51 protein-coding genes and 1 pseudogene (2 of these 52 only partly in view) are annotated in these 55,331 nt (G+C 74.5%); 28 read left to right on the forward strand and 24 right to left on the reverse strand.

Annotation, left to right across the window (positions count from 1 at the left end; translation table 11 throughout):
- The 4 genes from JYK04_RS39305 to JYK04_RS39325 all read left to right on the forward strand — a co-directional run.
- Positions 1-4,583, forward strand: the 3' portion of a protein-coding gene (locus tag JYK04_RS39305) for a DNA-binding protein (protein ID WP_189745035.1). 319 nt of this gene lie to the left of the window's left edge; the window shows 4,583 of its 4,902 coding nt (coding positions 320-4,902); its start codon lies beyond the left edge, outside the window; it ends in the stop codon at positions 4,581-4,583.
- 151 nt (positions 4,584-4,734) lie between these two features.
- Complete coding sequence (locus JYK04_RS39310; RefSeq protein WP_189744759.1) at positions 4,735-5,895, forward strand: ATP-binding protein; 1,161 nt, start codon at positions 4,735-4,737, stop codon at positions 5,893-5,895.
- Positions 5,892-10,211 carry a DUF5682 family protein gene (locus JYK04_RS41715; RefSeq protein ID WP_229876678.1) on the forward strand — a complete coding sequence of 1,440 codons (4,320 nt, stop codon included), beginning with the start codon at positions 5,892-5,894 and terminating at the stop codon, positions 10,209-10,211. Before JYK04_RS39310 ends, JYK04_RS41715 begins: the two co-directional genes overlap by 4 nt.
- On the forward strand, positions 10,208-12,115 hold the full coding sequence (locus JYK04_RS39325) for an SWIM zinc finger family protein (RefSeq protein WP_189744761.1): 1,908 nt from the start codon (positions 10,208-10,210) through the stop codon (positions 12,113-12,115). Before JYK04_RS41715 ends, JYK04_RS39325 begins: the two co-directional genes overlap by 4 nt.
- Here JYK04_RS39325 and JYK04_RS39330 read toward each other — a convergent pair.
- Entirely contained in the window at positions 12,102-12,557 is a 456-nt protein-coding gene (locus tag JYK04_RS39330) for a MarR family transcriptional regulator (RefSeq protein WP_189744763.1), read from the reverse strand. The genes JYK04_RS39325 and JYK04_RS39330 overlap by 14 nt on opposite strands.
- A gap of 114 nt (positions 12,558-12,671) precedes the next feature.
- On the opposite strand from JYK04_RS39330, the gene JYK04_RS39335 reads away from it, so the two are divergent.
- A complete protein-coding gene (locus tag JYK04_RS39335; RefSeq protein WP_189744765.1) occupies positions 12,672-13,535 on the forward strand; it encodes an alpha/beta fold hydrolase in 864 nt (287 codons plus the stop codon).
- A gap of 26 nt (positions 13,536-13,561) precedes the next feature.
- Here JYK04_RS39335 and JYK04_RS39340 read toward each other — a convergent pair whose 3' ends face one another.
- On the reverse strand, positions 13,562-14,050 hold the full coding sequence (locus tag JYK04_RS39340; RefSeq protein ID WP_189744767.1) for an HAD domain-containing protein: 489 nt from the start codon (positions 14,048-14,050) through the stop codon (positions 13,562-13,564).
- Positions 14,051-14,313: 263 nt separating this feature from the next.
- Between JYK04_RS39340 and JYK04_RS39345 the strand changes: the two genes are divergently transcribed.
- The gene (locus JYK04_RS39345) at positions 14,314-14,949 is read left to right on the forward strand and encodes a hypothetical protein (RefSeq protein ID WP_189744768.1); all 636 of its coding nucleotides are present in this window, start codon (positions 14,314-14,316) and stop codon (positions 14,947-14,949) included.
- On the opposite strand, the gene JYK04_RS39350 is transcribed toward JYK04_RS39345, so the two are convergent.
- Positions 14,933-16,561, reverse strand: coding sequence for a carboxylesterase/lipase family protein (locus JYK04_RS39350; RefSeq protein WP_229876681.1), 1,629 nt, complete (start codon positions 16,559-16,561; stop codon positions 14,933-14,935). The genes JYK04_RS39345 and JYK04_RS39350 overlap by 17 nt on opposite strands.
- Before the next feature lie 168 nt (positions 16,562-16,729).
- Between JYK04_RS39350 and JYK04_RS39355 the strand changes: the two genes are divergently transcribed.
- The gene (locus JYK04_RS39355) at positions 16,730-17,623 is read left to right on the forward strand and encodes a hypothetical protein (RefSeq protein WP_189744770.1); all 894 of its coding nucleotides are present in this window, start codon (positions 16,730-16,732) and stop codon (positions 17,621-17,623) included.
- A 56-nt stretch (positions 17,624-17,679) separates the two neighbouring features.
- Here JYK04_RS39355 and JYK04_RS39360 read toward each other — a convergent pair whose 3' ends face one another.
- The 3 genes from JYK04_RS39360 to JYK04_RS39370 are packed head-to-tail and all read right to left on the reverse strand — an operon-like array spanning position 17,680 to position 20,359.
- A complete protein-coding gene (locus tag JYK04_RS39360) occupies positions 17,680-18,705 on the reverse strand; it encodes an NAD(P)/FAD-dependent oxidoreductase (RefSeq protein ID WP_189744772.1) in 1,026 nt (341 codons plus the stop codon).
- Positions 18,702-19,256: an isoprenylcysteine carboxyl methyltransferase family protein gene (locus JYK04_RS39365; protein ID WP_189745039.1), complete on the reverse strand. Its 555-nt coding sequence runs from the start codon at positions 19,254-19,256 to the stop codon at positions 18,702-18,704. Before JYK04_RS39365 ends, JYK04_RS39360 begins: the two co-directional genes overlap by 4 nt.
- A 41-nt stretch (positions 19,257-19,297) precedes the next feature.
- Entirely contained in the window at positions 19,298-20,359 is a 1,062-nt protein-coding gene (locus JYK04_RS39370) for a type III polyketide synthase (protein ID WP_189744774.1), read from the reverse strand.
- A gap of 76 nt (positions 20,360-20,435) precedes the next feature.
- Here JYK04_RS39370 and JYK04_RS39375 point away from each other — a divergent pair, with 76 nt between their 5' ends.
- Positions 20,436-21,353: a UbiA family prenyltransferase gene (locus JYK04_RS39375; RefSeq protein ID WP_229876683.1), complete on the forward strand. Its 918-nt coding sequence runs from the start codon at positions 20,436-20,438 to the stop codon at positions 21,351-21,353.
- A gap of 24 nt (positions 21,354-21,377) precedes the next feature.
- On the opposite strand, the gene JYK04_RS39380 is transcribed toward JYK04_RS39375, so the two are convergent.
- Positions 21,378-22,412, reverse strand: a complete 1,035-nt coding sequence (locus JYK04_RS39380) for a PHP domain-containing protein (protein ID WP_189744776.1) — start codon at positions 22,410-22,412, stop codon at positions 21,378-21,380.
- Positions 22,413-22,486: 74 nt separating this feature from the next.
- Positions 22,487-22,972 (reverse strand): MarR family winged helix-turn-helix transcriptional regulator, encoded by a 486-nt coding sequence (locus JYK04_RS39385; protein ID WP_189744778.1) that lies wholly within the window; start codon positions 22,970-22,972, stop codon positions 22,487-22,489.
- 128 nt (positions 22,973-23,100) lie between these two features.
- Between JYK04_RS39385 and JYK04_RS39390 the strand changes: the two genes are divergently transcribed.
- Positions 23,101-23,511, forward strand: coding sequence for an organic hydroperoxide resistance protein (locus JYK04_RS39390; protein ID WP_109779506.1), 411 nt, complete (start codon positions 23,101-23,103; stop codon positions 23,509-23,511).
- A 76-nt stretch (positions 23,512-23,587) separates the two neighbouring features.
- The gene (locus JYK04_RS39395; RefSeq protein ID WP_189744779.1) at positions 23,588-25,282 is read left to right on the forward strand and encodes an FAD-dependent monooxygenase; all 1,695 of its coding nucleotides are present in this window, start codon (positions 23,588-23,590) and stop codon (positions 25,280-25,282) included.
- Between the two features lie 4 nt (positions 25,283-25,286).
- On the opposite strand, the gene JYK04_RS39400 is transcribed toward JYK04_RS39395, so the two are convergent.
- Positions 25,287-25,643, reverse strand: a complete 357-nt coding sequence (locus JYK04_RS39400; protein ID WP_189744782.1) for a DUF6204 family protein — start codon at positions 25,641-25,643, stop codon at positions 25,287-25,289.
- A 183-nt stretch (positions 25,644-25,826) separates the two neighbouring features.
- Between JYK04_RS39400 and JYK04_RS39405 the strand changes: the two genes are divergently transcribed.
- Positions 25,827-27,104, forward strand: a complete 1,278-nt coding sequence (locus JYK04_RS39405) for a VWA domain-containing protein (protein ID WP_189744784.1) — start codon at positions 25,827-25,829, stop codon at positions 27,102-27,104.
- On the forward strand, positions 27,104-27,922 hold the full coding sequence (locus JYK04_RS39410) for a hypothetical protein (RefSeq protein ID WP_189744786.1): 819 nt from the start codon (positions 27,104-27,106) through the stop codon (positions 27,920-27,922). The genes JYK04_RS39405 and JYK04_RS39410 overlap by 1 nt, the downstream gene beginning before the upstream one ends.
- A gap of 54 nt (positions 27,923-27,976) precedes the next feature.
- Here the strand turns inward: JYK04_RS39410 and JYK04_RS41720 are convergent, their stop codons facing one another.
- Entirely contained in the window at positions 27,977-30,565 is a 2,589-nt protein-coding gene (locus JYK04_RS41720; protein ID WP_229876685.1) for a serine hydrolase, read from the reverse strand.
- A 234-nt stretch (positions 30,566-30,799) separates the two neighbouring features.
- Between JYK04_RS41720 and JYK04_RS39420 the strand changes: the two genes are divergently transcribed.
- Both JYK04_RS39420 and JYK04_RS39425 read left to right on the forward strand, forming a co-directional pair.
- Positions 30,800-31,462, forward strand: a complete 663-nt coding sequence (locus JYK04_RS39420; protein ID WP_189744788.1) for a lysophospholipid acyltransferase family protein — start codon at positions 30,800-30,802, stop codon at positions 31,460-31,462.
- Between the two features lie 115 nt (positions 31,463-31,577).
- Positions 31,578-31,817, forward strand: a complete 240-nt coding sequence (locus tag JYK04_RS39425) for a hypothetical protein (RefSeq protein ID WP_189744790.1) — start codon at positions 31,578-31,580, stop codon at positions 31,815-31,817.
- Between the two features lie 9 nt (positions 31,818-31,826).
- Here the strand turns inward: JYK04_RS39425 and JYK04_RS39430 are convergent, their stop codons facing one another.
- The 4 genes from JYK04_RS39430 to JYK04_RS39445 all read right to left on the reverse strand — a co-directional run bounded on the left by JYK04_RS39430 (position 31,827) and on the right by JYK04_RS39445 (position 34,508).
- Entirely contained in the window at positions 31,827-32,561 is a 735-nt protein-coding gene (locus tag JYK04_RS39430) for a hypothetical protein (RefSeq protein ID WP_189744792.1), read from the reverse strand.
- Between the two features lie 121 nt (positions 32,562-32,682).
- Positions 32,683-33,531: a PhzF family phenazine biosynthesis protein gene (locus JYK04_RS39435; RefSeq protein ID WP_189744794.1), complete on the reverse strand. Its 849-nt coding sequence runs from the start codon at positions 33,529-33,531 to the stop codon at positions 32,683-32,685.
- Positions 33,532-33,634: 103 nt separating this feature from the next.
- A complete protein-coding gene (locus JYK04_RS39440) occupies positions 33,635-33,988 on the reverse strand; it encodes a VOC family protein (RefSeq protein ID WP_189744796.1) in 354 nt (117 codons plus the stop codon).
- Positions 33,989-34,076: 88 nt separating this feature from the next.
- Positions 34,077-34,508 (reverse strand): GNAT family N-acetyltransferase, encoded by a 432-nt coding sequence (locus JYK04_RS39445; RefSeq protein WP_189744798.1) that lies wholly within the window; start codon positions 34,506-34,508, stop codon positions 34,077-34,079.
- A 156-nt stretch (positions 34,509-34,664) separates the two neighbouring features.
- Between JYK04_RS39445 and JYK04_RS39450 the strand changes: the two genes are divergently transcribed.
- From JYK04_RS39450 to JYK04_RS39465, 4 genes and pseudogenes are all read left to right on the forward strand, one after another.
- Positions 34,665-35,084: a YciI family protein gene (locus JYK04_RS39450; RefSeq protein WP_189744800.1), complete on the forward strand. Its 420-nt coding sequence runs from the start codon at positions 34,665-34,667 to the stop codon at positions 35,082-35,084.
- Positions 35,081-36,410, forward strand: a pseudogene (locus JYK04_RS39455) (RNA polymerase sigma factor). Before JYK04_RS39450 ends, JYK04_RS39455 begins: the two are co-directional and overlap by 4 nt.
- 78 nt (positions 36,411-36,488) lie before the next feature.
- Positions 36,489-36,671 (forward strand): hypothetical protein, encoded by a 183-nt coding sequence (locus JYK04_RS39460; RefSeq protein WP_189744802.1) that lies wholly within the window; start codon positions 36,489-36,491, stop codon positions 36,669-36,671.
- Between the two features lie 137 nt (positions 36,672-36,808).
- Positions 36,809-37,966, forward strand: a complete 1,158-nt coding sequence (locus tag JYK04_RS39465) for a serine hydrolase domain-containing protein (RefSeq protein ID WP_189744804.1) — start codon at positions 36,809-36,811, stop codon at positions 37,964-37,966.
- 69 nt (positions 37,967-38,035) lie between these two features.
- Here the strand turns inward: JYK04_RS39465 and JYK04_RS39470 are convergent, their stop codons facing one another.
- Positions 38,036-39,589 carry an AMP-binding protein gene (locus tag JYK04_RS39470; protein ID WP_189744806.1) on the reverse strand — a complete coding sequence of 518 codons (1,554 nt, stop codon included), beginning with the start codon at positions 39,587-39,589 and terminating at the stop codon, positions 38,036-38,038.
- On the opposite strand from JYK04_RS39470, the gene JYK04_RS39475 reads away from it, so the two are divergent.
- The 3 genes from JYK04_RS39475 to JYK04_RS39485 all read left to right on the forward strand — a co-directional run bounded on the left by JYK04_RS39475 (position 39,588) and on the right by JYK04_RS39485 (position 41,618).
- A complete protein-coding gene (locus JYK04_RS39475) occupies positions 39,588-40,334 on the forward strand; it encodes a class I SAM-dependent methyltransferase (protein ID WP_189744808.1) in 747 nt (248 codons plus the stop codon). The two genes, JYK04_RS39470 and JYK04_RS39475, sit on opposite strands and share 2 nt — an antisense overlap.
- 93 nt (positions 40,335-40,427) lie before the next feature.
- Positions 40,428-40,841: a rodlin gene (locus JYK04_RS39480; protein WP_189744810.1), complete on the forward strand. Its 414-nt coding sequence runs from the start codon at positions 40,428-40,430 to the stop codon at positions 40,839-40,841.
- Positions 40,842-41,165: 324 nt separating this feature from the next.
- The gene (locus JYK04_RS39485; protein ID WP_189744812.1) at positions 41,166-41,618 is read left to right on the forward strand and encodes a hypothetical protein; all 453 of its coding nucleotides are present in this window, start codon (positions 41,166-41,168) and stop codon (positions 41,616-41,618) included.
- A gap of 35 nt (positions 41,619-41,653) precedes the next feature.
- Here JYK04_RS39485 and cynS read toward each other — a convergent pair whose 3' ends face one another.
- Positions 41,654-42,124: a cyanase gene (gene cynS, locus JYK04_RS39490; protein WP_189744814.1), complete on the reverse strand. Its 471-nt coding sequence runs from the start codon at positions 42,122-42,124 to the stop codon at positions 41,654-41,656.
- Between the two features lie 76 nt (positions 42,125-42,200).
- A complete protein-coding gene (locus tag JYK04_RS39495) occupies positions 42,201-42,824 on the reverse strand; it encodes a carbonic anhydrase (protein ID WP_229876686.1) in 624 nt (207 codons plus the stop codon).
- Positions 42,825-42,949: 125 nt separating this feature from the next.
- On the opposite strand from JYK04_RS39495, the gene cynR reads away from it, so the two are divergent.
- Positions 42,950-43,918 carry a transcriptional regulator CynR gene (gene cynR / locus JYK04_RS39500; RefSeq protein WP_189744817.1) on the forward strand — a complete coding sequence of 323 codons (969 nt, stop codon included), beginning with the start codon at positions 42,950-42,952 and terminating at the stop codon, positions 43,916-43,918.
- Here the strand turns inward: cynR and JYK04_RS39505 are convergent.
- Both JYK04_RS39505 and JYK04_RS39510 read right to left on the reverse strand, forming a co-directional pair.
- Complete coding sequence (locus tag JYK04_RS39505; protein ID WP_189744819.1) at positions 43,885-44,535, reverse strand: DUF4360 domain-containing protein; 651 nt, start codon at positions 44,533-44,535, stop codon at positions 43,885-43,887. The genes cynR and JYK04_RS39505 overlap by 34 nt on opposite strands.
- A 305-nt stretch (positions 44,536-44,840) precedes the next feature.
- Entirely contained in the window at positions 44,841-45,230 is a 390-nt protein-coding gene (locus tag JYK04_RS39510) for a response regulator (protein ID WP_189744821.1), read from the reverse strand.
- Between the two features lie 97 nt (positions 45,231-45,327).
- Here JYK04_RS39510 and JYK04_RS39515 point away from each other — a divergent pair, with 97 nt between their 5' ends.
- The 3 genes from JYK04_RS39515 (at position 45,328) to JYK04_RS39525 (ending at position 47,918) form a co-directional block, all read left to right on the forward strand.
- Positions 45,328-45,606 (forward strand): hypothetical protein, encoded by a 279-nt coding sequence (locus JYK04_RS39515; RefSeq protein WP_189744823.1) that lies wholly within the window; start codon positions 45,328-45,330, stop codon positions 45,604-45,606.
- A gap of 205 nt (positions 45,607-45,811) precedes the next feature.
- On the forward strand, positions 45,812-47,353 hold the full coding sequence (locus JYK04_RS39520; RefSeq protein WP_189744825.1) for an aldehyde dehydrogenase family protein: 1,542 nt from the start codon (positions 45,812-45,814) through the stop codon (positions 47,351-47,353).
- 82 nt (positions 47,354-47,435) lie between these two features.
- A complete protein-coding gene (locus JYK04_RS39525) occupies positions 47,436-47,918 on the forward strand; it encodes a hypothetical protein (protein WP_189744827.1) in 483 nt (160 codons plus the stop codon).
- Between the two features lie 78 nt (positions 47,919-47,996).
- On the opposite strand, the gene JYK04_RS39530 is transcribed toward JYK04_RS39525, so the two are convergent.
- On the reverse strand, positions 47,997-51,470 hold the full coding sequence (locus JYK04_RS39530) for a M28 family peptidase (protein ID WP_189745045.1): 3,474 nt from the start codon (positions 51,468-51,470) through the stop codon (positions 47,997-47,999).
- Positions 51,471-51,647: 177 nt separating this feature from the next.
- Here JYK04_RS39530 and JYK04_RS39535 point away from each other — a divergent pair, with 177 nt between their 5' ends.
- Positions 51,648-52,607: a LysR family transcriptional regulator gene (locus JYK04_RS39535; protein WP_189744829.1), complete on the forward strand. Its 960-nt coding sequence runs from the start codon at positions 51,648-51,650 to the stop codon at positions 52,605-52,607.
- Between the two features lie 31 nt (positions 52,608-52,638).
- On the opposite strand, the gene JYK04_RS39540 is transcribed toward JYK04_RS39535, so the two are convergent.
- From JYK04_RS39540 to JYK04_RS39550, 3 genes are all read right to left on the reverse strand, one after another.
- The gene (locus JYK04_RS39540; protein WP_189744831.1) at positions 52,639-53,469 is read right to left on the reverse strand and encodes a class I SAM-dependent methyltransferase; all 831 of its coding nucleotides are present in this window, start codon (positions 53,467-53,469) and stop codon (positions 52,639-52,641) included.
- Between the two features lie 96 nt (positions 53,470-53,565).
- On the reverse strand, positions 53,566-53,796 hold the full coding sequence (locus tag JYK04_RS39545; protein WP_189744832.1) for an antitoxin MazE7: 231 nt from the start codon (positions 53,794-53,796) through the stop codon (positions 53,566-53,568).
- Between the two features lie 220 nt (positions 53,797-54,016).
- Positions 54,017-54,472: a hypothetical protein gene (locus tag JYK04_RS39550; protein ID WP_189744834.1), complete on the reverse strand. Its 456-nt coding sequence runs from the start codon at positions 54,470-54,472 to the stop codon at positions 54,017-54,019.
- Between JYK04_RS39550 and JYK04_RS42050 the strand changes: the two genes are divergently transcribed.
- Both JYK04_RS42050 and JYK04_RS39555 read left to right on the forward strand, forming a co-directional pair.
- A complete protein-coding gene (locus JYK04_RS42050; protein WP_268254171.1) occupies positions 54,471-54,602 on the forward strand; it encodes a hypothetical protein in 132 nt (43 codons plus the stop codon). The genes JYK04_RS39550 and JYK04_RS42050 overlap by 2 nt on opposite strands.
- 81 nt (positions 54,603-54,683) lie before the next feature.
- Positions 54,684-55,094, forward strand: a complete 411-nt coding sequence (locus JYK04_RS39555) for a barstar family protein (RefSeq protein ID WP_229876687.1) — start codon at positions 54,684-54,686, stop codon at positions 55,092-55,094.
- 40 nt (positions 55,095-55,134) lie between these two features.
- Here the strand turns inward: JYK04_RS39555 and JYK04_RS39560 are convergent, their stop codons facing one another.
- Positions 55,135-55,331, reverse strand: partial view of a serine hydrolase domain-containing protein gene (locus JYK04_RS39560; RefSeq protein ID WP_189744836.1) — the 3' end only. Its footprint extends 1,033 nt past the window's final position; the window shows 197 of its 1,230 coding nt (coding positions 1,034-1,230); its start codon lies off the right edge, out of view; its stop codon occupies positions 55,135-55,137.

Below are 55,331 nucleotides of genomic sequence, written 5' to 3' on the forward strand. Positions count from 1 at the left end.
TGGACCGGATCGCCCGGCAGGCCAAGACCAAGCCCAAGGCCGCCCTCGACGCCTGCCTCGAACTCGCCGGCCGCCTCGCCGTGGCCGTCCCGCACTTCCTGCCCCTCTTCCACGAGCAGGCCGCGCGGCTCTTCCTCGCCGTCGAGAACACCACCTACGCCGCCCAGCTGTTCGGGCGGGCCCGGGACGCCGAGGCCCAGTACGGGCTGGCCGTCGACGAGGACCGCCTCGACGCCGTCTTCCTCGAATTCGCCCTCGTCGGCGCCCTGCCGGTGAAGGTCCTCACCGGCTACGGCAAGGCCCTCGCCGGCCGCGTCACCCCCGCCGAGGCCTACGTGCGCTTCCGCCGCCTGTGCGTACGCCGCACCGCCGGCGGGCTGCCGCCCTCCGCCCAGGCCGCCGCCGAACTGCGCCGCCTCGCCCGCGCCGCAGGTCTGACCGGCACCGAACCCGAGCAGGACTACCTCGCCGAACTGCTGCCCCTGCCCGCCACCCTGCGCGCCGCGCTCGGCTGGTGGAAGGCACACCGCGGCGCCCTCGTGGCGCTCGCCCGCCGCGTTCCCGCCGTCCGCGGCACGCTCCTCGGGCTGAACCCGTCCAGTGGCGACGCGGGCGAGTTCACCACCCTGTGGCTGGAGATCCTGGAGGAGGCAGGCGCCACCGCCGGCCTCACCGACGGGGACCTGCCCGCCGAGCAGCGCTGCGCCGACGGCACGGCCGGCTGGCTGGAGCGCTTCCACGCCGCCCGCCACTCCGGCTGGGGCCGGCGCCCCGCGCTCCCGCTCCTCCTCGGCCTCGTCGAACGGTGCGCCGGGCAACTGCGCACCGAACTCGCCCGGCCCGAACGGGAAGCGGGCCTGCGGATCGGCGTCGAGGACGCCGACCTCCTCGACCTGCTGCTCGCCCTGGACGTCCCGGTCGCCGACCCCGAGGCCGGGAGCGAGCACCGCCGGCACCGGTACGACCACCTGAACCTGTCCGAGTGGGCCGGCCGCGACGAGCGCCGCGACCTGCTCGCCCTCGCCGCCGACGAGCGCTTCCACCCCGCCTTCCGGCGCGCGCTGAGCAACCTGAGCGACGGCTGCGCCGACGTGGTCCGGTGCGTCGCCGCCTCGCCCGGCGGCCGCCCGCTGCTGGCCGAATGGATGCGCGACGTCGCCCTCGCCTCCACCGCCGCCGGCCTGCCCGGGGTCCCCGAGGCCATCGCACGGCTGAGCTGGCTGCCCACCGAAGCACTGGAACTCGCCCCCGAGGAGGTGGCTGCCGCCGCGGCCGCGGACCTCGCCGAAACCCTCGCCCGCACCCTGCGCGGCGGTCTCTTCGAGGAACTGGCCTGGCCCTCCTGGGAGGAGGCCCTCGCCGAACTGAGCCCCGGTCAGGGCCGGGAGGCCCTGACCGTGACGGAGGCCTGGCCGTACCTGATCGTCGCCAACCAGACCCAGGTCCGGGTCATCGACGCCGACTCCACCGTCCTCACCCACGACCTGCGGGTACCGACCGGGACCTCGTACAACCACGGCTTCCACTACGTCGACGGCGAACTGCTCGTCTTCTGGTCCTCCTGGAGCAGCAACGGGACACAGGGCTACTGGCACCACTCGCCCGGCACCGTCCTCACCCTGGACACCGACCGCAGCCACTGGTCGCTGCGCAGCGACCACCTCTCCCTGCCGCTCCCCGGCGGCGGGCGCGCCACCGGCGGCGGAGTCCTGCACCGCGGCGACACGAAGCTGCCGGACGAGCGGCCCCTGCTGTCCGACGGCACCTCGTACTGGGTGTGGCACCGGCGCGACGCGGAGAACGACATCGGCTGGGTCGAGTACGACCCCGCAGGCGGGACCTACGGTCGCTCCTCCCTGCCCGCGTTCTTCGCCGACGCGCTGCGCACCGACCCGGACACCGGCCGCCGCGGCGGGTCCTCCAACCGGCTGCGGCCGGCGCCCACCGTGGCCGGCTCGGTACTCGGCGAGCCCGCCGACGGCCTGCTCGGCTGGCGCACCGTATGGGTCCGCGGCCAGGGCTGGGAGGGCACCGACACCTCCGGCCGCACCGTCGCCGTGCCCGAGGGCCGAGAGGCGCCCGTCGCCGCCCTCACCTTCCCCGGTGACGACCGGCCCCGCGCGCTGTCCCAGCACTGGCAGGAGCTGAGCATCACCGACCCGGACGGTGTGGTCACCGCCAAGTCGCGCGACGGCCACCGCCGGCGCTCCGCCTTCGGCACGGGCAGCGTGGACCTTCCGCCGCTGTCGCACTGGTACGCCCTGCGCCCCCGCGACACCGAGGCCTCGGCCGTCCTGCGCGCCGCCGACCGGGAGACCGTGGCCGCACTGCTCAAGACGGCCGCCGCGGCCGACAAGGCCGCCGACCTGCCCGAGCTGGTGAGCGCGGCCCTGCCGAAGATCACCGCCCCCAAGATCATCGGCGGCATCGTCGAGGTCCTCCGCTTCACCCTCACCCAGCAGAAGGCCCTGGACGCGATCGCCTCCCGGCTCCACCCGGACGACACCCCCGTCGAGGAGCGCGAACAGGGTCCCGCCGACCGGCTGATCGCCGACGCGCTCAGCGGTCTCATCGGCTCCGGCTACTACCGCTGGGGCGGTGAGAGCGACGCCGCCCACCACACGCTGAGCGAACTCGGCGCCGCCCGCACACGGACCGACGACGTCCCGGTGCCCGGCCTGCTGCACTTCGACACGCCCGCACTGCCGTACTGGTCCTTCACGTGGACCCCGCTGCTGGACCAGCCCGCGGCCGTCGCCTACCGCGCCGTCACCGCCGCGCCCACCGACGAGCAGCGCGAGGGGCTGCTCACCCTGCTCGGCACGGTCGACGCCCTCGGCCTGGCCTCGGCCGAAGGCTCCGCGGACCGCTGGCGCCGGGTCCTGCTCCGCCTCGACCGGCAGCACCTGCTCACCGCGGACGGCGAACGCAACGTCCACCACCGCAGCCTGCTGCCGCTGGGCGGCGGAGCCGTCCTCGCGCTGACCGAGCACAGCGAATCCGTACCCGAAGGCCACGAGTTCGGTGCCCTGCTGTACGACCCCACGGGCCGGTTCACCGTCCCCGGCCCCTACACCGTCCGCGGCGACGCCCCGCTCGGCGACCGCGAACGCGGCGCCGACTGGCTGACCGCGTTCCTCGGGGCGGCCGCCGAGCACGGGCCCGCGCCCTTCCGCCCCGAAGCCGCGGAGGAGTTCGCCCGGCTCACCGGAGTGTCCGGGACCCTCGCCCGCCTGGTGGTCGCCGGACTCCCGGGCGTCGACAGCTACGAACGCAACTTCCTGACCCCCGAACTGCGCACCGCCCTCGGCGTCAAGGCCACCGACGCCGCCTACGCCCGCGACGAGCTCAAGAACCTCGACACCGAGCTGCGGCGCGCCGTCGTCGGGGCCCTGCTCCCCGCCGACCCGGCGAAGCTGTGGAGCGAGGGACCCGACGTCGTCGCCGCCGCGGAGCTCTGGAACCGGCGCGTGGGCCGTCGTACCCCCGTCCCCGACTGGCTCGCCACGGAAGCCGCGCGCGCCGTGGGCGGCAGCTGGCCCGCGCACCGCGCCCTGGCCGCGCTGCTCGACCCGGCCGCCTCGCGCGAGCTCTCCGTCGACGTCGCCTGGACGGTGAAGGGCGACCACGTGGAGCCCGCCGAGCCGGCCACCGACCCCTTCACCGGGTCCGTCCTGACCGGAACCCTGGCCATGGCGTCCTGGCTGGCCCACCGGCTGCCCGCGGGCGACTCCGTACGAGCGGCCCTGCCGCCCGTACTGACCGCCGTACGGCAGCGGCTCGCCGCACCCGAACTGCTCCTGGAGATCGGGCACTACACCAGCCTGCCCGACTTCCGGAAGGCGGCCGGCACGCCGACCGAGACCGGCGAGGGCTACGAGCGCTACGGCGCCGTCGTCATGGCCACCCACGACGACCAGCCCAAGCCCGCCCTGCGCCCGGCCCTGCTCGACTCCACCGGCTCCGACCCGTACCTGCCTGCGCTGCGCGGCGAGGACCAGCGGCCCTCCGCCGCCGAGACGGCGCTGCGCACCGCCCACGACCCGCGCTTCGCCGCGCTGCTCGCCGATCCGGGCGCCCCGGCGGCCGGCACGACGGACGCGGACGGCACCTGGTGGCCGCAGGACCCGAGCCGCTCCGTCCCCGAACTGGTCGAGGAGGCGAGCGCCCGGCACGGCCTGGGCGCCGACGCGGCCACCCTCTACCTCATGCTGCTCGCCATGCCCGACCCCACCGACCGCAACACGGCGCGGTGGACCGGCTGGAAGCCGGCCCGCCTCAAGGCCGCCCGCGCCGAACTGTCCGCCACCGAACTGGTGGTGACGGCCGGCCGCAGCCGGGCCGGGCGCTCGCTCTTCCTGCCGGGCGGCTGGGCCGACATGCCCTCCCCGACGCTGCCGGTGGAGCAGTGGAAGCTCCCCATGTACGGCCTGGGCGCCGGCGGCCGGCCCCCGCTGGGCGTGCTCGTCCCCGCCGAACCCGCCGCGGAGCTCTACCGCGGGGCCTGGCAGCGGGTCCAGGAGGGCGACCTGCCGCGCTTCGAGGAGCTCAAGGTGAAGCGCACCCGCGCCCGCCGCCGCTGAACCGGCCGTCCCGGGCCGCCGCGGCGCCGAAAGGCGTCCGGGCCGTCTGGGCCGTCCGGGCCGTCCGGGATTCCCGTACGGCGCGGCGCACCTGCCCGCAGGTGCGCCGCGCCCCCCGCACCACCTCCCGCCACACATTCCAGAGGAACCGATGACCGTCACCGAAGACACCGCCCCCGCCGCCCGGCAGGTGCTGCCCGCCGAGGAACGCCACGCCGCCGAGCTCGCCTTCCTCGCGGCCCAGGACCCCGGCCCCCGCCCGCCCGGCTGGGCCCTGACCCCGCGCGCCGTCGTCACCTTCGTCTGCGGCAGCGACGGAGCCGAGCTGGCACTGCCGGGGCGCCGCCGCGCCGGACTCCCCGCCAAGCTGGTCATCGCGCCCAAGTTCGTCGGCGAACGCGCCCTCGTGGAGCGCTGCGTCGTCACCCTGGCCGGAGAGCGCGGCCTGCTCCTCACCGGCGAGCCCGGCACCGCCAAGTCGATGCTGTCCGAGCTGCTGGCGGCCGCCGTCAGCGGCACCAGCGCCCTCACCGTGCAGGGCACGGCCGGCACCACCGAGGACGCGTTCCGCTACGGCTGGAACTACGCGCTGCTGCTCGCGCAGGGCCCCACCTCGCAGGCCCTGGTCGACTCCCCGGTGCTCTCCGCCATGCGCACCGGCCGCGTCGTCCGCGTCGAGGAGATCACCCGCTGCCTGCCCGAGGTGCAGGACGCGCTGGTGTCGATCCTGTCCGACCGGCGGCTCAGCGTGCCCGAACTGACCGCCACCGAGGACGCGGTGGTCTCCGCGGCCCCCGGGTTCACCGTCATCGCCACCGCCAACCTGCGCGACCGCGGCGTATCGGAGATGTCCGCCGCCCTCAAGCGGCGCTTCAACTTCGAGACCGTCGCCCCGATCGCGGACGCGGACGCGGAGGCCACCCTGATCCGCCGCCAGGCGGTGGCCGCCGTCCAGCGGGCCGGCGCCGCCTTCGGGGTCGACGATGCCGTGCTCGACGCGCTCGTCACCGTCTTCCGCGACCTGCGCTCCGGCCGCTCCGCCGAGGGCTGGGACGTGGAACGGCCCGGCACGGTCATGTCCACCGCCGAAGCCGTCCAGGTGGCGGCCTCGCTCGGGGTCGCCGCCGCGTACCTCCCGGGCGGGGACGTGCTGGACCTGCTGCCGGGGCACCTGCTGGGCGTCGTACGCAAGGACGACCCGGCCGACCACGGACGGCTGCTGGGGTACTGGGACGGGCCGGTCCGGCGCCGCGCCGAGGACGGCTCGCCGATGTGGCGCCGCCTCTGGGACCTGCGCGGGAGCCTGCGTTGACGCACACCGACCCGCGCACCGCGGTCGACGCCCTCGCCGCGGCCCGCGAGCCCTACCTCATCGGGGTGCGCCACCACAGCCCGGCGCTGGCGGCGGTGGTACCGGCCCTGCTGGACGCCTCGGGCGCCGACGCGGTGTGCGTCGAGCTCCCGGCGGAGTTCCAGCCCTGGCTGGAGCACCTCGCCGACCCGGAGACCGTCGCCCCGGTCGCCCTCGCGGGCACGGGGGAGGACGGCCGCCTGGCGTTCTACCCGTTCGCGGACTTCTCCCCGGAACTGGCGGCGATCCGCTGGGCCCGTGCGGCCGGCGCGGCCGTCATCTGCTGCGACCTCCCCCTGTCGGACCGCGGCTGGACCGAACCGGCCGCGCCGCCCCCGGGCCCGCTCCCGGCCGCGGCCCCCGGCTCGGCCCCCGCCCCGACCGGGGCGCCGGACCGTACCCAGGCCCCGGCGTTGGGCCAGGCCTCGGGCACGGCCCAGGACCGGGCCACGGCCCCTGGCGGTGGGTCCTTCGCGGACGCTCTGACCGCCGCCGGTACGGGGCGCGACGGTGACGACATGTGGGACCGGGCCGTCGAGGTCCTCGCGCCGGGGTGCTCCCCGGAGGCGGTACGCCGTGCGGCACTCGGCGTCGGCTGGGCGCTGCGCGCGGACACCGGCGCCGTCCCGGCCACGGACCTGGCCCGCGAGGCCCACATGCGGAGCGTCATCGCCGACGCGGTAGCCGCAGGCCACCGTGTGGCGGCGGTGATCGGGGCGTTCCACGCCCCGGTCCTCCCGGGCACGGCCGCCGGCGGCTCGCCGGCCGAGCCCGGCTCCGGTACGGCCTCCGGCCTCGGTTCCCACTCGGACACCGCCCCAAGCGGCGGCTCCGACCCCGGTTCCGGTGACGCGGTCGGCCCGGACCCTGGCTGCGGCTCCGGTCACGCTTCCGACGCGGACTCCGGCCACGAGCCTGCCTCCGCACACCACACGGGCACTGGCGACGGCCAGACCTCTCCCATCGGCTCCGGCCACGCCTCCGCCTCCGGCGCCGGCACGGGCTCCGCCTCCGGCGCCGGCACGGGCTCCGTCTCCGTCTCCGGCGCCGGCACGGGCTCCGCCTCCGGCGCCGGCACGGGCTCCGCCTCCGGCGCCGGCACGGGCTCCGCCTCCGTCTCCGGCGCCGGCACGGGCTCCGCCTCCGGCGCCGGCACGGGCTCCGTCTCCGTCTCCGGCACCGTCTCCGTCTCCGTCTCCGGCACCGGCACCGGGACCGGCACCGCCTCCGGCACCGGCACCGGGACCGGCACCGGCACCGGCTCCGGCTCCGGCTCCGGCACTGGCTCCGGCTCCGGCGCCGGCACCGCCTCCGCCTCCGACGCGGACTCCGGCCACGAGCCTGGCTCCGCACACGGCACCGGCACCGGTAGCGACGCCGGTTCGGGATCCGGCCACGGCTCCGGCTCCGACGCAGTCACTGCCCTGGGGCCGAACCCGGTCGTCCCGGGCCCCCGGCACGGCGGAGCCGCCGCCGCCGGGACGCCGGCCGTCACCTCCTTCGTGCCGTACTCCTTCGACCTGCTCGACTCCCGTTCCGGGTACCCCGCCGGGATCCGGGACCCCCGCTGGCAGCAGGCCGTCCTCGAGGCCGGCGGTGACCCCGACCGGGTCCGCGAGGCCGCCTCCGTCGCCGTCACCGGGCTCTGCCGGGAACTGCGCCGCGCCGGGCACACCGCGGGCACCGGCGAGGCCGCCGAGACCCTGCGGCTCGCCTGCGACCTCGCCACCCTGCGCGCGCTGCCCGCGCCCGGCCGCGGCGAGCTCCTCGAAGCCGTCACCACCGTCCTCGGCCAGGGCGAACCGCTCGGCCGCGGCCGGGCGCTGGCCCGCGCCCTCGAGGCCGTGCTCGTCGGCACCGCCCGCGGCCGGATCACCCCGCACGCCCCCCGTTCCGGACTCGGCCCCTCCGTCGAGGCCGAACTCGCCGCCCTGCGGCTGCCGTCCCCCGAGGAGCCCGCGCCCCGCGAGATCCGCCTCGACCCGCTCCGCTCCGCCCTCGACGGCCGCCGCGAGGTGCTGCTGCAGCGGCTCCTCGTGTGCGGCGCCTCCTACGGGGAGCCCCTCACCGTCGCAGCCACCGGCGACGGCACCGCCCTCGGCACCAAGTGGCGGCTGTCCTGGACGCCTTCCGTCCCGGCCCGGCTGGACCTCGCCGGGGTGCGCGGAGTCACCGCCGCCCAGGCGGCCGCCGGCACGCTGCGGGACACCGCCCGCCGCGCCGCCGCCGACGGCGGGCCGACTCCGGCGCAGATCCTCGCCGGACTGGCCGCCGCCGCGCGGTGCGATCTGCCCGAGCTGGTCGACGTACGCCTCCACGAGGCGGCCACCGCCCTGCCGCAGACCGCCACCCTGCCCGAACTCCTCGACGCCCTCGACCTCCTGGAGGCCCTCCACCGCGGCCACCTGCCGGGCACCTCCGACGCCTCCCGGGCAGCCGCGGCCACCCTCGCGGGCGACCTCCTCGAAGCGGCCGTGCGCTGCCTGCCCGGCCTCGCCGGGAGCGAGGACCCCGCCGACGCGGCCGCCCTCGTGGCACTCGCCGACCGCGCCGCCGCCCATCACCTGGGCCTGCGCACGGACGACGCCCTCGCCGCCCTGGCCGCCACCGCGGCGCCGATGATGCAGGGCGCGGCCCTGGCCGTACGGGTCCTGCTCGACCTCGACCCGGCCGCCGAACTCGGCGGCCGCGCCGCCGGATGGATCGACGCCGCGGGCACCGCCGACAGCCGGCGCGCCCTGACCCGGCGGCTCGGCGGACTCCTCACCGCAGCCGGGCCCCTGCTGCAGTCCTCCCCGGCCGCCCTCACTCCGCTCCTCGACCGCGTCGAGCACCTCGCCGACCAGGACTTCCTCGACCGGCTCCCGGCACTGCGCGGCGGCTTCGACGCCCTGTCGCCCGCCGCCCGCGACCGGCTGCTCGACACCGTCACCGAGCGCCTCGGCGACCGGATCGACCTCGCGCTCGACGCGTCTCCCGCCCTGCTCGCGCTCTGGGCCGCGGCCGACGCGGCCGGACTCGCCGCCCTCAAGGCCCTCCCGCTGCCCGGAACGGAAACGCCGACGCCGACGCCGACTGCGGCTGAGGCCGCGGCCGCGGCCGCCGAGGCGCCGGCAACCCCGCGCTCGCCGGCCCCCCGGGCCGACGGACAGCGGCTCGCCCCCGCCGACCGCTGGCGGCTGCTGCTCGGCCGTGAGCGGGACCGGCTCCCCGCCGGCGCCCGCCGCTACGCCCACGCGCTGGACGAGCTGTACGGAGCGGGGCGCGGCGAAGGCGCCTCCGACCTCGACCTCGGCCAGGGGCGCGGCCAGGGCGGCGGCCAGGAGGCCTCCTTCCCCACCGCCCGGGAGTGGTCGCAGGAGCTGGAGGCGCTGTTCGGCGCCGACGTACGGGAGGAGGTGCTGGCGGGAGCGGCCGAAGCGGGCCGCACCGACGTCCTCACCCAGCTCGATCCGGCGGCCGTACGGCCCTCGGTGGAACTGCTGAGCTCCGTACTCTCCCTCGCCGGCGGGCTGCCGGAGGCCCAACTCGCGCGGTTGCGCCCCCTGGTCAGGCGGCTCGTCGACGAACTCGCCAAGGAGCTCGCCACCCGGCTGCGTCCGGCCCTCTCCGGCCTCGCCACCCCGCGTCCCACGCGGCGGCCCGGCGGCAAGCTCGACCTGGCCCGCACCCTGCGCGCCAACCTCGCGCACACCCGGCGCCGGACCGACGGCAGCGTGGTCGTCGTCCCGGAGCGGCCCGTCTTCAGCACCCGGGCGAGCCGCGAGGCCGACTGGCGGCTGATCCTGGTCGTCGACGTCTCCGGCTCGATGGAGGCCTCCGTCATCTGGTCGGCGCTGACCGCGGCCGTGCTGGGCGGCGTACCGACCCTGTCCACCCACTTCCTCGCCTTCTCCACCCAGGTGGTGGACCTCACCGACCGGGTCGAGGACCCGCTCTCCCTGCTGCTGGAGGTCCGCGTCGGCGGCGGCACGCACATCGCCGCCGGTCTCGCGCACGCCCGCTCCCTGATCACCGTGCCGAGCCGCACCCTCGTCGTCGTGGTCAGCGACTTCGAGGAAGGCGCGCCGATCGGCGGGCTCCTCGGCGAGGTCCGCGCGCTGGCCGCCTCCGGCGCCCACCTGCTGGGCTGCGCCGCGCTCGACGACGAGGGGACGCCCCGGTACTCGGTCCCGGTCGCGCGGCAACTCGTGGCGGCCGGGATGCCGGTGGCCGCCCTCAGTCCCCTCGCCCTCGCCCGCTGGGTGGGCGACCGCCTCCGTGGAGAGTCCCGTTGAGCACCGAACTGCCGCCCGTCGCCCCCGAGGTGCTCGCCGAAGCCGTCGAGGACCTCACGCCCCGCCTGCGCAAGAAGCTGGACGCCGCCACCGAGGGCTGCGCGGCGGGCGCCGTCCTCACGGCCGACGGTACCGTCACCCTCCGCTTCGGCGAGGACGCCCTCGTCACCCTGAGCCCCGGTCCGGCAGGCACGATCACCACGGCGGACCAGGCCGCGTGCAGCTGCCTGCTGGCACCCCGCTGCCTGCACCGGGCCGCTGCCCTGGGCGCGGCCCCGCTCGCGGACACCCCGCCGGAGCCGGTCGCGGCGGCGGAGCCCGGCGGGCCCGCCGCGCCTGCCGAGCCCGCCGCGCCCGCCGGACCGACCGAGCCCACCAAGCCCACCGAGCCCACCAAGCCCACCGGGTCCACAGAAACCACCGGGCCGGCGGATCCCCTCGAGTCCGCTCCGGCCCTCACCGAGGCCCAACGGCGCGCCGCCGGCGCCCTCTGGCACGTGGCCGCCGAAGCGCTCGCCGCCGGGGTCACCGCCGGGGGAGCGGTGGTCCAGGCCGAGTTGCTGCGCGCCGCCCACACCGCCCGCCTCGCCGGGCTGCCGCGCGCCGAGGCGGCCGCCCTACGGGTCGTACGCGGCCTGCGCGCCGCCCGCGAACGCCGGGCCGGCCAGCGGCTCGGCGACCTCACCGGGGCCTTCCGCGAGCTCCTCCACACCGCCGGGACGCTGGCCTCGGGCTCGGCCGACCCCGCGCTGACCGGCACCACCCGGCGCGCCTACGCACCCGGCGGCAGCCTCCAGGTGCACGGCCTGTGCCGGGAACCCGTCCTCTCCGCCACCGGATACGGCGGAGTGGTCACCCACCTGCTGTCCCCGGACGGCACCCCCTACTCGGTCTCCGACGTCCGGCCCGGCGGCCTGGCCCGTGCCCGCGGCGCCGGTTCGGCCTCGGTGGCCCTCGGTGGCGCCACCCTCGACCACGCCGGCCTCGCCCGCGGTGGCCTGCGCATCGTCGGCGCGACCGTCTCCGCGGAAGGGCGGCTGGGCGCCGGACGCGGGGTCAGGGCGACCCCGCTGCCCGGGACCGCCTGGACCGAACAGCCCGCCGCGCGGCTCTTCGCCCGGCCGGCCGCCGAGGCCGTTGCCGAGCTGCTCGCCGCCCCGGACGCAGCCGAGTCCGCGCTGCTCGGCTGCGACGTCACGGTCGTCGGCGCGGCCGGCGAACACCTCCTGGTGCGCGAGACGCGCCCGGACGCGCCGCTGCTGCGGCTGGTGCCCGCGCATCCCCACCCGGAGCTGGCGCACACGGAGAACCTGCGCCGCATCGCCTCGTACCCCGGGCTCCTGCTGCGCGTCCTGGGCCGCCCCGACCTGGACCGCACCGCCACGCTGCGCCCCCTGGCCGTGGGCCCGGTGCCGGGCGCGGAGCACACGCTGCGGCTGCCCGAGGAATGGCTGGGCCGCGCCGACCTCGGCTACGACCGCCTCCAGGGTGCGCACTTCCCGCAGGGGGCCGCCGCCCCCGTACCGCTCCCGGCGGCCGAGGGCCCGGACCCGCTGGCGGACTCCCCGCTGTGGCGGGTGCGCCGCCTCCTGGAGACCGGGGTCGCCGGTGGCCGCCGCGCCGTCGCCGAGGCGGCCCGTGGCACGGACTCCCTGGCCGCAGCCTCGTACGGCCCGCTGCGCCGGGCCGGGCTCACCGGGGCCGCGGACCTGGCCGCCGCGCTGGCCGCCGAGGCCGACCGCCGTCCCCGCGACGTCTTCGGCCGGCTGGCCGACGCCTCGCCCGACGGCTACGCCTGGGCCTGGCTGGCCGCGGCCACCCACCTGGCGGCGGCGGAACGCTGCTTGATCGCCGCGTCCTGGGCGGCGACCCCGGGCGCCGCCGCCCCGGTCAGCGGGCGGTGACGGCCGGGGTCAGGCTGCGGGCCAGGAGGTCCAGGGCAGCCGTGACCTCGCGGACGGTGTCCGGGTCCGGGGCGGTTCCGTCGGGACCGGTCAGCGCCGCGGTGAGAGCGTCGTCGATGGTGGTGGCCCGGACCTCGGCGACGCGGGCGGAGGGTTTGGCGGCTTGCCGGATGAGCCGGCGGCGCCGGTCGGCGGGGTCGGGCTCCGTGTCGACGGAGCCCGCCTGCTCCAGCCGGGCGACGGCCGTGGAGACCTGACTCTGCGGCAGGCCCGTCCGCGCGGCGATCTCGCCGACCGTGGTCCCGGGATGGGCGACGACATCGCCGAGGACGACGACCACCGAGCGGACCGACCCCGGCGGTCCCGACTCCGGCTGGGGCATCGCCTGTTCGCCGATCTTCATGAGGGCGCGTCCCAGGAGGAACGCTTCGACTCCGTTCATGGGCAGCAGAGTACATCTGAATCGATGCATCTATCTTGATGCATCGATTCAGATGGATTACTGTCGTGTCGTCAGCCGGAAAGACCGGTGACACCTCAGCTAGGGGGACCCGCCATGCCCACGAACGCCGCTTCCGCCGCCGCCGCCGTCACCCGCACCCTCGCCGTCCCGGGCGCCACCCTGCACTTCCAGGTGGCGGGTCGCGGCCCCGTCCTCCTCCTCTCCCAGAGCGGCGAGGGCGACGCGGACCGCACGGTCGACCTCGTCCCGCACCTGACCGACACCTTCACGGTCGTCACGTACGACCGCCGCGGCCTGTCGCGCAGCACCCTCGACGACCCCGCCGGGCCCGTCACCATGGCCGAACACGCGGACGACGTCGCCCGGCTCCTCGCCGAGGTCACCGACGGTCCGGCGCTGATGGCCGGGTTCAGCATGGGCGCCGCGATCGGCCTCCAGGCCGTGGCCCGCCACCCGGGCCTGCTGAGCACCCTGATCGCGCACGAGCCCGTGATGCCGAACCTGCTGGCCGGGGCGGACCGCGCGGAGCACCTCGCCGAGCTGACGGCCATCCAGGACGTCCACGCGGCCGGGGGCCTGCCGGCGGCGTTCCCGGCGATCGCCCGGCACCTGGGCATCGACCCGTCGCACGACGAGACCGAGGACGGCCTCACCCCCCAGCCGATGACCCCGCGCCGCCAGGCCAACTTCGGCTTCTTCATCGGAACGGAGTTCACGGCCGTCACCACGGACGCCCTGGACCCGGCAGGCCCGGTACGGGCCGCGGCGCGAGCCGGCACGAGGATCATCGCGGCGACGGGGCGGACGACCCGGCCGACGGTCCACACCTACCGCTGCGCGCTGGCGCTGGCGGAGCGACTGGGCACCGAGCCGGTCGAGTTCCCGGGCGGCCACAACGGCAACACGGCGTTCCCCCGGGCGACGGCACAGACGCTGAAGACGCTCCTCGGCCGGTGAACTCCCGGCGTGGTGCCGATCGGCGGCTACCGCGAGCGCAACCAGTCCCGCAGCACGCCGAGGTCGGCCCCGGTCAGGCCCCGTCCCGGATCGACCCGGTGCAGGAGCGCACGGCCGGGATGGCGGGCGGCCACCCAGGCCCGGTCGGCGCCGGTGATCTCGTCGTCGACCCAGATGAAGGGCCGCCCGGCGGCGTGGTCGAGCAGCGCGGGGGTCTTCCAGTGGATCCCGCCCCGCCCGTCCTCCTCGGAGGGCTCCGGCCAGACCACCACGGGCAGCTCCGGCAGGCCGAGCCGCGGCGCGACGCACTCGTTGGCCTCCGCCATCCAGGTCGTGGCCCACACCAGCTCGCAGGGCAGCGCCGCCAGCCGGGGCCCGAGCGCGGGATCGACCCGGGCGAGCAGGGGATGGGCCCCGTCGTCGTCCTCGGCGGCCGGGTACGGGCCGGCCCCGAAGGGAATGAGTGGTCCGTCGACATCGAGGTAGAGCAGGGGGAGGGCCATGGAACCGGTCATACGGCCACCGTAGTCCTCCCGGCCACGGGAAACGATCTTGACGTGGTGGGCGCCGGCGTCGACGCGGTTCCACTTCCGGGCCTGGCGCCGTTGCACCACCACCGCTGGACGACCTGCCCGTTGTACGGGTTGCTCTGCGGGATGTCGAGAAGCGGAGGACGTCCCGCGACGGCAAGGGGCGAACCCGTGTGAGGCGGATCGCGACCGCGAGGTGGAACCCGGGCCGCCGCGATCGCCTCTTGCTGACCAAAGGGGGGATGGACATGACCAAGACAGCGGTGTCCGTGACCGGGCGGCTTGTGGTGGCGGGGCTGCTGTGCGCCGCCCTGGCGGCCTGCGGGACCACACGGGCGGGAGAGGCCGCGCCGCCCGCGGGCGTATCCACGCTCGCCACGGCGGAGTGCGATCTCGACGTGCCGACGGACCAGGAGACGGGCGGGTACGCGGGTCCGCCCACCGATCAGGAGACGGGTGGGTACGCAGGCCCGCCCACCGATCAGGAGACGGGTGGGTACGCGGGTCCGCCCACGGACCAGGAGACGGGTGGGTACGTGGGCCCGCCGACCGACGGTCAGATGGCCAACGGCGGTGGCCCTTGCGGCCCGGCGGACTGGTTCGACATGACCCGCGACTTCACCGCCTACTACGTGAATCACGAGGCCGACGACGGGTACGCGAACTCCGAGGTGATCAAGGAGGTCCGCGTCCGCAAGGTGCGCACGGTCGGCGAGGCCAGGATCACCTTCACCACCGAGGAAGTGGGCAAGAGCCGGGGCGACGCCGCTCGCGCGATCGCCACGTTGTTCGCCGCCTGGCGGCACGAGGTCTACGGGGACTCGGGCACGGTGACGCTCCAGACCGCGACGGGCGGGCGGCTGAACGTCACCGAGCGCTGGTGACCCCGGGCCACCGCGCGTCCCAGAGCGCGCAGTGGTGCTCCGCCCGTGCGTCCACCGTACGGATCCCGCCCGCCCCCGGCGCCAGCGACAGCACCGAGGCCGGGGTCCGGTCGCGCGGCCACCGCGGTGCTCCCGGCGCCGCCGGAACGCCCGTGCGGGCGAAGGCGGTCCAGTAGCCGGTCATCCGGTCCGCGAGCTGCCGCTGCGGTCCGCTCAGCGGCGCGATCGTGAACAGGTAGGGCAGTTCGAAGCCGTGGGCCGCGCCGTACGGCAGGTCCGGCGGCTGGGGCAGGCCCGTGAAGTCGGGCGCGCCCCGGTCGCTGAACCGGTACGTGTACACCGGCACGTGCCGGCCCAGCGCCGCGCCGTCCCGCAGCGTCGGGCAGACGAACGACACGTCGGTCAGTACGGTGGCCCACGCCACCGCCGGGGTCGCGAAGGCGGACACCGGATAGTCGGCCTCCACCGCGCGGGCGGTCGGCGCGTCGAAGGACAGCTCCAGCCGGGCCCGGTAGGCGGCCCCGTCGGGGATCGGATACGCCGCCAGGGTCTGCGCGAGGAAGAGGCGCATCTCGTCCCGGGTGGTGCCCTGGACGACCGGCACCCGGTGGAACCGGCCGGCCTCCAGTGCCCGCCGGGGCTCCAGCGGCAGCACGCCGTTGCCGTAGGGGACCAGCGAGAAGCGCTGCATCAGTTCGGCCGTCACCAGGGTGTCCGTGTCCAGCCCGCGCAGGCAGTCCAGCACCCCGCCGGGCCGGTCGCAGCCGAGCCGGGCCGCCACCAGGGCGCCGTCCGCGACCGTGCGCCGCTCCGGCACGAAGGGCTCGTACGTCCCGAGGCCGGGCAGCAGGGACCGCGGCGGTGTCGTGGTCGAGCACGATCCGCTCTGCACGATCGCCCGGTGGAACAGGCCCGCCGAGGCGGGGGAGGTGAGGTGCGCGCAGACGCTGAGGGCCCCCGCCGATTCGCCGAAGACGGTGACGTTGCCCGGGTCCGCGCCGAAGCGCGCCGCGTTCGCCCGCACCCACAGCAGTGCCGCCCGCTGGTCCGCGAGGGCGAAACCGGGCGCCCCGCCGAGCTCCGGATGGCCGAACAGGCCGAAGACGCCCAGCCGGTAGTTCACGGTCACCACCACGACGCCGCCCCGCGTGGCCAGCCGGTCGGGCCGGTACGCGTCGCCCGAGCCGCTGAAGAAGCCGCCGCCGTGGAACCAGACCATGACGGGCCGCCCCCGGCCCCCGGCGGCGGCCCGGCCCGCCGGAGCGGTGACGTTGAGGTACAGGCAGTCCTCCGAGCCGGTCGGCCCGCCCGGCCCGATCGCGGGCAGCTGCACGCAGCGCGAACCGGGCGCCCCGGCATCGCGCACGCCCTCCCAGCGCGGCGCCGGCTCCGGCAGCCGCCAGCGCAGCCGACCGGTCGGGGGAGCGGCGAAGGGGATCCCCTCGAAGGTGTCGTACGCGCCGTGCCCCAGACCGCGCACCGGACCCCGGTCGGTCTCCACGACGGGCCGGTCCGGCCCGGGTGCGGCGCCCAGCAGCGGCAACACGACGGACAGCAAGGCGATGAGCAGCAGCAGGGCCCGTCGGCGGCGGGACCGGCGAAAGTCGGTCACGGCCGACGCCCTTTCCCCTTCAGGGCCGAATGGAGACCCCCGTTCGCCCGCCCCGAATGGCGCAGTGGGCGGAAGTGGCACTCAATGTAACAAAACGTGCGATTCCCGTGACGCACGATGACCGGCGCGCGATTGCGTAGACCCGCGCGTCGGCGAACGGAGCTCTCCATGAACGACTCCATAGCACCGGACGAGCCGACCACCCCGCCCATGCGGTCCCGGCCGGAGACGGCGGCCACCTGCCGCCCGGTCGAAGAGGTCACCGCACTCGTGAGCCTCCTCAAGGAGGGCGGCCCGCCGCCCGGCACCGGGCACGACGCGCTCCGCACGGCCGCCGTGGCCCGACCGGTGCAGGACGTACGACGGATGGTCACCCTCCTGGGCGAGTCGCCGCACGAGGTGGCCGAGGCGGACCTCACGTTGCGCGCCCCCGCCCCCGCCGCCGCCGTCGGTCGGTCCGTCGAGGACGTCGCCCTGCTGGTGACCATCCTCGGCAAGGCGGACGCGGTCGAGGCGGAGCGCCGGGGCCGCGCCGGGCCTTCCTCGGAGCCGTACGCGGCGAGGCGCGAGGAGAGATACGAGGAGCCGCACGAGCCGCGGTACCCGGAGCCGCACGACGCCCCGTACCAGGAGCCGCCCCGGCGCACCGCCCCCGCGGACCCGCCCGCCGCGTCCCGCGACCGGGCGCTGCGCCGCGTCCTGCGCCTGCCCGTGGTGATCGCCCTGCTGGTCACCGGAGCACTGCACCTGCCGAACGACGCGACGGCCGTGCCGTTCGCCGCCCCCGTCGACTACCTGTCCCTCCTCGTCACGGTGCTCTGTCTGGTGAGCGGCGCGCTGGTGGCGCTCCGGGACACCGCGGCCGTGTGGCGGGCGGGAGCGGCCACCGCTCTCGGCGTGGTCGCCCTGCACGTGCTGGGCGGGTCGTTGCGGTACGACCCGCTGGCGGGCTCGCTGGGCGGTACCCGAGCCTGGGCCGGTGCCACCGTCGTGCTGTGCGCGGCCGTCGGCGCGGTCCTCGCCGGCCTGGCCCTGCGGAACCGCCGGGAGCCCTCCGCCTGACCGGCCGCTCCGTCCGCGGTCGCCGGGGGTCGATCCGGCGCGGCGCGGCCGGGCGGTCACGCGAGCAGGTTCACCGCCCGGGTGAACACGCGGGGGAGCCGGGCGGCCAGCGGGACGATCCGGGGCGCGAGCCGCGGCTGGTGACGGGCCCACAGCAGGGACGTGGTGAGCGTGCGGTAGCTGCGCGACAGGTCCCGCCAGGCCTGCTCGTAGGCCTGCGGACGCCCCTCCCGGACGCACCGCACCAGCTCGCCCGCCGCCGTCACGGCCAGGGTGAGTCCCTCGCCGGTCAGCGCGTCCACGTACCCGGCCGCGTCCCCCACGAACAGCACGCGCCCCGCCACCCGTACGCGGGCCCCCTGGCGCAGCGGCCCGGCCCCGCGCACCGGCGTCCCCTCCGCCGAGGCCAGCCGTTCCGCGAGCAGCGGGAACCGGGCCAGCTGTACGTCGAAGGGGGCCTGGTCGGAGGTCAGGACGGCCACGCCGATCCGGTCGGGCGCCAGCGGGGTGACGTAGGCCTCGCACCGCGCCGACCAGTGCACCTCGACGAGGTCGCTCCACGGCGGGGCGGCGTAGTGGCGGCGCAGCCCGTAGCGCGCCGGGCGGCGGGGCGCGAGCGGCGCCGACAGGCCGAGCCCGCGCCGGACGGGGGAGTGCAGGCCGTCCGCCGCGACCAGGTAGCGGGCGGTGAGCCCGGCCGCGCCGACCTGGTGGACGTCCTGGCGTACCTGGTCGACGCGCCCGGGGAGCACCCGTACCCCGAGCTGCGCGGCGCGCTCGGCCAGCGCGGCCTGCAGTTCCGTGCGCCGTGCGCCGAGCCCCGGGCCGGACCGGAAGCGCCCTTCGGCGTGGCGGCCGCTCTCCCCGTCGACGTAGCGGATGCCGTGGAACGGCTGCCCGGCCACGGCGACGCCCAGCTCCCGGAGGCGGCGTACGCCCCCCGGCATCAGGCCCTCCCCGCAGGCCTTGTCGATGGGGGTGGGCCGCGGCTCCACGACCACGGCCTCGAGGCCGGCGAGCGCGCCGTGGATGGCGGTGGCCAGACCGGCCGGCCCGCCGCCCGCGATCAGCAGGTCGATCACGAGGCGGCCCCGGCCGAGTGGACGGAGGCGGGCGCGCGCAGCCGGCCGCCGTCGGTCAGGGCGGCGTCCTCGCAGCCGATCCGTACGCGCAGCAGCACCAGATTGAGCACGGTGAAGCCGAGCGCCGTCATCCACGCGGTGTGCACGAGCGGCAGCGCGACGCCTTCCACGACCACCGCCACGTAGTTGGGGTGGCGCAGCAGCCGGTACGGTCCCGTCTCCACCAGCGGCAGCCCTGGAACGACCAGCACCCGGGTGTTCCAGCGCTTCCCGAGGGTGGCGATGCACCACCAGCGAAGGCCCTGGGCGGCCACGGCTGCGGCGAGGGCCGACCAGCCCAGCAGGGGGACGAACGGCCGTCCGGCCACCCAGGGTTCCACCACGCAGCCGACGAGCAGCGCGGTGTGCAGGGCCACCATGGCCGAATAGTGGCCGCGGCCGTACTCGCGGCCGCCGCGGGCCAGGCTCCACGCGGTGTGGCGGCGGGCCGTGATCAGCTCGACGAGCCGCTCGGCGGCGACGAGCCCGATCAGCAGCAGGTACAGGATCAGGGAGGTGGGGGCGGTCGGGGCGGGGATCGAGGTCATCGGGCTCACCAGCGCAGGAGGACGAGTTCGGAGGCGAAACCCGGACCGAAGGCGAGCATCAGCCCGACCGATCCGGGTGGGGGCGGGCCCGCGCTCTGGACGCCGTCCAGGATGTGCAGGACCGAGGCGGAGGAGAGGTTGCCCACGGCCGCGAGCGAGCGCCGGCTCGCGGCGAAGGCCGACTCCGGCAGCGCGAGGGCGTCCGAGAGGGTGTCGAGGATCTTGGGGCCGCCGGGATGGCAGATCCAGGCGTCGACGTCCGCGGGCTTGAGGTCGTGCGCGGCGAGGAAGGACTCGACCTCCTCGGCCACGTGCAGCCGGACCAGGTCCGGGAGTTCGCGGCCCAGCACCATGCGCATCCCCCAGTGGCCGATGTCCCAGCCGAGGAGGTGCTCGGTGCCCGGGTAGAGGCGGCTTCGGGCGGCCACCACCTCGGGTCCGGCGCCGCCGGCGTGCAGCGGATGGTCGCGGCCCACCGCCACCAGGGCGCCCGCGCCGTCGCCGAACAGGGCGCCGGCCACCAGGTTCGCCATCGAGGCGTCGGTGGACTGGAGGGTGAGCGAGCAGAGCTCGGTGGACAGCAACAGGGCCGCATGGCCGCTGCGGCCCGTCAGATGGTCGTGGACATGGCCCACACCGGCGGCGCCGGCCGCGCAGCCGAGGCCGAAGAGCGGTACCCGCCGTACGTCGGGACGCAGGCCCGCGCGGGTGGCGAGTCGGGCCTCCAGCGAGGGCGTCGCGAGCCCGGTCACCGTGGTCGACATGACGAGATCGACCTCCCGGGCGGCCAGGCCGGCGTCGGAGAGGGCGAGTTCGAGGGCCCGGGTGCCGAGCTCCAGGGCCGTCTCGATGAAGAGGGCGTTCGTCGCACCGAAGTCGTTGCCCGGACCGTACCGCTCCAGCGGCAGCGCGAGATGTCGGGCGTCCACGCGCACCGAGCCGTGGACGCGGCGCAGCAGGGCGGTGTCGGAGCCCGGCGGCAGGAAGCGGGCGAGCGCCTCCGTGATCTCGGACTGGGGATGGCGATGGGGCGGGAACACGCTGCGCACTGCCAGAACACGTGTCATTCGTTCACCATAGAAAACAACTGACACATCGTTACGAATCAGGCGAACCGGGCGCGGCGCCGCGTAGCGTGTCGCCGTGCCCGCGCGAACCACGCAGACCCGCGAGAACGCCGAGAACGCAGCGAACGCCACGAACGCCGACGTCACCGGGAGCGCAGCGTCCGGCCCCGGCCCCGGCCCCGGCCCCGCCCTCGTGCGCGGCCTGGCCGGCGCGTGCCACCCGCTGCCCGCGGCCGCCGTGACCCTGTTCGCCGCCGCCCTGACGGCCGCCGCGGGACACGGCCCGGCGCGGGCGGCCGTCACCGTGGGCGCGGTGGCCGCCGGACAGCTGTCGGTGGGCTGGTGCAACGACCGGGCCGACCTGCGGCGCGACCTGGCCACGGGCCGACGGGACAAACCGCTCGTCGCCGGTACGGTGCCCGCCGCGGCCGTGATGTGGGCCGCGGCCGTGTCGCTGCTGCTCTGCGTCCCGCTGTCCCTGGCCTGCGGGCCGCTCGCCGGCACCGCGCACCTCGTCGGCGTGGCGGCCGCCTGGGCCTACAACCTCCGGCTGAAGAGCACGGCCGCCTCGTGGGTCCCGTACGCCCTGGCCTTCGGCCTGCTGCCCGCCTTCGTCACTCTGAGCCTGCCCGGCACCCCGTGGCCGCCGCCCTGGCTCACGGCCGCCGCGGCCCTCCTCGGTGCGGGCGCGCACTTCGCCAACGTGCTGCCGGACATCGAGGACGATCTGGCCACCGGAGTGGCGGGACTTCCGCAGCGGCTGGGTCTGCGGGTCTCGGCCGCGGTCGGCGGGCTGCTCGTCATCGGCTCGACCGCCACCCTGGTCCTCGGACCACCGGGGCCGGTGACGGCGTACGGCTGGACGCTGCTCGCCGCGACCACCACGGCGCTGCTCCTCGCGGCCCGCCGGCCCGCCGGAAGGCTCCCGTTCCCGGCCACCATGGCGGTGGCCGGAGCCGATGTGATCCTGCTGGTCCTCGAACTCCGCCCGTGAGCCGGTGCCGCGACGGGACGTCCTTCAGGGCGTCTCGCGGGTGCGGGTCCAGGTCAGGAGCGCGTCCGCCGGCCAGGTGTTGATGACGCGGCCGGCCGGAACCTCGCACTCCACGGCCCGTTCGCAGCCGACGATCTGCCAGTCCAGCTGGCCCGGGGCGTGCGCGTCCGTGTCGATCGCGAAGAAGGTGCCGGCCGCCACGGCGAGGCGCAGCAGCCGACGCGGCGGGTCCAGGCGCTCGGGCCGGCTGTTGATCTCCACGGCGGTACCGGCCTCCGCGCAGGCCGCGAAGACCGCCTCGGCGTCGAACCGCGACTCCGGCCGGGTCCGGCCGGTCACCAGCCGCCCGGTGCAGTGGCCCAGGACGTCCACCAGCGGGTTGCGTACGGCAGCCAGCAGCCGCCGGGTCATCGCCGGCGGGTCCATCCGCAGCTTCGAGTGCACCGAGGCGACGACCAGGTCGAGCCGGTCCAGCAGCTCCGGCTCCTGGTCCAGGGCCCCGTCGTCGAGGATGTCGCACTCGATTCCGGTGAGCAGCCGGAAGGGCGCCCAGGTGTCGTTGAGCTCGGCCACCACCCGCAACTGCTCGCGCAGCCGCTCCGGGGAGAGCCCGCGGGCGACGGTCAGGCGCGGCGAGTGGTCGGTCAGTACCGCCCAGTCGTGCCCCAGCGCGGCCGCCGCCCGCCCCATCGCCTCGATCGGACTGCCGCCGTCGGACCAGTCGGAGTGCACGTGGCAGTCCCCGCGCAGGGCCGCCCGCAGCGCGGTGGCGGCGGGCGTGGCCGGCGGCCCCTCGGGGAGCGCGGCGATCTCGTCCTCCAGCGCCTGCAGATAGGCCGGCACGGCACCGCCGAGCGCCTCCCGCACGACCTGGGCCGTTTTGGGGCCGATGCCCTTCACGGCCTCCAGGGAACCGGCCGCGACCCGCTCGGCCACCTCGCTCTCGCCCATCCGGGTGACCGCGGCCGCCGCGGACCGGAACGCGCGTACCCGGTAGGTGGGGGCCTGCGCACGCTCCAGCAGGAAGGCGATCCGGTCCAGCGCCGCAACCGGGTCCATCGCGTACCTCCTGCCGGCCGCCCCGCGACCCCGTCCGCCCGCCTCCCGGACCCAGTGTCCGGCGCGGGGGGCCGCTACGCCTCTCCGGCCTCCCGGGGCACGGCGGCGTCGAGGGCTGCGGTGAGGCGGTTCAGCCGGGCCTGGAGGTCGAGGACCTCGGCGAGCTCGAAGCCGGTCGCGGCCGCGATCCGCCGGGGCACCTCCACCGCGCGGACGCGCAGCGCGGCGCCCTCCTCGGTCAGGTGGGCGTGCACGGACCGCTCGTCCTCGGTGCTGCGCTCGCGGCGGACCAGTCCGGCCGCCTCCAGCCGCTTGAGCAGCGGGGACAGCGTTCCGGAGTCCAGCCGCAGGTGCTGCCCGATCTCCTTGACCGGCATCTCGCCGTGCTCCCACAGCACCAGCATCACCAGGTACTGGGGGTAGGTGAGCCCCAGGTCCTTGAGGACGACGCGGTAGAGGCCGCCGAAGGCGCGGCTCGCCGCGTTCAGCGCGAAGCAGATCTGGCCGTCGAGGCGCAGGAAGTCCTGGTCGGGGTGGGTCGCGGTGGGCTGCTCGGTCATGACGCCCAGTGTACCCGGGACCGACTTGCGAGGCATTGAATTGTGCACAACTGAATTGTGTGCTCTAGTAGTGGAGTGCGGCCGACCACCGGCCGCCACCACGGTTCATTTCTGCGAGAGGACCTCTCATGGACGCGCTCTACACCGCTGTCGCCACCGCCAACGGCCGCGAGGGCCGTACCGTCAGCTCCGACGGCCAGCTCGACCTCGCCCTCGCGATGCCCCCGGCGCTGGGCGGCAACGGGCAGGGCACCAACCCCGAGCAGCTCTTCGCGGCCGGCTACGCGGCCTGCTTCGCCAGCGCGCTCGGTCTGGTCGGCCGCCAGGCCAAGGCCGACACCAGCGAGGTCTCGGTCACCGCGGAGGTCTCCATCGGCAAGGACGGCGCCGGCTTCGGCCTCGCCGTCACCCTGCGCGTCGAGCTGCCGGAGTCCCTGGCCGGCGAGACGGGCGCGCTGCTGGTCAAGCAGGCGCACGAGGTCTGCCCGTACTCCCGCGCCACCCGCGGCAACATCGACGTGGACCTCGTGATCGAGTAAAGATGCCGGACACCTGGCGGGCGGCCACCATGGAGGGGCATCCACTCCTACGGGAGCCGCACGCCAGGAGGCGCCGGTGGCGCACACCTTCGCAACGGACGTACTGGTCGCCGGCGCCGGCCCGGTCGGGCTGACCGCCGCCGCGGAGCTCCGCAGACGGGGCGTCACGTGCCGGATCGTCGACCGGCTGCCGGCCAGGGTGCCGTTCGCGAAGGCCGTCGGCATCCAGCCGCGCACGCTGGAGGTGTGGGACCGGATGGGGATGGTCCGCGCCGCCCTGGAGGCGGCCGTCCCGATGCGGGGGCAGTTCCTCTACGTCAACGGCGTCGAGAAGGCCCGCATCGAACTCTCCGTCCCGCCCGAAGTGCCCTACGGATTCGCGGCGCTGCCGCAGTACGAGACCGAGCGCATCCTGGACGAGTTCCTGGGCCGCTTCGGGACGGCCGTCGAACGGGGCACCGAACTCGTGTCGTTCACCCAGGACGCCGACGGGGTGACCTGCCGGCTGCAGCACACCCCGTCCGGGGCGGCGGAAGAACTGCGGACCCGCTACCTGGTGGGCTGCGACGGCGCGCACAGCATCGTCCGCAAGGGGCTCGGCCTCACCTTCGAGGGCGGCGCCTTCGCCGAGGAGTACATGCTCGCCGACGTACGCGTCGACTGGGACCTGCCGCCCGGGTACAACCTGCGCGCCATGCACCTCGACGACGACGGGGCGGTCGACGACCTGCTCGTCTGCATCCCGCTGCCCGGCCGGGGCCGGTACCGGATGTCGATGATGGTGCCGCCCGAACTCTCCACCGCACGGCAGGATACGGCCGCCTCCGACGGCGTCGCCCATGGCCTGCAGAGCGGCCGGGGCCCCGCACCGGCCGACATCCAGGCCGTCCTGGACCGGCTCTCACCGCAGCCGACCACCGCCTTCGACATCCGCTGGACCTCGGTGTTCCGCATCAGCCACCGGATCGTGGACCGCTACGGCGACGGCCGGGTCTTCGTCGCCGGGGACGCGGCCCACATCCACCCGCCGACCGGCGCCCAGGGCATGAACACCGGCATCCAGGACGCCTGGAACCTGGCCTGGAAGCTCGCGCTGGCCTGCGAGGGCGCGGCCCACCCCGGCCTGCTCGCCGGCTACGACGCCGAGCGCCGGCCCGTCGGCGAGGAAGTCGTCGGCCGCACCGTACGGCACGCCGTCGAGGGAATGGAGAACGACCCCGACGACCCGGCGACGGTGATGATGCGCGAGGCCCAACTCCTCGTCGGCTACCGGGGAAGCCCGACCGTGGACCCGGCCGGCGAGGGCCGCGGCCCCCGGCCCGGCGACCGCGCACCCGACTGCGCGGGCCTGACCGGACCCGGCACCGCCTACCCGATGCGCCTGTACGACGTCCTGCGCGAGCGGGACCACGTACTGCTGCTCTACGGAGCCGGGTTCGGGCCCGGGTCCGAAACGGGGGAGGGCCTCGACGCACTCGTCCGCACCGCCCGGGACTCCTCGGGCGGCCGTGTGGAGGTCTGCCTGCTGCTCGCGGCGGACGCGGACGCGGACGAGGACCCGAACGCCGTCATCGAGGCCGACGGCAGGACCCTGCCGGTCTACGCAGACACCCGGGGAGAGTTCGCCCGCCTCTACGCGGCCGAGGAGCCCACGGCCTTCGTGATCCGCCCGGACGGATATCTCGGAGCCCGGATCCCGCTCTCCCCGCCCGCCCCGCGCCCGCTGGCCGCCCACCTCGCGGCCGTCTTCGCCACGAGCCCGCCGAACTGACCCGTCAGGCCCGGGCGGCCTCGCGGCGCTGCCGCTTGCCCAGCGGGGCCAGCGACATGTCCTGGGCCTGCGACCTCAGCTGCTTGAAGCCGTACCCGCGCTCGGTCAGCCAGCTCTCCGCCGCCAGCTCCGCCCGGGCCGTCGCGTCGAGGATGTCCTCCTCGGCCTCACCCGTGTCCACGAAGCGGAAGGTGAAGAAGGGGCGGGCCGCGAGGTCGTACGTGAGATGACCCTCGGCGGTGAACTCCGCGCGCAGCATGTCGTGCTCGGGCGCAGCGGCGAGCAGCTCGGCCGTCTGGTCGTCGGTCAGACCGTCGAACGAGCCGCGGACGGTGATACGGAAGGTACGGATGGCACTCATCCCCGGAGCCTAGATCGGGCACCGCGTCTCCTGCATCCGGATATCCGCCGGTCCGCCCCGCCCGCCACCCGGTGGACGGCCGCGCAGGGCCGCGTACGGCCGCGTACACCGCACGGACACCCCGAAAGCCCCGGCCGGGAGCCCGTTTTGGATTTGCCGGACGATCCTCAATACGATCCGGCGATGATCACAAGAAAACGGCTTGCGGTCGGGGCGTGCGGCCTGCTCGCCGCCCTGGCCGTCGGGCTCTTCCCGGCGAGCGCCACCGCCGCCGACGAACCGACGGCGAAGGAACCCCCCAAGGTCGACCTCGTCCTCGACGTGAGCGGCTCCATGCGGGCCAACGACATCGACGGACAGACCCGCATGGCAGCGGCCAAGCAGGCCTTCAACGAGGTCATCGACGCGGTCCCGGCCGAGGTACGCCTCGGCATACGGACCCTGGGGGCCGACTACCCCGGGGACGACCGGGCCACGGGATGCAAGGACACCAAGCAGCTCTACAAGGTCGGCCCCCTCGACCGGACCGAGGCCAAGACCGCGGTGGCGACCCTGGCCCCCACCGGCTGGACGCCGATCGGACCGGCCCTGCTCGGCGCGGCCCAGGACCTGGAGGGCGGCACCGGCTCCAAGCGGATCGTGCTCATCACGGACGGCGAGGACACCTGCGCCCCGCTCGACCCGTGCGAAGTGGCGCGCGACATCGCCGCCAAGGGCATCCACCTGGTCATCGACACCCTCGGCCTGGTCCCGGACGCCAAGACCCGGGCCCAGCTGACCTGCATCGCCGAGGCCACCGGCGGCACCTACACCTCGGTGCAGCACAAGGCGGACCTCTCCAGCCGGGTGAAACAACTCGTCGACCGGGCCGCGGACCCGGTCGTCAACCCGGTCGCGACCGAGGGCGCGAAGCAGTGCCAGGGCGCCCCGCAGCTCAAGGCCGGCCTCTACAGCGACCGCGAGACCTTCGGTGAACACCGCTGGTACCGGGTCGACGTCCTCCCGGGGCAGGAACTGCGCGCCTCGGTCAGCATCGGCGCCGACCGCGCCGTCAACAACGACTACGGCGTCCTGCTGCGCGCCACCACCGTCCACGGGCGCGAGATCGTGCGCGGCTCGGAGGCGGGCGACGGGCGTACCGACGTCCTCTCGACCGGCCTGCGCTACCCGAAGGCCGAGATCGACGGCCTGGACTCGGACGCCAAGCCCGTCCCGGAGACCGTCTGCCTCCAGGTCAGCAACTCCTTCTCCGCTCCCGCCTCCGTCAAGACGACCCCGGGCATGCCCGTCGAGCTGACCATCGACCTGGTGGACGGACCCGACGAGGCCTCCGACGTCGCCGCGTTCGGCCTCGGGCGGGGCTGGTGGCTGCTGGCCGTGCTGGTGCTCGCCGGGCTGCTGGCCGGTCTGGTGTGGGGATGGATCTCCCGCTGGCGCATCTCCGTCTGGAGGACCAACTGATGCGTAGAGTAGGCACACTGACCGCGTCCCTGCTGGCCGCTGCCGCCGCCCTCACGGTGGCGGGCACGGCCATGGGCACGGCAGTCGCGGACACGCCCTCACCGAGCACCAGCGCGAGTGCGAGCGCGAGCCCGGGCGGGTCCAAGGCCGAATCCGCCCCGACCGAGGCCGGCACCGGCTTCCGTACCGCGGCGGCGTTCCGCCCGGGCCAGAAGGCCACGGCCGGCGCCTCCAGCGGCGACTACCTCTACTGGGTGGTGCCGATCGACGCGCAGCAGCGCGCCACGGTGAAGGCCGCCGTCACCCTGCCCGACGCGGCGGCCCGGCACGGCGCCTCGACCTGGCGGCTCGACGTGTACGACGGACTGCGCCGCCGCCAGGCCTGCACCTACGGCACGCAGACCGCGGCCGCGGCGAAGGAAGCCGCCACGGTCGAACTGTCCTGCACCCTGCGCACCGTACGCGCCGGCGCCGAGCCGTGGGCCAACGATCCGCTGCCGGGCAGCTACTACATCCGCCTGACGGCCGTCGACCAGCCGGACGAGGACAAGGGCCTGCCGGTGCGCGCTGCCGTCGAGGCCGACGTGAGGGAGACCGGCGGCGTCCAGGCCGTGGACGGCGCCCTCTCCACCCCGCTGGTCGCGGGCACCGTGACCGCGACCCTGCGCGAGCCGGAGGACGGCTGGTCCGGCGGCTGGTGGTCCGACCGCTGGATCTGGACCGCCGCGGGCGGCGTGCTCGCCGCCCTCGCGGGCGTCCTCGGGTACTCCCTGACGCGCGGCACGGGCCGCCCGTCCAGGGTCCCGCCGGGCGCCTGAGAAACGGGGAGGCCGTGGCCCGCGGGCCACGGCCTCCCCTCACTCGTCCGCGATTCAGCGGCCGCGGGTCAGCCGGGTCCCGAACGAGGGCTCGGCCAGCGCGCCCTTGACCGCGACGGGCACGCTCTTGGCCCCCTCCCCGCTGCCGACCGTCAGCACGGCCACCTCGGAACCGTCCTTCGCGGTGTGCGGGAGCGGTCCGGCATCGGCGGTGCGGGCGAGGGACAGCGTCAGCTTCTGGCCCGGGACGCCGATCACGTTGAGGTCCTTGGTGGCCACCAGCGGCGTACGGCCGCCGAGCCCGTCGTCCACATGGCCCACGACGTCGCCCTTGCGGATCACCGGAGCCGACGCGAGCGCCGTCCGTACCCCCTCGATGATCGTCTTGCTGTTAGCCAGCACCAGCTTGAGGCTGTTCGCGCCGTCCTCGTCCGGCCCGTCCACATGCTGGTCCATCAAGGTGCCGAGGATCAACTGGTCCTTGCCATCGATCGACTTGTACGCCGCCCACATCAGGGCCCCGCCGGCGGGCGTGCTGGAACCGGTCTTGATGCCCCGGATGCTGAGACCCTGGGCGGTGAGCAGGGTGTTGTTGTTCTCGAGCCGCGCGGGCGACCCCTTGATGGCGGCGTTCGGGAGCGCGACGATCGAGCGGAACACCTCGTCCTTCATGACGGCCTCGGCGAGCTTCAGCTGATCGACGGCGGTGCTGACGGTGCCCGAGTCCAGACCGCTGGGGTCCGTGTACGTGGTGTTCGTCATCCCGAGCTCCTTGGCGGCGGCGTTCATCTTCGCGACGAACGCGGCCTCGGAGTCGGTGCCGGTGTCCCAGCGCGCCAGCAGGCGCGCGGCGTTGTTGCCCGAGGGGATCATGAGCATCTTGAGCACGTCCTGCTGGCTGAACTTCTGCCCGACGGTCAGACCCTCGACGCGGGACTCGTGGTCGGCGTTGCCGTCCGCCACGGTCTTCGCGTCGATCGTGATGTCCGGACCCGGGTCGGCCTTGCGCAGCGGGTGGCCCTTGAGGATCACGTAGGCCGTCATCACCTTGGCGACGCTGGCCGTCGGGACGGGCTTCTGCTCGCCGAACGTGCCGATGTCGCCGGAGCCGGAGATGCGAACGGCGCCCTGACCCTTGGCGGGCCACGGCACGGAGAACTGCCCGTCGATGGTGCGGTCGGCCTGGGCGGCCACGAGCTGCGGGGTGGGCAGGGGGCGCAGCAGCTGGGCGCCGGCCCCGGCGCCCACGAGGAGCAGCAGGATTGGCGTCCATATCTTGACGCGGCGCAGCGCGGTCCGGCGCGGGGTCTCCGCCGGGGCAGGGGTGTTGGTGAGCTCGGCCAGCAGATCGAGCGGAGGCAGCGGAGCGGCGGGGGCCGGCCCGGCCACCTTGGCCCCGGGGGAATGCGGCTGGGCCCGCGGCGCGACGGGCGCGGGCAGGTCGACGTCCTTGAGCGCGACGAACTGGCTCGTCCGCTCGGGGTCCGGATCCACGTCCCGAGCACAGGAGGGAGCCTTCCGCGGGGCGTCCGGCTCGGCGGGCTTCTTCTTGGGCAGGACGATGAGCATCGTCTCGTCGGACGGGGCATCGGCCTCGGGCGCACCCTTGGCCTCCGGCCCGGGCGCGACATCGGACCCGGCGCCGGCCTGGTCCTTGCCGTCGGCCTCCGACTCCGACTTCGCCTCGGAACGGGCCGCGGCCTTGGCCCCGCCCTGGGTGGCGGCCTCGCCCTCGGGCTCGGAGTGGGCTTCGCCCGAACGTCCGCTGTCGGCGTCGGCCCGGCCCTTCGGCTCGGCCTGGGGGGCGGCTTCGTCCTCGGGCTCTGCGTCGGCCTTGGCGTCGGCGTCGGTCTTCGGCTCGGCCGTAACGGCTTCTGCCTCGGCGCGGGCCGTTGCTTCGGCTTCGGGTTCGGTCGCGCCCGTGCGCTGGGACTCGGCCTTCGCCTCGGGATCGGCTTTGCCCTCGAGCGCGGTGCCCGGCTCGGGGTCGGTATCACCGGGGAGTTCGGCGTCGGCCTGGCCCTTCGGCTCGGCCGTAACGGCTTCTGCCTCGGCGCGGGCCGTGACCTCGGCTTCGGGTTCGGTCGCGCCCGCGCGCTGGGACTCGGCCTTCGCCTCGGGATCGGCTTCGCCCTCGAGCGCGGTGCCCGGCTCGGGGTCGGTATCACCGGGGAGTTCGGCGTCGGCCTGGCCCTTCGGTTCGGCCGTAACGGCTTCCGCCTCGGCGCGGGCCGTTGCTTCGGTTTCGGCTTCCGCCTCGGAGCGGGCTTCGCCCACCGGTTCGGCTTCGTCCTCGGGCTCTGTGTCCGCCTCGGCGCCGGCGACGGCCTTCGGCTCCGCAGTAACGGCTTCAGCCGCGGTGCCCGCCGCGACCTCGGCTGCGGGCGCGCCCTCGGGGTCGCCCTCCGCCTCGGACTCGGCCGCGGCCCGGGGGTCGGCATCGCCGGGGAGTTCGGAGTCGGGGTCGGCGTCGGTCCGGCCGTTCCGTTCGGCCTGGGGGGCGGCTTCGCCCTCGGGCTCCGTGCCCGCCCCGGCGTCGGCGTCGGCTTCGGCCGTCGCCTTGGACTTCCCCTCCAGGACGGTGGTTTCCGCCTCGATCTCCGGGTCGTCCGAGGAACCGCCCGCCACCGTTACCGCCTTCATCCCAGCCCCGCCTTGCTGCTCACACATGCCGATACGACCGGCGAGGCCCCACGGGGCCTCGCCGCACTGCCAGATGTCCGCGGTACCCCGCTCGTTCCATCCGCTGGATCTTGTGACCGTTCGGTCATATTCGCTGAGTACGCCTACTCATGACCCCGCCCGCTCCACCGCCCGACCATGGGGTACATCGCACCGCACCACCACCACCACCGCGCCATCCGAACGGGGTCGTCCATGCTCAGCCGAATCGCCGCCGCCCTCGTGCCCGCCTTCGGGCGGCTGACCGTCACCGCCGACCCCGGGGACCGCCCCGCCCCCGGCGCCATCCTGGTCGCCAACCACACCTCCCTCGCCGACCCGGCCGTCGTAGTCGCCGCACTGCGCCGGTACGGGATCGAGCCGGTCATCCTGGCCACCAGCGGCCTCTGGCGGGTACCGCTGCTCGGCCCCGCGCTGCGCCGCGAAGGCCATATCGCCGTCCACCGCGGCACCGCCCGCGCCGCCGACTCCCTCGACGCGGCGGCCGTCGCCCTCGCCTCGGGCCGCAGCGTGCTGCTCTACGGCGAAGGCAGGCTCCCCGTGCGCCGCGACGCGGGGGAGACCGCCCCCGGCCCCTTCCGTAGCGGCCTGGCCCGGCTCGCCGCCGGGACGGGCGCCCCGGTCGTGCCCGTCGGCCAGGCGGGTGCCCGCCGCCTCTGCTCCGGGAGCGGTGCCAAGCAGCTCGCCGGCGTCTTCACCGCCCCGCTGCGCAGGCCCTGCTTCCACGTCCACATCGGTTCGCCGCTCCACCTGCCCGACCGTGTGCCGGAGGCCACGGACCGGGCCCGCGAGGCGGTCACGGCCGCCTGGCGCACCGCGGCGTCCGCCCTCGGCGAGGCGGGTCGGGAAGCGGCCTGAGGCCGGTCCCGCGGAGGTGCGCCGTGGCACCGCACGCTGCCGCGGAGGAAGCCGATCGGGCCCTCGGAACGTGTCGCCGAGCCCGTCACCGGTCATGGCATGCGACCGTCTCCGCATGACCGAAGGCTCGACACCACACATCTCCTCGGCGCGGATCACCGTACTGGGGGTGCAACCCGGAAACCCGCCCTTCCGCATCGTGGAGGTCGACGGCGAGTTCGTCGGCAGGGCGACCTCGATGACGGACGTGCTCCTGATCGCCGCGGAGGCGGGGATCACGATCCACGACCTCGACGACCTCGAAGTGGTCCGATGGGTCAGCGGCGGCAAGTTCACCTGGACGATCCTGAGCTAGGCAGGGAACTCAGCGGGTGCTGTGCCCGAGGACCACATGGGCCGCGGCCTGACCGTCGGCATCCGTGTCGATGAAGGACACCACCACCGGGCTGCTGCCCGTGGGTCCGCCCGCCGTGGCGCGCAGCCGGTAGCGCTCGGTGCGGACGGCCTCGCGGGCGAGCGGGCCGCCACCTGAGAACTGGGACGGCGGCTTGACGTCGTTGGCGATACGGAAGTCGGCCGGGCGCCAGCTGCCCGAGGCCGGGTCGAAACGTTCCAGCAGGAAGCCCGGCCCGCTGCCCGTCCCGGCGCCGGCTTCGCCGACCAGCATCTCCATCTGGAAGACGACCAGCAGATGCCGGTACTCGACGGAGTTGCCGTTCCGCAGGGTGACGGTGAACTCCTGCGGGGCGCCGCCCCGTACGAGGGCGAGCCGACCGCCCCGGGTGTCGACCGCGGCCGTGAGCCGGGTCGGAGCCGGGGGAGGCGGCACGGCCCGGGTCACGGGCGTGGTCGGGGTCGCGGACGCGGAGGGTCCGGGCGAGGAGGCAGTGGCCGAGGGCGAGGCGGAATCCGACACCGAGGCGGACACCGACGCCGACACCTCGGCGGAGGCCGAAACGGACGCCGAAACGGACGCCGGGACGGAGGCGGCCGCCGGGGCCGCGCCGTCCTTGTCCCCGCACCCGGTGGCACCCGCCAGCAGGACGGCCGCCACGGCCGCCGCGCTCAGTGCGCTGCGCGGGTCTCGGGATACTGGCATGGGATCGGTCCTCCAGGGGTGGGCTTCGCCAGGAAGCTACAAGGTGGCGCCCCTGCCGACGAGGTCGATCACGCTTCGAGGCGGCGACGGTTCGGTCACGGTCCCGCCCCCCTCGTGCCGGTCAGACGCGGAGCGTGGCCTCCAGGACGGTGACCGCGCGCCCGGTGAGGAGTACCCGGTCCCCGTGGAGCGCGACCCTGACCAGCCCGGGGCGTCCCGAAGCCTGCAGGCCGACGAGGGCGTCGGCGCGGCCCAGCCGCGCCGCCCAGTAGGGGGCCAGCGCGGTATGGGCGCTGCCGGTGACCGGGTCCTCGGGTATGCCCCTCGCGGGAGCGAAGAACCGGGAGACGAAGTCGTACCCGGACCCGGCCGTGTCGGCCGCCGCGGTGACGATGACCCCGCGCGATTCCTCGCGCAGCGACAGGGCCGCGATCGCCGCGAGGTCGGGCCGCAGGGCCCGCACGGCGGTCTCGTCGGGCAGGACGGCGAGCAGATCGCCCAGCACGCCCGTACGGAACGTGGCCTCGGGCCGGATCCCCAGGGCGTCGGCGAGACCCGCGGGTACCGCAGCCTCGGTCACGGGGGCGGCCGGGAAGTCCAGGGTGATCTCGCCACCCGCTCCGTCCTCCCCGTCCTCGGCCCACGCGGTGAGCAGACCGCTGGACCGGCTGAGGAACCGTACGGAGCCGCCCGTCAGCAGCCCCTCCCGGCGCAGCGTGTGCACCGTGGCCAAGGTGGCGTGGCCGCACAGGTTGGCCTCGACGAGCGGGGTGAACCAGCGGATCTCCCAGTCGGCCCCGGCCCCGGCCGGGAGCCGTCGGGCGAACGCCGTCTCGGGATGGTTGAGCTCGGCGGCGACCTGCCCCAGCCACGCGTCGTCCGGCCAGGGGGCGGCCGGGAGCAGGCACACACCGGCGGGGTTCCCGGCGAAGGGGCGGTTGGTGAAGGCGTCTACGATCCGGATGCGCATGCCGCGAACGTAGCGAGGCCGATCCGCCTCCGGGCAAGGCCAATTCCGGGAGAGTGGCCTGCGGCCACGTGCGAGCGGGGTGTCCGCCGGTGTGACGAGGCGGTCAGGCGGGCTGCCACAGTTCGACCCGGTTGCCCGCAGGATCGGTGACCCAGCCGAAGCGGCCGACACCTTCCATGTCCTGCGTCTCCTCGGCCACGTCCGCGCCCTTGGCGCGCAACTGCGCGAGCATCGCATCCAGGTCGCGGACCCGGAAGTTGAGCATGGTCTGCTGGGCGCGGGAGCCGAAGTAGTCGGTCTCCGAGTCGAACGCCGCGAACACCGTCGGCCCGGCGCCCTGCTGCCACAAACCGTGCTCGTCGGCCTCCAGGCCCAGGCAGTCGCGGTACCACGCACCGAGGGCCGCAGCGTCGGCCGCCCGCATGAAGTACCCGCCGATTCCCAGCACACGTTCCATGCCGCCATGGTGCCAGGACGGCGACCGGACGGGCGGGCACCACACCCGCATCCGCGCGACGGCCACGGCTCCGTCCCTGGGGGACGCGTCAGCCCAGCGGCTTTTCGAAGCCGAAGGCGGTCACGGACATCCGCTCGCGGAAGTAGAAGCGGTGCGCGTCGGTCCGCTGGGTGCCGGATTCCAGCGTGAGAGCGGTGCAGCCGGCGGCCAGGGCGTGCTGCTCCAGGTGCGCGAGCAGCGCGTGGCCCACGCCGGTGGAGCGGGCGGCGGCCGCGGTGACCAGGTCGTCGACGTAGAGCGAGCGGACCGCCGCGGTGTTGACGACGACCCGCCAGCCGGCCGCGCCCACGCACGCGCCGTCCGCGTCGTAGGCGGCGGTGAAGCGCAGGCCCTGGCCGTGCGCCTCCGTCAGGATCCCGAGGAACAGCTCCTCGCTGAGGTGGGGACGCAGTTCGAGCAGCACGGGGAGCAGGTCGGTGGTGAGCCGGGGGTCGCCGGACTCAAGGTCGATGATCTTCATTCGATGAGCCTACTGGGCCGTACGGGAGAGCTCTCGGCCGAAGCCGTCGCGCGCGGCGTCCGCGGGCGTGTCGAAATGGGAAGGACGGCTCCGACGTCCCGTACGAAAGGCTCCCGATCCCGGAGCCGCCGCGCAGAACAGAAGGAGTGGCACCCCATGAAGTACATGCTGATGGTTCTCGGGAAGCAGGCCGACTACGACGCCATGGGCGGCGCCGCGAACAGCGACAGCCCCGGATGGTCCGAAGCGGACCTCAAGGCGATGTTCGACTACATGGGCGCCCTCAACGACGACCTCGCCGAGTCGGGCGAGTGGGTCGACGGGCAGGGCCTGGCCGAACCCCGCCACGCCCGCCTGGTCACCGCGGCCGCCGACGGCAGCCCCGTGATCTCCGACGGGCCGTACGGGGAGGCCAAGGAGGTGCTCGCCGGGTACTGGATCGTCGACGTCGCGGACTTCGACCGCGCCGCCGAGATCGCCGCCCGCGCCTACGCGTGTCCGGTGCCCGAGGGCGCACCCAACTACCCGGTCGTCGTCCACCCCGTCGACAGCCGCTCGGGGACCGAGATGTGCTGACCACCCCCGGACCCGACCCCGGACCCGGACCCGACCCCGGACCCGCACCCGCGAGCGAGGACCTGCTGCGCCGACTGGCGCCGCAGGTCCTCGGCGCGCTCGTCCGCCGCTACGGGCACTTCGACGCGGCCGAGGACGCCGTGCAGGAGGCCCTGCTCGCCGCCGCCCGGCAGTGGCCGGAGGAGGGCCGCCCGGCCAACCCGCGCGGCTGGCTGATCCGGGTCGCCTCCCGCCGGCTCACCGACCAGCTGCGCAGCGAGGAGGCGCGCAGGCGCCGCGAGGAGACGGCCGCCGCGCTGACCCCGCGCGACGAGTTCGTGGCTCCGCCGCCGGGGGAGGGCCGGGCCCCCGCCGAGGACGACACCCTCGCCCTGCTCTTCCTCTGCTGCCGGGCCGAACTGCCTCCCGCCGGCCGGATCGCCCTCACCCTGCGGGCCGTCGGCGGTCTCACCACCGCGGAGATCGCCCGCGCCCTGCTGGTGCCCGAGGCCACGATGGCCCAGCGGATCAGCCGGGCGAAACGGCGCATCAAGGCCTCCGAGACCCCGTTCGGCATCAGGACCGACGGCACCCATGGCACCCACGGCACCCACGGCACCGGCCCGGAAGCGGCCGAGGAGCATGCCGCACGGCTCGCCGACGTGCTCCATGTGCTCTACCTGATCTTCAACGAGGGCTACACCGCCACCTCCGGCCGCGATCTGCAGCGCGCCGACCTGGCCGCCGAGGCGATCCGCCTCACCCGCGCCGTCCACGCGCAGCTCCCGGCCGACGGCGAGGTGTCCGGCCTGCTGGCCCTGATGCTGCTCACCGACGCCCGCCGCAGTGCCCGCACCACCCCCGACGGCGACCTGGTGCCCCTCGCCGAGCAGGACCGCACGCGCTGGGACCGCGCCGCCGTCACCGAAGGTCGCCCTGGTCAGCGACGCCCTCACCCGCGCGCCGCTGGGCCCGTACCAGCTGCGAGCCGCGATCGCGGCCGTGCACGACGAGGCGGCGAGCGACGAGGACACCGACTGGGCGGAGATCCTCGCCCTGTACGAGGTACTGGTGCGCATGGTCCCCGGCCCCGTGGAGCGCCTGGGCCACGCGGTCGCGGTGGCCATGGTCCACGGGCCCCGGCGGGCCCTGGACCTGCTCGCGGACCTGGACGCGGACGAGCGTCTGGCCGGCCACCACCGCCTCGAAGCCGTACGGGCCCACCTGCTGGAGATGGCGGGCGAGCGGGCGGCGGCGCGGGCCGCATATGCGAAGGCCGCCGGCCTCACGCTCAGCGTTCCGGAGCGCCGCTACCTCCTGTTCCGGGCCGCCCGGCTCGCGGAGTGAGCGGGCAGGGCCCCGCTCGGGCGTCCGCATGACGGACACGGTCCACCGTTGTCAGAGGCGCCGCCTACTCTTGATCACGTGAGCCCGACCTCTGACGACCACCGCGCCCCCGAACGTTCCCTCGCCGAGATCAACGCCGACATCCGCTGCCTCTTCGCACGCGCCGAGGGCCGCCTCTCCGACGCGGAGCGGATCCGCCACGCCGCACTGCTGGGCGAGTGGGCCTCGGCGATACGCGCGTCGGTGGTCCCGGCCGCGTAGCGGTCCCGCCCCGGCCGGCCCCGCACCCGCACGGCCGGGCCGCACCGGTCGTATCGGACCGGTCGTGTCGGACCGATGACTCCGGCGCCCGGCGGCGGTCTTCCCTACGAGCATCCGCACGTACGAGAAGGTGGACCATGAGCGACCTGCGCAGTCTCCTGGAGACCCACGTCGGTGACGGATCACTCCCCGGCGCGGTGGCCCTGGTGGCACACGGCGACGACATCGAGGTCGCGGCCGTCGGCTCCGTCGACACGTCCGGCACCGCACCCATGGCCCGCGACTCCCTCTTCCGGATCGCCTCGGTCACCAAGCCCGTGACCGCCGCGGCCACCATGATGCTGGTCGAGGACGGACTGCTGGCCCTCGACGTCCCCGTGGCCCGCTGGCTACCGGAACTCGCCGCGCCGACGGTGGTCCGTACCCCGTCCGCACCGCTCCACGACGTGGTGCCCGCCGACCGTCCGATCACCGTCGCCGACCTCCTCACCTTCCGCGCAGGCTACGGCTTCCCCGCCGACTTCTCGCTGCCCGCCGTCGCCCCGCTGTTCGGCGCGCTGAAGCAGGGGCCGCCCAGGCCGCAGGAGGTGCCGGAGCCCGACGTGTGGATGGCGGCCCTGGGGCGGATCCCGCTCCTCCACCAGCCCGGCGAGGCATGGCTCTACAACACCTGCTCCGACATCCTCGGGGTGCTGATCGCCCGAGCGACCGGACAGCCCTTCCAGGACGTGCTCGCCGAGCGCGTCTTCGAACCGCTCGGCATGCGGGACACCGCGTTCGCGGTACCGCCGGGGCAGCTCCACCGGTTCACCGGCTACTACCGCGCCGACCCCGACGGCGGAGCCCTGGAGCTCGTGGACGCGCCCGCCGGCGAGTGGAGCACCCTCCCGGCCTTCCCGTCCGGCGCGGGCGGCCTGGTCTCCACCGTCGACGACCTGTACGCCTTCGGCCGGATGATGCTCGCCGGAGGGACGTACGGCGGTGGCCGACGACTGCTCTCGGCGGACTCGGTACGGCAGATGACCACCGACCACCTCACCGCGCCCCAGCGCGCGGCGGGCGCCCTGTTCCTGGAGGGCCAGGGCTGGGGCTTCGGCGGCTCGGTCGACGTGGCCCGCCTCGACCCGTGGAACGTACCGGGCCGGTACGGCTGGATCGGCGGCACCGGCACCGCCGCCCACATCGTCCCCGCCACCGGGGCGGTCACCCTGCTCCTCACCCAGCGGGAGCTGGCCGGCCCGGCCGCGCCCGAGGTGATGCGGGAGTTCTGGACCTACGCCGCCGCGCGCCCCTGACCGCCCGCCGTTCCCCGGCTTCCCCCGACCGGCCCGACCGCCCTCGCCGCCCCGGCCGCCCCGCCGCCCCTACGTCCGCCGGCCGGTGGCGTGCGCCGCCCGTTCCCGCAGCCGGCGCTTGTCCGGCTTGCCCCGCGCCGTCAGCGGGATCGCCCGTTCCCAGAACACCGCGGTGGGCCGGTGCGCCGGGGCCAGCTCCTTCTCCACCAGCTCACAGGCCTCGGCGGCGAGACCGGGGCCGGGCTCGTACCCCGCCGCGGGTACCAGGAAGGCGCACACCTCCTCGCCGGTGAGGTCGCTGTGCCGCCCCACCACCACGGCCCGGGCGACCGCGGGATGCCGGGCGAGCGCGGCCTCGACCGGCACGCAGTACACGTTGTCCCCGTGGACCATCACCACGTCGTGGATCCGGTCGTCCAGGTACAGGTAGCCGTCCGCCCCGAAGTGCCCGAGGTCCCCCGTCCGCAGCCATCCGTCCCGCAGCACCCCGGCCGTCAGCCCCGGCTGCCCCCAGTAGCCGGTCATCATCGCCCCCGACCGCATCCACACCTCGCCCGTGCGGCCGGCCGCCACCGCCGTGCCCCGCCCGTCGCGCACCTCCACCTCCACCCCCGCGACGGGCCGTCCCACCGACGCCAGCAGCTCCGGCCGCCCGCCCACCGCCGCCTCGTGATCGGCGGGGGAGAGCCGGCAGATCACCGCCGCCTCGTTCGTGCCGTATCCCTGCCGCCAGCGGCCGCCCCAGCGGGTCACCGCCTCGCGCAGCCGCTCGGGGTGGACGGGAGAATCGCCGTAGGAGACCGCCTCCAGCCCCGGGACACCGTGGGCGGTCGCCGGGTCGTCCAGCAGCCGGTACACCATCGAGGTGGTCAGGTACGTGGACACCGGCGCCAGGCGCCGGCAGGCCGCCGCGAACCCCGCGGGCGTGAACGGCTCGAGGATCTCCACCCGGCCCCCGGCCCGCCACTGCTCCAGGCACCGCCCGCCCGACCGCTGCGCCAGCGAGGTCACCGACAGGTACACCGAATCCGCCCAGGCCGCCGGCCGTACGGCGTTCCGCGCGGCCATCGCCCCGAAGGTGGAGGCCACGCCCTTGGGCCGCCCCGTGGTCCCGCCCGTGTACGTCACCCGCGCCACGTCGTCCTCCCGCGCCCGCACCGCCACCGCGCCGGGCTCGCACCGGCCGGCCCGGCGGAGCAGCTCGGCCAGGCCGAGCCGGGGCGCTCCGGTACCGGGCACCGGCACATCGTGCACGACCAGGTCCGGCCGGCAGTCCCGCAGGACGAAGTCGAGCCCGTACAGGGCGGGCCCGGCGAGGACCTGGGTCAGCCGGGCGCCCAGCAGATGCGCGGCGATCCGTACCAGCAGCACCTCCGGCCGGTTCGAACCCGTGACGCAGGCCAGTCCCGAGCCGCGCCCGATCCCAGCCCCGGAGAGCGCCCCGGCCAGTCGGCAGGCCCCGTCGAGCACCTCCCGGAAGCCGAGGACGGCCGGACCGGCGCCGAGCGCCGGCTGCCCGGCGAACCGCTCCAACGCCCCTACCAGCGACGTGACATACCGCGCGGCCACCATGGGGGACTGCCTCTCCGCGCCGCTCCGGGACACCGGCATCATGGACGCCATGACGAACGATTCCCGTGCTCGTTCCTTCAGCTCCGCGGCCGCACGCTACGCCGCCCATCGCCCCGCGTACCCGCCCGCGCTCTTCGACACGCTGGCGGAGATGGCCGGCTTTCCGCTGGCCGGAGCAAGGGTCGCCGACGTCGGGGCGGGGACGGGGATCGCCACCGCCCTCCTGGAGGCCCGCGGGGCCCTGGTGGTCGGGGTGGAGCCGGGTGAGGGCATGGCGCAGGAGTTCCGCCGCCGCAACCCCGGCACGCCGCTGGTCCGCGCGGACGGCAACCGGCTGCCGCTGGCCTCGGGGTGCCTGGATCTGCTGACGTACGCGCAGTCCTGGCACTGGACGGACCCGGCGCACGCGGTCCCCGAAGCCCTGCGCGTCCTGCGCCCCGGCGGGGCCCTGGCGGTGTGGCAGAACGACCCGGACACCGGGGTCGGCTGGATCGCCGATCAGCAGAACCGGATCGAGGAGCGGTTCGGCCCGGGCTGGTACATCAACGAGCGCGCCCTCTCCCAGGAGGGGCTGCGCTTCACCGACCGCCGACTGGCGTGGTCGCGGCGCGTCCCGGTCGACACGCATCTGGCCAAGCTGTCCACCCACTCCCTGTTCCTCATCGGCGAGCCCGGCACGGATGCCTTCCTGGAGGACGAACGCGCCCTCCTGATGGAGCGCTTCCCGGACGGATGGGTGGAGGAGCACTACGTCGTCGAGCTGAGCGTGGCCGTCCGGGGGCGTGAGACGCGGTAGGGGCCGTTCGGGTGAAGCGTCGCAACCTGTGTCCTCCCGAGCCGTTGATCAAGGTGCTTGTCACCGTGCACTCGTGCGACAGAAGGACCACTGATGATCAAGAAGTTCATGGCCACCGCCGCCGTCACCGCGTCGATCGTCGGCGCGGGCGCGGCCATGGCCGCCCCGGCCATGGCCATCGGCAACGACAACGGGGTCAACACCGTCCAGGGCAACGGCGCCGCGCAGATCTACGGCAACCAGGAGACCCGTGGTGACCTGAGCCCGCAGCTCGGCGCCGTCCAGGGCACCCTGAACAAGCCCTGCATCGGCCTGCCCGTCAAGGTCAACGCCCAGTCCCTGATCGCGCTCCTCGCCAACGTCGGTGTCCAGGACGTCAACGTCCTGTCCAACCCGCAGAACCAGCAGTGCACCGAGAACTCCACCCAGGCCAAGGGCGACGAGCCGCTCTCGCACATCCTGGACAACATCCCGGTCCTCTCGGGCAACGTCTCGGCCAACAGCTGACACAGTCCCCTTGTGCGAGCCGGGGCCTCCGACGCCTGCGCGAGTGCCCACGGGGCCCCGGCTTGGTCCACCCGGATCCACGGTTCCCCGGATCCGCCTCCTCCACCGGCGCGCGGCGGCCGACCGGCCGCCGGGATTGGGCACCGAACCGTACGCCGCAGAGCCTCCCGCCCGACCGGGCCGGAGGCTCTGTGCATGTCCCTGCAGCCTTTGTCAAGACACGAATGCCCGCGACGTGACGGGCGGTGTTTCGATCATGCCCACTGGAATCTCCCGCTTCACCCGGACGGTGTGAGGCACAGCAGGTCCAGGAGGCGAGTGGCGATGAACCCGGAAGGCGCGGAGACGAACCGCTGGGCGGCCGTCGGGCACGTGGACGGAGACGAAATGATCTTCGCGGCGATCGCGGCGGACGTACGGGCGGCGATCGAGGCGCTGCGCGCGAGCCGGCTGGACGCGGCGGCGGACCACGTGGAGCGTGCGGCCGGTCTCTTCGACCGGGCCACGGTGCTGTTCCGGACGGTGGCCACCCCGCGACCCGGACACGCCGTCCGGTCGGAGGAGTATGAGCGCTTCGAGAACCTGTGCGGTCTGCCGACCGCCCCGGGCGACGCCCACGACACGGTGGTCCGGGCCTATCTCGACCTGCGCCGCTCGGCCCGGTTCGGCGAGGCCGAGTGGAACCGCTTCCGCAGCGCGCTCGCCGGTCTGGAGGAGCAGCACCAGCGCTGGAAGTCCGAGTGCCTGGCGCAGCCGGCCCTGCCGGCGGCCCGGTGAGCGCAGCGGCGCCGGCGAGCTCGTCCGAGGACGGGTCAGAAGGGGCGCGTGGGAAGGTACTTGCCGTCCAGCGTGATGACGGCGCGCTCACCGCCCTCGGGGTCGGCGACCTTCCTGACGTCCAGCTTGAAGTTGATCGCGCTGATGATGCCGTCCCCGAACTGCTCGTGGACCAGTGCCTTCAGCGTGGTCCCGTAGACCTGCAGCATCTCGTGGAAGCGGTAGATCGTCGGATCGGCCGGGATGCCGCCGGGGACGGAACCGCGGGTCGGGATCGTCTGCAGGAGCCGCACCGCGTCCTCGTCCAGGCCCAGCAGGCCGGCCACCGCCTTCGCGGCGGACTCGGGCAGGGCGTGCTGGCCCAGCAGGGCGGCGGTGACGAAGGCGACCGACAGGCCGGCCGCGTCGGCGAGCTGCTGCCAGGACAGGTCTCTCCGGGTCTTCGCGTCGACGACGGCGACGGCCAGGGCCTGGCGGGCGGTGGGGTCGAACTGGGCGTGCTGCATCAAGGTGTCCTTCGGTGAGGGGATGAGGGGATGAGCGGGACGAGGGGTGGAGGATGGGGCGGCAGGGCGCGCGGGATCAGCCGGCCGGTGCGGGGCCGACGTCCGTGACACCGCCGGAGCGGATGTCGTAGACCCAGCCGTGCAGCGTCAGGGTCCCCGCGGCCCGCGCGCGGGCGACCGAGGGGTGGGTGGCCAGGTTCGCGAGCTGGGCGCGCACGTTCTCGCGGACCAGGGCGGACAGCCGGCCGGGACCGGTGACGCCCGCCGTACGGGCCACCGAGGCGTCCGCATGCCGCAGCCACCCCGCGACGGAGGCGGCGGCGCTCAGGTCGGCGCCCTCGGCCAGGGCGGTCATCGCCCCGCAGGCGGAGTGCCCGCACACGACGATGCCGGTGACGCCGAGGACGGCGACGGCGTACTCGATGCTGGCCGCCACCCCGTCCGCGCCCGGTGCGTGGGCGGGGACGAGATTTCCGGCGGTACGGACGACGAACAACTCGCCCGGCTCGCTCTGGGTGATCAGTTCCGGCACCACGCGGGCGTCCGAGCAGCCGATGAACAGGGTCGTCGGCCGGTGCACCTCGGCCAGGCGGGCGAAGAGGTCCGCCTTGGCCGGAAACACCTCGCGCCGGAAACGCGCGACGCCGTCCGCGAGGTCGTGCGGGGCGGGCCCGGCCTGCGTGGTGTGGGTGGTCTGCATGGTCACTCCCTGCGGTGGGATGCGCCCCCTTTGGGGCTTGACGTGTTCCACCATGCATGACCTGCGTCTATTGTGTCCAAGACGCAATATCCATGTCTGTCATCGATGCCATCTATAGTCGTTCCATGGCACTGGAACTGCGTCACCTGCGCTATTTGATCGCCGTCGCCGAACACGGCAGCTTCACCCGCGCCGCGGAAGAGCTGCGGATCTCCCAGCCGACCCTGTCCCAGCAGGTGAAGCAGCTCGAACGCACCGTCGGCGTGCAGCTGTTGGACCGTACCGGGCGCGCCGTGCGGCTCACCGACGCCGGCGCGACGTACGTCCACTACGCGCGCGGCGCCCTACGGGACCTCGCCGCGGCCGAGCGCGCCGTCCTGGACCTGGCCGACCTCTCCCGCGGCCACCTGCGCCTCGCACTGACCCCCACCTTCACCGCGTACCTCGTCGGCCCGCTCGTCGCCGGTCTCCACACCGCGCACCCCGGCATCACCCTGGAGATCCGGGAAATGCCCCAGGACCGGATCGAAGCCGGGCTGCTCGCCGACGAACACGAGCTCGGCCTCGCCTTCGAGGGGCCGCATCTGCCCGGGATCGCCGCGACCCCGCTGTTCACGGAGACCCTCGGTCTGGTCACCGCCGCCGGCGCGGATTCCGGCCCGCTGACCGTACGCGACCTCGCGACGCACCGACTGGCGCTGCTCAGCGGGGACTTCGCCACCCGCGAGCACGTCGACGCCTACCTCGCCGGCCATGGAGTTCGGCCGCACATCGCGGTCGAGGCGAACTCCGTGCAGGCCCTCACCGAGATCGTCCGGCGCACCACGCTGGCCACCGTCCTGCCCGACGCCGTCACCCACGACCACCCGTACCTGCGCCCCGTACCGCTCGAGCCCGCCCTGCCGTCCCGAACGGTGACCCTGCTGCGCCGGGAGAGCGCGTACGAGAGCGCCGCGGCCCGCGCCTTCACCGAGCTCACCGCGGCACTGGTCCGGGAACGCGGCTACCGCCCCCCGCCGTGCGCGCACGCGCAGCGGGAGGCGGCCGGGAGCGGGGCGGATCACTTGCCGGGGCACTCCTTCCAGGCCAGGTGATAGATGGTGTTGATGCTGCCGTCGGTGGAGTCCATCGTCATGTAGCTGGTCGACGAGGGGGACGAGGTGCCTCTGGTCACGCGCAGCTCGGTGTTGATGTTGAAGTTCCGCTGCACCCCGCACGGCGCCCAGACCAGTTGGGCCCAGTCGGTCACGTCGGTGGCCTGCCAGTTGTCCTCCTGGGGGCCGCTGAAGTTGTGGGTGCGCGCGGCGGTGTCCGGTGAGCCCTGGAAGTAGTACGAGGCCTTCTCGGTGGCCTTGGCGCCCGGCGCGAGCGAGGCGTAGCCGCGGTAGTCGGCACTGGCGACCGCGTAGGTGAAGCCCTGGGGCACGTGCACGATCAGGCTGAGCTGGCAGTTCTTGCGCGCCGCGGTGGGCGGGGCGCCGCCTCCGACCTGGGCCAGGTACTGGCTGTAGGTCACGGTGAAGGCGGTGTTGTCCTGGGACACGGCGACCTGCGCGGTGTCCTTGGGGCACCCGGATCCGTTGACCGTGGCGACTTCGATCACGATGCGGTCGGGCGGCGGGTTCACGATCGTGGAGGGGGTGGCGTGCGTGGGCAGGGTGGCGGTGAGCAGGGCGCCGATCGCGCCGCTCACGAGGAATCCGCCGGACATGTTTCTCCGATCCACTGCTTTCGGTACCGGGCGGCGCGCAGGCGGGCATGCCTGCGTGCCGGTGGGTGGGGGTGCGGCCGGCCAGAGCGGGGCCGGGTCGTCACAGACCGGTGTGCAGGGTGGAACGGGGGCAGGCCCAGGAAGGGGAATCTGGGCATGTCCCTGACAATTCCCGGTCGGTGAAGACCGGGTGCCCGAATCGTAGGAACCCCGGGCGGCCCGGACCAGGGCGATGTCCGGCCAATCGCGTGGCCCGGACCGGACCGGCCGGATCCGGACGACCGGCCGGAGACCGGAGAGCGGAATCAGGCCGCGGCCGGCCCGGCCAGCCGCTCGACGCGCGCCACGAACTCCGCGGGATGGAACGGCTTCGCCAGACAGTCGCTCACCCCGGCCTCCAGCGCGCGCACCGTGCACTCCGGATCCGCCGGCGGCAGCGCGAGGATCGGCACCCGCCCGTGCTCGGGGTGCCGGCGGATCTCCTCGAACAGCGCCACCTCGTCCAGGCCCGGCCCGGTGCGCTCACAGATCACCAGATCGATCGGGCCGGCGCTGCCCAGCAGGGAGACGGTGTCCACCCCGGTCCCGCCGTCGACCACCGTGAACCCCCGGGCCACGAGGAGGCGCTCCAGCAGGCCCCGGAGGGTGGTCTCCTTCGCCACGAGGATGATCCTGCCCGGAGTGTCGCCGCTCATGTCGTTCCTCTTCATCCGTGTGGGGGGTCCCGCAGAGCCTACGAGGCGGGGCGTGTGCACACCCGCTCCGGGGCACCCCATCCGGTAGCTTCGGTCCATGAGCACAGAGCCGCAGAGCTTTGAGATCCTGCTGGTGCCCGGGCACATCGAGAACCTGCGCGGCCAGTCCCCCGCGGACCGGGCCCTGCGGTCGGCCACGGTCGAGGCGACCGGCGAGACGGGCGCCTCGGGCTACCCCCGCTACCGCGGGCAGGGCGTGGAGGCCGACATCGACCCGAGCACGCGCACGGTCGAGGCCCTGCTGGTCGACGGCGCGGAGCTGGACTACGGGCTGGTCGCCATGATCGCCCCCGAACGGGGCCACGGCAAGCGCTGAAGACACCCCCGAGGCGCGGGATCCGGACCGCGCGAGGAAGTGCGGGCGACTCGCCGCTCCGAGCCGGCACCGGCCATTTCACACCCACGGTACGTACGGTCGCGGTGATGCCCCGTAGCCTCGATGTGCGGCCGCCCCCGTGCGAAGGGCCGCCGTACACGAGCCACCTCCCTGCCCCGCCCACTCTCTGAGCGGAGAACCACAGATGGCACCCACCCTCGCCCTCAAGCCCGGAACCGCCTGGTCCGACGCGTGGCGGCGGTCCCTGGCCGCCGCCCCCGAGGCCTTCCGCGACGACCGCGTCCTCAATCTCTGGGCCGGCTCCTGGCAGCCCGACGGCCGCAGCCTGCCCGCCACCAGCCCGGTCGACGGCAGCCCCGTCGCGGGCCCGCCGCGGCTCGACCCGCAGACCGCGGGCGCGGCCGTACGGGCCTGCCTCGACGAGCACCGCGCCTGGCGGCACGTCCCGCTGCCAGAACGGCGGGCCCGCGTCACCGCCGCGCTCGACGCCCTCACCGAACACCGGGACCTGCTCTCCCTCCTGCTCGTCTGGGAGATCGGCAAGCCCTGGCACCTCGCCCGGGCCGATGTGGACCGGGCCGTGGACGGCGTCCGCTGGTACGTCGAGCACATCGAGACCATGGCCGAGGGCCGCTCCCCGCTCGCCGGGCCCGTCTCCAACATCGCGAGCTGGAACTACCCCATGTCCGTGCTGGTCCACGCCATGCTCGTGCAGGCCCTCGCGGGCAACGCGGTCATCGCGAAGACCCCCACCGACGGAGGGCTCGCCTGCCTCACCCTCGCCGGCGCGCTGATCCGCCGCGAGGGCATCCCCGTCACCCTGGTCAGCGGCAGCGGGGCCGAACTGTCCGAGGCCCTCGTACGCTCCCCGGAGATCGGCTGCGTCTCCTTCGTCGGCGGCCGCGACACGGGGGCGCGCATCGCCACCGCCGTCACCGACCTCGGCAAGCGTCACATCCTGGAGCAGGAGGGCCTCAACACCTGGGGCATCTGGGAGCACACCGACTGGTCCGCCCTGACGGCGGTCATCCCCAAACTCTTCGACTACGGCAAGCAGCGCTGCACCGCCTACCCGCGCTTCGTCGTCCAGCGCACCGCCTTCGACGCCTTCCTCGCCGCCTACCTGCCGGCCGTCGCGTCCATCCGTACCGGCCACCCGCTCGCCGTCGCGCACCCCGAAGACCCGCTGCCCGAGCTGGACTTCGGCCCCCTCATCAACGCGGCCAAGGCCAAGGAGCTCACCGACCACGCCGCCGAGGCCATCGAGCGGGGCGCCGTACCGCTCTACCGCGGCACGCTGGATCCGGCCCGCTTCCTGGAGGGCCAGGACACCTCCGCGTACATGGCACCGCTCACGCTGCTCAGCCCGCCGGCCTCGTCCCCGCTCTACCACGCGGAACCCTTCGGGCCCGTCGACACGATCGTCCTCGTCGACACCGAGGCGGAACTGCTCGCCGCGATGAACGCCTCGGGCGGAGCCCTCGTCGCGACCCTGTCCACCGACGATCCGGCCACCTTCGCCCGGCTCGCCCCGCAGATCCGGGCCTTCAAACTCGGCCACGGCAAGCCCCGCTCGCGCGGCGACCGCGAGGAGCTCTTCGGCGGGTTCGGCGCATCCTGGCGCGGTGCCTTCGTCGGCGGGGAACTGCTCGTGCACGCCGTCACCGACGGCCGGGACGGCGAACGGCTGCCCGGCAACTTCCCCGAGTACCAGCTGATGCCGTAGGAGTCCGCCTCCCCCGGGCGGGGGAGGCGGACGGTACGCGCGGAGGAGGCGGCGGCGGTGCCACGGCCAGCAGGATGAGGCCATGAGCCGATCACCGAGGAAGCAACTGGTCTGCGCACTCACCGCCTGTGCCGGAGCGCTCGCCTACACCGTGAGCAAGGTGGACCTCGCGCGGGACGGGGAGCTGGGCATGCCGGGATTCCCCGCCCCGCCGGAGGCGTACACCCAGGTCGCCGACGTCACGGCCGCCCAGCTGGGCAATGCCGGCCTCGGACTGCTCATGGCGGTAGTGTCCCTGCTGCTGGTCCGCCCGCCGGCCGCCGCCTGGCTGCGGTGGTCCGCGGTCGGCGTGTCCTGGCTGGGCGTCGCGATGGTCGGGGCCGGGGTCATCGGCTTCGGCGCCCGTGCGGCCGGGCTGGCTCCGGGCCTGGGGGACAGGCCTCCCCACATGGCGACGGCCGTGGCGGCCCTGGTGGTCGGCGCGTTGTGGGTGGCGGGCTGGTCCGTGGCCGCGGCGGGTGCCACGCGGGGCGCGCCGGCCACCCGGGCCGCCCGAGCCAGGTAGCCGATCGGACGGACCCGGCCCGGCCCCCGTGGTGCGGGGCCGGGCCGGGCCGGTTCCGGTCGGGAACCCAGGTGGGCGTCAGCTCACCTGGAGGGTGACGTCGTCCACGACGAAGGAGGTCTGCAGGGACTGGTCCTCCGTGCCGTTGAACTTCAGGGTGACGGTCTGCCCGGCGAACTGCGAGAGGTCGTAGGACTTCTCCACGTAGCCGGAGTTCGCGTTCAGGTTGGAGAGGGTCTCCAGGGTCTGGCCGGCCACCGAGACGGTGAACCGGTCGTAGACGACGTTCTCGTCCTCGTCCGTGTCGATGTGGAGGAAGAAGCCGAGCCGGTACGTGGAGCAGCCCGACGGGATGGTCAGCGTCTGGGAGGCGCTGTCCGTGTGGGTGGACCCGTACCCGTTCAGCCACGCCTTGTAGCTGCCGCCGTGCGGGGTCTGGCCGGACTGGTTGGTGATGACACCGGTGGTCGCGCTCCACGGGCTGGAGCCGTTCTCGAAGCCGCCGTTGGCCACGAGCTGGCGCGGTGTGCAGGTGCCGCCGCCGGTGACGGTGAGCGTGTAGGTGGTGGTGTGGCTGACGGTGCCGGAGCCGGTGACCGTCAGGGTGTACGTGCCGGGCGCGGTGCTCGCGCCGACCTGGACGGACAGCGCCGACGAGCTGCCGGACGGGACGGACGTCGGGCTGAGCGTCGCGGTGACCCCGGCCGGCGCGCCGGAGACGGAGAGCGCGACGGTCTGGGCGGCGCCGCTCACGGTGGAGGTGTTGACCGTGGCGGAAACGGAACCGCCGGGAGCCGCGCTGCCCGCGGACGGGCTGACGCCGATGGAGAAGTCCTGCGCGGGTGTCTCACCGCCGACCGCCTGCTTCCAGACGGCGTAGGCGACACCGTCGGCGCTGCGGTTCAGCACCGTGGCGTTGATGTTGTTCGTGGTGTCGCAGGAGCTGTGGTAGCAGGCGTCGTAGGCGGCGTTGGCCGTGCCGCCCCACTTCGTGGCCTGCGCCGAGGTCTTGCGGGCGCTGGCGCCGGCCGCGTAGCCGGAGGTGGGGATGCCGGCCTGCTGGAAGGAGTAGTCGTCGCTGCGGCCCTGGCCCTCGGTGTTCTCCTCGGGCGCCAGGTTCAGCGAGGTCCAGTACGCCTTCAGCGGGGCGGCGGTGGTGGAGTTGACGTTGTTGATGAAGTAGCCGCCGTTGGGGGAACCCACCATGTCGAAGTTGTAGTAGCCCTTGATGGCACTGCGCTGGGCGCTGCTCAGCTGGTTGACGTAGAACTCGGAGCCGTTGAGGCCCTGCTCCTCGTCGGTCCACCAGGCGAAGCGCACGTGCTTGGTCATCGTCGGGTTCTTCTGGGCGAGGACGAGGGCGTTCTCCAGCAGCGTCGCGGAGCCCGAGCCGTTGTCGTTGATGCCGGGGCCGGCCGAGACGCTGTCGAGGTGCGCGCCGAACATGACGGTCTGGTCGGCGGGGCCGCCCGGCCAGTCGGCGATCAGGTTGTTCGACGGGTAGGTGCAGGAGGTGCAGTTCTGCTCGGTCACGGTGTAACCGGCCGCCTGCAGCTTGCCCTTCACGTACGCCAGCGACTGGGTGTAGCCGGCGCTGCCCGCACGGCGGTGGCCGCCGTTCTGGCTCGCGATGGTGTTGAACTGGGCCAGGTGCGCCTGCACGTTGGCGACGTCGATGTCCGGCGGGTCGTTGCCGGGCTGGGTCCCGCCCACGTTGAGCGCGTAGTCGACCGTGTGGGAGAGCGCCGCGCCCTGGCCCTTGACGACGACCGTGGACGCGCCGGGAGCCGCGTTGGCGGTCGCGGTCAGGGTGAGCACCGAGGACTGGCCGGACTGCACGGTGGCCGGGTTGAAGGAGGCGCTCACACCGGCCGGCAGGCCGGAGGCGGTCAGCGTCACCGACTGGGCGTTGCCCGTGGTGACCGCGGTGCCGACCGTGGTGGTGACGGAACCGCCCTGCTGGACGGTGCCCGAGGAGGGGCTCAGCGACATGGAGAAGTCGTTGTTCTGGCCGCTCGGCGTACAGGTCGGATCGGCGGTCTGGGCGGGCACGCTGATGCCGTCCCAGGCGGCCTTGGTCTTGTTGAAGAGGTCACAGGTGGTGTCGAGAGACTTGGCGGAACTCAGCGTCGCCGTCCGGTACTTCTTGTAGGACATGCTGCTGGTCTTGAGCAGCATGCCGCCGTAGAAGATCTTGCCGGCGTTCTGCACGCCCGCACCGGTCAGGGTGGTGCCGTTGCAGGTGCTGCTGCCGGGCTTGCCGCCGCCGGGGCTGGTGCCCTCGGCCAGCAGGTAGAACCAGTGGTTCAGGGGACCGGCCGCCGCGTGCACCTCGGTGCCGGGTATCGCGGAGCTGTAGCAGGCCGGGTCGTTGTTGACGGCCGGCGGGTTGTACATGTTCCGGATCGGGCCCCGGCCCTGGAGGTTGATGACCTCGCCGACCGTGTAGTCCGGGGTGTCGTACGGAGCCGGCTCGTTGGCGAAGGCCTCGGTCAGCGCGCCGAAGATGTCACCGGTGGCCTCGCCGAGCCCCGATTCCTGGCCGCTGGTGCCGCCCGGGGTGTTGGAGTCGATGGCGTGCCCGTACTCGTGGGCCACCACGTCGATCCCGGCGATCCACTCGTTGGCGCTGTTGCGCCCGATGGTGACCGAGCTGCCGTCCCAGTAGGCGTTGAGGTCGCTCAGGCCCACCTTGGCGGGGAAGCTGCGGCCGTTGCCGCTGACGCCGTTGCGGCCCAGCCACTGCGAGAGCATGTCCCACTGCTTCTGCGCCGCGAACATCAGGTCGACGCAGCCGGTCTCCTTGCTCGTGGGGTTGCCGGTGCCCCAGGAGTCGGAGGACTTCGAGAAGACCGTGCCGGTGCTGTAGTCCGCACAGCTCAGACCGGTCCGGACCGGGTCGCGCAGCGTGTACGTGGAGCCCGAGTTGGTGGTGTCGATGGTGACCGGGCCCGGCCCGTTCCACTTGCTGTTGCCGGTGCCCGCGACCACCTCGTCGTAGCTGTCGACGAAGGCTCCGGTCCGCGCGTCCACGAAGACGTGCAGCCTGCTGGGCGCGGTCCTGGTCCGGCCGCTCAGCACGGTCTCCCACGCCAGCACCGGCTTGTCGTCCTTGAGCCGGACCACGAGCCGGCTGCTTTCGACCTTGTCGACCGAGGCCAGCTTCGCCCGCGAGGCGGACTCGGCGTCCTTCGCGGAGACCGACGCCCGGGTGGAGACGTCGATGCGCACGGAGGAGGCGGACTGGAGGGCGCGCACCTTGCCGGTGCCGTCCGCGAGCACGACCGCGTCGCCGCCGACGACCGGCAGGCCGCGGTAACTGCGCTCGTACGAGACGGAGTAGAGGTCCTTCACCCAGGGGGTGACGAGACGTCGTTCGTAGTGTTCCTGGGAGGAGTTGACCAGGGAGTCCAGGCCGCTGTCGACGGCCTGGTCGGCGGCCGCGACCGCACGTGCGGCCGGTGTGTTCTTCTGGGACGGGGAGGGCTGCGCCTGCTGCGCCGCCGATGCCGTCCCGGCCAGAGCGCCGGCGAGGCTCGCGGTCAGCGCCATCGCTGCCACGGCCGCCGTCCATCTGCTGGGATGCAACGTCCACTCCGATCGTGGGGGGTCGGGGATGAGTGTCGTTCGCGGCCGAGTATGAGCGTGAACATGACGAGATTGGGACATCTCGGGGGGCATAAGGTCCGCGTTATGGTGCCGTGGCGGCCCGACTCGTACGCTGCCCGGATGCAGCTGGAGTTGAGGCATCTGCAAGCCGTCTGCCGGATAGCGGAGGCGGGCAGCCTGGGGGGCGCGGCGCGGCGGCTCGGAGTGTCCCAACCCGCACTTTCCGCCCAGTTGCGCCGCATCGAACGGGTCACCGGGGGCGAGCTCTTCGTCCGGGGCCGCAGCGGTGTGGAACCCACGGCACTGGGCCAGTTCGTGCTGGCCAAGGCGCGTCGCGTGCTCAGCGAGATGGACGCCCTGGGAGCGCAGGCGCGTGCCATGTCGACCGGCGGCCCGCTGCGGCTGGGCTGCATCATGCTCGTGCTGCTCGACGGCCTCCTCGCCCAGACCGACCTGTCCATGTCAGGTCGGGAGATAGCCGTGGACCTGGAGGATTCGGTCACCGTGCTGGCGCGGATGCTCGGCGCCGGACGCTACGACGCCATCGTGTACGGGGAGGTCAACGACCACGAGGTGCCGTTGCCGGAGGGAACCCTGGCCAGGACGCTGATCCCGAAGGAGCCGTTCTGCATCCGGCTGTCCGCCGGGCACCCCCTCGCGGGGCTGGACCGCATCGAACTGGCCGACCTGGCCGGGGAGTCGTGGATGACACTCGTGGAGGACGACGACGGCGGCCCCGAAGCACTCGTCACCGCCTGCGCGAAGGCCGGATTCAGCCCCTCACTGCGCTACCGGATCACCGACCGCAAGATGCAGCACGACCTGATCGCCGCGGGCCGCGCGGTCGCGCTCAGCCAGCCGACGGCCCCGTCGGGGGAGGGCACGGTCATGCGCCCGCTCGTCGGCACCCCCATCATCGGCCGCATCCGCCTCGCGTGGAGCCGCGCGGCGCTCACGGCCGGGCAGGCGGAACTGCTCTACCGGGCCGCGGCCCGTGCCTACCTGGCCAATGTGGACAACAACCCCTTCCACAAGGAGTGGTGGGACGCCCACCCGGAGGTGCACCCGGTCCTCGACTGACCGGCCGGGCGTCGCGGGGGCGGGCGGCGGTTCAGCTCCGCCGGTGGGCCGTCAGCAGCAGGTACTCCCACTCCATGACCCCGTCCACCGTGTGCTCGGCGGCGAGGGCGTCGAGCGCCGCGTCCAGTCCGGCGACCCGGTCCGGATCGCCGGCGACGGCGCGGTAGACGGCGACGGTCGGCCCGTAGCAGGCCTTGAAGAACTCCCGGAAGTCCGTGGGCCCCGTGAAGCGGTCCACGCGCACCGTCCGGCGGCGGGAGTCCACGTCGGTGACCGCGTCGCCGAGCAGCTCGTGCACGTGTTCCTCCTCCCCCCACAGCGGGGGCGGCTCGGCCCCGGGCGGTGGCGGGGGAGCGTACGGCTTCATCGTGGCGAACATCCGGCCCACGAAGCCCTGCGGGGTCCAGTTGATCAGCCCGATCGTGCCGCCCGAGCGGCAGACGCGCAGCATCTCCTCGGCGGCCGGCCGGTGGTGCGGGGCGAACATGATGCCGACGCAGGACATCACGACGTCGAACTCGCCGTCGGCGAAGGGCAGGTGCTCGGCATCCGCCTCCCGCCACTCCAGCGTGGCCCCGCGCACGGCGGCCAGGTGACGGCCGATCTCCAGCAGTTCGGGAGTGAGGTCGGACGCCACCACGTCGGCCCCGGCCAGGGCGGCCGGAATGGCGGCGTTGCCCGAGCCGGCCGCGATGTCGAGCACCCGGTCGCCGCGCTGGACGCCGCACTCCTTCACGAGAACGGCCCCCAGATCCGGAATGACGTGGGAGGCCACCGACTGGTAGTCGCCCAGCGCCCACATCACACGGTGCCGGGCCTTCAGAGTGCGGTCGGCCTGGGCCGCGTCGCTCGCCTCGGTCATGACAGCCGACCTCCAGGGCTCGGTGCAGCCCCTTCTCCGAGCATAGGTACGTTTCGCGGACCCGGCCCGTCGGCGGTCCCACGGGCGCCCGCCGCTTCAGTCGCGCGACGCCAGGCGGCCGAAGTCGCGGGTGAAGCCCTCGCGGAAGCCGGGCCGCTCCAGAGCCCGCTCGAAGGCGCGCGCGGCCCGGGCGAGCGCGGCCTCGTTCTCCTGGGCGGTGGCGAGTTCGGCGAGGTACGCGCGCAGGCTCAGTCCGCGGTCCGCGGCGAGGACGGTGAGGCGGTCGTGCACATCGGTGTCGACCTCGACGGTGGTGGTGTCGGCCATGCTCCGAGTATGCGCGCCCGGTGACCGGGCGGGGGCCCGTTCGGCGCAGGCGTACTGCCCGCGGGGAACGGGCCCCGGTACGGGCTGCCAGGTTCTGCGGTGGCCGGCGGGCGCACAGGGAGCAGGTGTCGACCGTGTCGGTCCCGGGCGCTGCCGCAGGCACCGTACGGCTCGTCGGCGGGGCGGCACCCTGCCCCGACCAGGGGGGTGTCCTTCGGCCTCAGGGGCGGACGCGGCCCGAGAGCCAGGGTGTGAGCGAGGGGCCCCCGACGCTCTCCCGGTACGTCTCGTCGCCGGGCAGGGGGACGGAGAGCCAGTAGCCCGGTGGGAAGAACCGTCCCTTCACGAAGGCCAGTCCGCTGTAGACGGACCTCAGGAACGCGGGGACGGAGTCGCGGGGGACGTCGTCGAACTCCACCCCGTCGACGGTGATCTTCGCGTCGTCCTCGGGGAAGATCCGCACGCTGACGGCCGGGCTGCCGCCCAGTTCGACGAACGCCTCGTGGGGCAGGGAGCCGTCGGGGTCGAGGACGGTGAACAGGGCCGCGGAGGTCCGCCGCGACGTCTGGTCGGCGCCGATGTCGTCGGTGACGGACACGGCCAGCCGGTACTCGGCCGCGACGGCCCGTATCGCGGCGACGGCCGACTCGGTGGTCGGCAGGGAGGGATGCGTCATGATCCAGATGATGCCGCACGGCACCGCGGCCCGCCGCCCGGCTCCGCTCCCGCTCAACGCGGCGGTGGGGCGCCGGATATGGTGCGAGCGGCGCCACGTTGCGAGCGCTGTGACGCCGGCGGACGCCTGAGCCGTCGGAGGGGGAGGTGGCGCAGTGCACACCGTGCCCTGGGCACACGTCGTTCCGGAGCAAGGCGTTCTGCCTGTCGATGTGTTGCTGCCCGGGACCGGCAGGACGTACGTGGTGCGCCTCGACGGCCGTGAGATGCGGGACACGGACGCGGTCTTCCTGCAGTTCTACGACCGGCTGAAGCTGCCGGACTACTTCGGGTGGAACTGGAACGCCCTCCTCGACTGCCTGCGCGATCTCAACTGGCTGCAGCCCGCGGACCGCTGCGTACTCATCGTCGAGGCTGCGGACGAGGTGCTGCCGGGCGACGGCGACACACGGCGACTGCTCTTCAGGACCCTTCTGCGGGCGGGCCGCCGGTGGTCCTTCACGCGGCGGTCCGACGGCCTCGACCTGAGCAGGCTCGTGATCGTGATGTCCTGCGCGGCAGCATCCGTTGCGGACCTGCGGGAACAGCTACGGCTGTGCTGGGACGAGACGGAGGAGGGCTGACCGGGCGCAGGGCCCGTGCGGCCGTGCGGGAGCGGGACCGTCATCCCGCCAGGGAGTGCCCCGGGGCCAGGGCCGCGGCGATCCGGCCGGCGATGGTCTGCGCCGTGTTGGTCTCGGGGCCCTTGGGGCCGACCGTGGTGGACACCGCGATGGCCAGGTGCTCGCTCGGGAGGTACGCCTGGATGGCCGCGTAGCCCGCGAAGGACGGGTTCGACTGGATCCAGCCGTTCTGGACGA

Origin of the sequence: Streptomyces nojiriensis (assembly GCF_017639205.1) — a bacterium.
GTDB lineage: Bacteria > Actinomycetota > Actinomycetes > Streptomycetales > Streptomycetaceae > Streptomyces > Streptomyces nojiriensis.

What these genes read in the sequence shown, in the direction of transcription:
- JYK04_RS39340 (WP_189744767.1), bottom strand. Translation starts at nt 14,050, where the DNA reads ATGACCGGTTCCATGGCCCTCCCCCTGCTCTACCTCGATGTCGACGGA.
- JYK04_RS39510 (WP_189744821.1), bottom strand. Translation starts at nt 45,230, where the DNA reads ATGAGCGGCGACACTCCGGGCAGGATCATCCTCGTGGCGAAGGAGACC.
- JYK04_RS39355 (WP_189744770.1), top strand. Translation starts at nt 16,730, where the DNA reads ATGAACGACTCCATAGCACCGGACGAGCCGACCACCCCGCCCATGCGG.
- JYK04_RS39405 (WP_189744784.1), top strand. Translation starts at nt 25,827, where the DNA reads ATGATCACAAGAAAACGGCTTGCGGTCGGGGCGTGCGGCCTGCTCGCC.
- JYK04_RS39550 (WP_189744834.1), bottom strand. Translation starts at nt 54,472, where the DNA reads ATGACGCATCCCTCCCTGCCGACCACCGAGTCGGCCGTCGCCGCGATA.
- JYK04_RS39465 (WP_189744804.1), top strand. Translation starts at nt 36,809, where the DNA reads ATGAGCGACCTGCGCAGTCTCCTGGAGACCCACGTCGGTGACGGATCA.
- JYK04_RS39385 (WP_189744778.1), bottom strand. Translation starts at nt 22,972, where the DNA reads ATGACCGAGCAGCCCACCGCGACCCACCCCGACCAGGACTTCCTGCGC.
- JYK04_RS39410 (WP_189744786.1), top strand. Translation starts at nt 27,104, where the DNA reads ATGCGTAGAGTAGGCACACTGACCGCGTCCCTGCTGGCCGCTGCCGCC.
- JYK04_RS39370 (WP_189744774.1), bottom strand. Translation starts at nt 20,359, where the DNA reads ATGACACGTGTTCTGGCAGTGCGCAGCGTGTTCCCGCCCCATCGCCAT.
- JYK04_RS39450 (WP_189744800.1), top strand. Translation starts at nt 34,665, where the DNA reads ATGAAGTACATGCTGATGGTTCTCGGGAAGCAGGCCGACTACGACGCC.
- JYK04_RS39505 (WP_189744819.1), bottom strand. Translation starts at nt 44,535, where the DNA reads ATGTCCGGCGGATTCCTCGTGAGCGGCGCGATCGGCGCCCTGCTCACC.
- JYK04_RS39440 (WP_189744796.1), bottom strand. Translation starts at nt 33,988, where the DNA reads ATGGAACGTGTGCTGGGAATCGGCGGGTACTTCATGCGGGCGGCCGAC.
- JYK04_RS39400 (WP_189744782.1), bottom strand. Translation starts at nt 25,643, where the DNA reads ATGAGTGCCATCCGTACCTTCCGTATCACCGTCCGCGGCTCGTTCGAC.
- JYK04_RS39480 (WP_189744810.1), top strand. Translation starts at nt 40,428, where the DNA reads ATGATCAAGAAGTTCATGGCCACCGCCGCCGTCACCGCGTCGATCGTC.
- JYK04_RS41720 (WP_229876685.1), bottom strand. Translation starts at nt 30,565, where the DNA reads ATGAAGGCGGTAACGGTGGCGGGCGGTTCCTCGGACGACCCGGAGATC.
- JYK04_RS39520 (WP_189744825.1), top strand. Translation starts at nt 45,812, where the DNA reads ATGGCACCCACCCTCGCCCTCAAGCCCGGAACCGCCTGGTCCGACGCG.
- JYK04_RS39390 (WP_109779506.1), top strand. Translation starts at nt 23,101, where the DNA reads ATGGACGCGCTCTACACCGCTGTCGCCACCGCCAACGGCCGCGAGGGC.
- cynR (WP_189744817.1), top strand. Translation starts at nt 42,950, where the DNA reads ATGGCACTGGAACTGCGTCACCTGCGCTATTTGATCGCCGTCGCCGAA.
- JYK04_RS39345 (WP_189744768.1), top strand. Translation starts at nt 14,314, where the DNA reads ATGACCAAGACAGCGGTGTCCGTGACCGGGCGGCTTGTGGTGGCGGGG.
- JYK04_RS39380 (WP_189744776.1), bottom strand. Translation starts at nt 22,412, where the DNA reads ATGGACCCGGTTGCGGCGCTGGACCGGATCGCCTTCCTGCTGGAGCGT.
- JYK04_RS39445 (WP_189744798.1), bottom strand. Translation starts at nt 34,508, where the DNA reads ATGAAGATCATCGACCTTGAGTCCGGCGACCCCCGGCTCACCACCGAC.
- JYK04_RS39515 (WP_189744823.1), top strand. Translation starts at nt 45,328, where the DNA reads ATGAGCACAGAGCCGCAGAGCTTTGAGATCCTGCTGGTGCCCGGGCAC.
- JYK04_RS39495 (WP_229876686.1), bottom strand. Translation starts at nt 42,824, where the DNA reads ATGCAGACCACCCACACCACGCAGGCCGGGCCCGCCCCGCACGACCTC.
- JYK04_RS39430 (WP_189744792.1), bottom strand. Translation starts at nt 32,561, where the DNA reads ATGCCAGTATCCCGAGACCCGCGCAGCGCACTGAGCGCGGCGGCCGTG.
- JYK04_RS39310 (WP_189744759.1), top strand. Translation starts at nt 4,735, where the DNA reads ATGACCGTCACCGAAGACACCGCCCCCGCCGCCCGGCAGGTGCTGCCC.
- JYK04_RS39540 (WP_189744831.1), bottom strand. Translation starts at nt 53,469, where the DNA reads ATGACCGAGGCGAGCGACGCGGCCCAGGCCGACCGCACTCTGAAGGCC.
- JYK04_RS39470 (WP_189744806.1), bottom strand. Translation starts at nt 39,589, where the DNA reads ATGGCGTCCATGATGCCGGTGTCCCGGAGCGGCGCGGAGAGGCAGTCC.
- JYK04_RS39425 (WP_189744790.1), top strand. Translation starts at nt 31,578, where the DNA reads ATGACCGAAGGCTCGACACCACACATCTCCTCGGCGCGGATCACCGTA.
- JYK04_RS42050 (WP_268254171.1), top strand. Translation starts at nt 54,471, where the DNA reads ATGATCCAGATGATGCCGCACGGCACCGCGGCCCGCCGCCCGGCTCCG.
- JYK04_RS39485 (WP_189744812.1), top strand. Translation starts at nt 41,166, where the DNA reads ATGAACCCGGAAGGCGCGGAGACGAACCGCTGGGCGGCCGTCGGGCAC.
- JYK04_RS39420 (WP_189744788.1), top strand. Translation starts at nt 30,800, where the DNA reads ATGCTCAGCCGAATCGCCGCCGCCCTCGTGCCCGCCTTCGGGCGGCTG.
- JYK04_RS39335 (WP_189744765.1), top strand. Translation starts at nt 12,672, where the DNA reads ATGCCCACGAACGCCGCTTCCGCCGCCGCCGCCGTCACCCGCACCCTC.
- JYK04_RS39545 (WP_189744832.1), bottom strand. Translation starts at nt 53,796, where the DNA reads ATGGCCGACACCACCACCGTCGAGGTCGACACCGATGTGCACGACCGC.
- JYK04_RS39330 (WP_189744763.1), bottom strand. Translation starts at nt 12,557, where the DNA reads ATGAACGGAGTCGAAGCGTTCCTCCTGGGACGCGCCCTCATGAAGATC.
- JYK04_RS39475 (WP_189744808.1), top strand. Translation starts at nt 39,588, where the DNA reads ATGACGAACGATTCCCGTGCTCGTTCCTTCAGCTCCGCGGCCGCACGC.
- JYK04_RS39435 (WP_189744794.1), bottom strand. Translation starts at nt 33,531, where the DNA reads ATGCGCATCCGGATCGTAGACGCCTTCACCAACCGCCCCTTCGCCGGG.
- cynS (WP_189744814.1), bottom strand. Translation starts at nt 42,124, where the DNA reads ATGCAGCACGCCCAGTTCGACCCCACCGCCCGCCAGGCCCTGGCCGTC.
- JYK04_RS39530 (WP_189745045.1), bottom strand. Translation starts at nt 51,470, where the DNA reads ATGGCGCTGACCGCGAGCCTCGCCGGCGCTCTGGCCGGGACGGCATCG.
- JYK04_RS39525 (WP_189744827.1), top strand. Translation starts at nt 47,436, where the DNA reads ATGAGCCGATCACCGAGGAAGCAACTGGTCTGCGCACTCACCGCCTGT.
- JYK04_RS39535 (WP_189744829.1), top strand. Translation starts at nt 51,648, where the DNA reads ATGCAGCTGGAGTTGAGGCATCTGCAAGCCGTCTGCCGGATAGCGGAG.